Source organism: Nocardioides aurantiacus (genome assembly GCF_003752505.1).
Lineage (GTDB): Bacteria > Actinomycetota > Actinomycetes > Propionibacteriales > Nocardioidaceae > Marmoricola > Marmoricola aurantiacus.
In genome coordinates, this window is record NZ_RKHO01000001.1 from 4,014,377 (window position 1) to 4,060,008 (window position 45,632).

The 45,632-nt window shown below is 71.7% G+C and carries 41 protein-coding genes, 1 tRNA gene and 1 pseudogene (1 of these 43 cut by a window edge); 27 read left to right on the forward strand and 16 right to left on the reverse strand.

The features are described 5' to 3' along the window. From EDD33_RS19405 to EDD33_RS19425, 5 genes are all read right to left on the reverse strand, one after another. On the reverse strand, nt 1–492 hold the 5' portion of the coding sequence (locus EDD33_RS19405) for an O-methyltransferase (RefSeq protein WP_123392755.1). Its footprint begins 351 nt before the window's first position; only the first 492 of its 843 coding nucleotides appear in the window; its start codon is at nt 490–492; its stop codon lies beyond the left edge, outside the window. Next, nucleotides 489–1,700, reverse strand: coding sequence for a sedoheptulose 7-phosphate cyclase (locus EDD33_RS19410; protein WP_123392756.1), 1,212 nt, complete (start codon nt 1,698–1,700; stop codon nt 489–491). The genes EDD33_RS19405 and EDD33_RS19410 overlap by 4 nt, the downstream gene beginning before the upstream one ends. A gap of 41 nt (nt 1,701–1,741) precedes the next feature. Next, nucleotides 1,742–2,410: an HAD family hydrolase gene (locus EDD33_RS19415; protein ID WP_123392757.1), complete on the reverse strand. Its 669-nt coding sequence runs from the start codon at nt 2,408–2,410 to the stop codon at nt 1,742–1,744. A 244-nt stretch (nt 2,411–2,654) separates the two neighbouring features. Beyond that, nucleotides 2,655–3,125 carry a hypothetical protein gene (locus EDD33_RS19420; protein ID WP_211332608.1) on the reverse strand — a complete coding sequence of 157 codons (471 nt, stop codon included), beginning with the start codon at nt 3,123–3,125 and terminating at the stop codon, nt 2,655–2,657. Beyond that, entirely contained in the window at nt 3,113–4,129 is a 1,017-nt protein-coding gene (locus EDD33_RS19425) for a zinc-binding alcohol dehydrogenase family protein (protein ID WP_123392758.1), read from the reverse strand. The genes EDD33_RS19420 and EDD33_RS19425 overlap by 13 nt, the downstream gene beginning before the upstream one ends. 209 nt (nt 4,130–4,338) lie before the next feature. On the opposite strand from EDD33_RS19425, the gene EDD33_RS19430 reads away from it, so the two are divergent. The 10 genes from EDD33_RS19430 to EDD33_RS19475 all read left to right on the forward strand — a co-directional run bounded on the left by EDD33_RS19430 (nt 4,339) and on the right by EDD33_RS19475 (nt 15,974). Next, nucleotides 4,339–5,364: a sugar phosphate isomerase/epimerase family protein gene (locus tag EDD33_RS19430; RefSeq protein WP_211332609.1), complete on the forward strand. Its 1,026-nt coding sequence runs from the start codon at nt 4,339–4,341 to the stop codon at nt 5,362–5,364. Then, nucleotides 5,361–6,293, forward strand: a complete 933-nt coding sequence (locus tag EDD33_RS19435; protein WP_123392760.1) for a transketolase — start codon at nt 5,361–5,363, stop codon at nt 6,291–6,293. The genes EDD33_RS19430 and EDD33_RS19435 overlap by 4 nt, the downstream gene beginning before the upstream one ends. Next, on the forward strand, nt 6,290–7,276 hold the full coding sequence (locus EDD33_RS19440; protein ID WP_123392761.1) for a transketolase family protein: 987 nt from the start codon (nt 6,290–6,292) through the stop codon (nt 7,274–7,276). The genes EDD33_RS19435 and EDD33_RS19440 overlap by 4 nt, the downstream gene beginning before the upstream one ends. Beyond that, nucleotides 7,263–8,774 (forward strand): FGGY family carbohydrate kinase, encoded by a 1,512-nt coding sequence (locus EDD33_RS19445; RefSeq protein ID WP_211332610.1) that lies wholly within the window; start codon nt 7,263–7,265, stop codon nt 8,772–8,774. The genes EDD33_RS19440 and EDD33_RS19445 overlap by 14 nt, the downstream gene beginning before the upstream one ends. After that, the gene (locus tag EDD33_RS19450) at nt 8,771–9,490 is read left to right on the forward strand and encodes a DUF2291 family protein (protein WP_123392762.1); all 720 of its coding nucleotides are present in this window, start codon (nt 8,771–8,773) and stop codon (nt 9,488–9,490) included. The genes EDD33_RS19445 and EDD33_RS19450 overlap by 4 nt, the downstream gene beginning before the upstream one ends. Further along, entirely contained in the window at nt 9,487–11,034 is a 1,548-nt protein-coding gene (locus tag EDD33_RS19455) for a sugar ABC transporter ATP-binding protein (protein WP_123392764.1), read from the forward strand. Before EDD33_RS19450 ends, EDD33_RS19455 begins: the two co-directional genes overlap by 4 nt. Next, nucleotides 11,031–12,233 (forward strand): ABC transporter permease, encoded by a 1,203-nt coding sequence (locus EDD33_RS19460; RefSeq protein WP_211332611.1) that lies wholly within the window; start codon nt 11,031–11,033, stop codon nt 12,231–12,233. The genes EDD33_RS19455 and EDD33_RS19460 overlap by 4 nt, the downstream gene beginning before the upstream one ends. A gap of 71 nt (nt 12,234–12,304) precedes the next feature. Beyond that, complete coding sequence (locus EDD33_RS19465; protein WP_211332612.1) at nt 12,305–13,267, forward strand: D-ribose ABC transporter substrate-binding protein; 963 nt, start codon at nt 12,305–12,307, stop codon at nt 13,265–13,267. A 113-nt stretch (nt 13,268–13,380) separates the two neighbouring features. Next, nucleotides 13,381–14,349 carry a sugar-binding transcriptional regulator gene (locus tag EDD33_RS19470; protein ID WP_123392768.1) on the forward strand — a complete coding sequence of 323 codons (969 nt, stop codon included), beginning with the start codon at nt 13,381–13,383 and terminating at the stop codon, nt 14,347–14,349. A 140-nt stretch (nt 14,350–14,489) separates the two neighbouring features. Next, nucleotides 14,490–15,974 carry an MFS transporter gene (locus EDD33_RS19475; protein ID WP_123392770.1) on the forward strand — a complete coding sequence of 495 codons (1,485 nt, stop codon included), beginning with the start codon at nt 14,490–14,492 and terminating at the stop codon, nt 15,972–15,974. A 10-nt stretch (nt 15,975–15,984) separates the two neighbouring features. Here the strand turns inward: EDD33_RS19475 and EDD33_RS19480 are convergent, their stop codons facing one another. Then, the gene (locus EDD33_RS19480; protein ID WP_123392773.1) at nt 15,985–16,215 is read right to left on the reverse strand and encodes a hypothetical protein; all 231 of its coding nucleotides are present in this window, start codon (nt 16,213–16,215) and stop codon (nt 15,985–15,987) included. Between the two features lie 42 nt (nt 16,216–16,257). On the opposite strand from EDD33_RS19480, the gene EDD33_RS19485 reads away from it, so the two are divergent. Next, nucleotides 16,258–16,818, forward strand: coding sequence for an isochorismatase family protein (locus tag EDD33_RS19485; protein ID WP_123392775.1), 561 nt, complete (start codon nt 16,258–16,260; stop codon nt 16,816–16,818). 53 nt (nt 16,819–16,871) lie between these two features. On the opposite strand, the gene EDD33_RS19490 is transcribed toward EDD33_RS19485, so the two are convergent. Next, nucleotides 16,872–17,615 (reverse strand): trimeric intracellular cation channel family protein, encoded by a 744-nt coding sequence (locus EDD33_RS19490; protein WP_123392777.1) that lies wholly within the window; start codon nt 17,613–17,615, stop codon nt 16,872–16,874. A gap of 105 nt (nt 17,616–17,720) precedes the next feature. Between EDD33_RS19490 and EDD33_RS19495 the strand changes: the two genes are divergently transcribed. The 8 genes from EDD33_RS19495 (at nt 17,721) to EDD33_RS19530 (ending at nt 26,751) form a co-directional block, all read left to right on the forward strand. Beyond that, complete coding sequence (locus EDD33_RS19495; protein WP_170169891.1) at nt 17,721–18,467, forward strand: dihydrofolate reductase family protein; 747 nt, start codon at nt 17,721–17,723, stop codon at nt 18,465–18,467. Further along, the gene (locus tag EDD33_RS19500) at nt 18,464–19,435 is read left to right on the forward strand and encodes a dihydropteroate synthase (protein WP_123392781.1); all 972 of its coding nucleotides are present in this window, start codon (nt 18,464–18,466) and stop codon (nt 19,433–19,435) included. Before EDD33_RS19495 ends, EDD33_RS19500 begins: the two co-directional genes overlap by 4 nt. 50 nt (nt 19,436–19,485) lie before the next feature. Continuing rightward, nucleotides 19,486–21,156 carry an alpha/beta-hydrolase family protein gene (locus EDD33_RS19505; protein WP_123392782.1) on the forward strand — a complete coding sequence of 557 codons (1,671 nt, stop codon included), beginning with the start codon at nt 19,486–19,488 and terminating at the stop codon, nt 21,154–21,156. A 75-nt stretch (nt 21,157–21,231) separates the two neighbouring features. Beyond that, on the forward strand, nt 21,232–22,566 hold the full coding sequence (locus tag EDD33_RS19510; RefSeq protein ID WP_170169892.1) for an ABC transporter substrate-binding protein: 1,335 nt from the start codon (nt 21,232–21,234) through the stop codon (nt 22,564–22,566). Then, nucleotides 22,563–23,510: a carbohydrate ABC transporter permease gene (locus EDD33_RS19515; RefSeq protein ID WP_211332613.1), complete on the forward strand. Its 948-nt coding sequence runs from the start codon at nt 22,563–22,565 to the stop codon at nt 23,508–23,510. Before EDD33_RS19510 ends, EDD33_RS19515 begins: the two co-directional genes overlap by 4 nt. Continuing rightward, complete coding sequence (locus EDD33_RS19520; protein WP_123392785.1) at nt 23,510–24,316, forward strand: carbohydrate ABC transporter permease; 807 nt, start codon at nt 23,510–23,512, stop codon at nt 24,314–24,316. The genes EDD33_RS19515 and EDD33_RS19520 overlap by 1 nt, the downstream gene beginning before the upstream one ends. 399 nt (nt 24,317–24,715) lie before the next feature. Beyond that, a complete protein-coding gene (locus tag EDD33_RS19525) occupies nt 24,716–25,384 on the forward strand; it encodes an SLATT domain-containing protein (protein ID WP_170169893.1) in 669 nt (222 codons plus the stop codon). Between the two features lie 182 nt (nt 25,385–25,566). Next, the gene (locus EDD33_RS19530; protein ID WP_246003702.1) at nt 25,567–26,751 is read left to right on the forward strand and encodes a reverse transcriptase domain-containing protein; all 1,185 of its coding nucleotides are present in this window, start codon (nt 25,567–25,569) and stop codon (nt 26,749–26,751) included. A gap of 45 nt (nt 26,752–26,796) precedes the next feature. Here EDD33_RS19530 and EDD33_RS19535 read toward each other — a convergent pair whose 3' ends face one another. Both EDD33_RS19535 and EDD33_RS19540 read right to left on the reverse strand, forming a co-directional pair. Next, the gene (locus EDD33_RS19535; protein ID WP_123392789.1) at nt 26,797–29,886 is read right to left on the reverse strand and encodes a DEAD/DEAH box helicase; all 3,090 of its coding nucleotides are present in this window, start codon (nt 29,884–29,886) and stop codon (nt 26,797–26,799) included. Nucleotides 29,887–29,991: 105 nt separating this feature from the next. Further along, the gene (locus tag EDD33_RS19540) at nt 29,992–30,684 is read right to left on the reverse strand and encodes an NUDIX hydrolase (RefSeq protein ID WP_123392790.1); all 693 of its coding nucleotides are present in this window, start codon (nt 30,682–30,684) and stop codon (nt 29,992–29,994) included. Between the two features lie 92 nt (nt 30,685–30,776). Between EDD33_RS19540 and EDD33_RS19545 the strand changes: the two genes are divergently transcribed. From EDD33_RS19545 to EDD33_RS19560, 4 genes are all read left to right on the forward strand, one after another. Then, nucleotides 30,777–31,784 (forward strand): SPFH domain-containing protein, encoded by a 1,008-nt coding sequence (locus tag EDD33_RS19545; protein ID WP_123392791.1) that lies wholly within the window; start codon nt 30,777–30,779, stop codon nt 31,782–31,784. Beyond that, entirely contained in the window at nt 31,781–32,662 is an 882-nt protein-coding gene (locus EDD33_RS19550) for an NAD(+)/NADH kinase (RefSeq protein ID WP_123392793.1), read from the forward strand. Before EDD33_RS19545 ends, EDD33_RS19550 begins: the two co-directional genes overlap by 4 nt. An 87-nt stretch (nt 32,663–32,749) precedes the next feature. Beyond that, entirely contained in the window at nt 32,750–33,691 is a 942-nt protein-coding gene (locus EDD33_RS20415; RefSeq protein WP_211332614.1) for a nuclease-related domain-containing protein, read from the forward strand. A 47-nt stretch (nt 33,692–33,738) separates the two neighbouring features. Continuing rightward, entirely contained in the window at nt 33,739–34,737 is a 999-nt protein-coding gene (locus EDD33_RS19560; RefSeq protein WP_246003622.1) for a PGN_0703 family putative restriction endonuclease, read from the forward strand. A 26-nt stretch (nt 34,738–34,763) separates the two neighbouring features. Here EDD33_RS19560 and EDD33_RS19565 read toward each other — a convergent pair whose 3' ends face one another. From EDD33_RS19565 to nadA, 4 genes are all read right to left on the reverse strand, one after another. Next, nucleotides 34,764–36,074 (reverse strand): HNH endonuclease signature motif containing protein, encoded by a 1,311-nt coding sequence (locus EDD33_RS19565; RefSeq protein WP_123392794.1) that lies wholly within the window; start codon nt 36,072–36,074, stop codon nt 34,764–34,766. A 211-nt stretch (nt 36,075–36,285) separates the two neighbouring features. Then, complete coding sequence (gene nadC, locus EDD33_RS20420; RefSeq protein WP_211332615.1) at nt 36,286–37,158, reverse strand: carboxylating nicotinate-nucleotide diphosphorylase; 873 nt, start codon at nt 37,156–37,158, stop codon at nt 36,286–36,288. Next, nucleotides 37,155–38,702, reverse strand: a complete 1,548-nt coding sequence (locus tag EDD33_RS20425; RefSeq protein WP_211332616.1) for an L-aspartate oxidase — start codon at nt 38,700–38,702, stop codon at nt 37,155–37,157. The genes nadC and EDD33_RS20425 overlap by 4 nt, the downstream gene beginning before the upstream one ends. Next, the gene (gene nadA / locus EDD33_RS19580) at nt 38,699–39,685 is read right to left on the reverse strand and encodes a quinolinate synthase NadA (protein WP_123392795.1); all 987 of its coding nucleotides are present in this window, start codon (nt 39,683–39,685) and stop codon (nt 38,699–38,701) included. The genes EDD33_RS20425 and nadA overlap by 4 nt, the downstream gene beginning before the upstream one ends. A 51-nt stretch (nt 39,686–39,736) precedes the next feature. Here nadA and EDD33_RS19585 point away from each other — a divergent pair, with 51 nt between their 5' ends. Further along, the gene (locus tag EDD33_RS19585; RefSeq protein ID WP_170169895.1) at nt 39,737–40,444 is read left to right on the forward strand and encodes an NUDIX hydrolase; all 708 of its coding nucleotides are present in this window, start codon (nt 39,737–39,739) and stop codon (nt 40,442–40,444) included. A gap of 15 nt (nt 40,445–40,459) precedes the next feature. On the opposite strand, the gene EDD33_RS19590 is transcribed toward EDD33_RS19585, so the two are convergent. After that, entirely contained in the window at nt 40,460–41,110 is a 651-nt protein-coding gene (locus EDD33_RS19590) for a hypothetical protein (protein WP_148077149.1), read from the reverse strand. Nucleotides 41,111–41,386: 276 nt separating this feature from the next. Here EDD33_RS19590 and EDD33_RS20755 point away from each other — a divergent pair, with 276 nt between their 5' ends. After that, entirely contained in the window at nt 41,387–41,509 is a 123-nt protein-coding gene (locus EDD33_RS20755) for a hypothetical protein (protein WP_281274210.1), read from the forward strand. 59 nt (nt 41,510–41,568) lie between these two features. Here the strand turns inward: EDD33_RS20755 and EDD33_RS19595 are convergent. Both EDD33_RS19595 and EDD33_RS19600 read right to left on the reverse strand, forming a co-directional pair. Next, nucleotides 41,569–41,641: transfer RNA gene (locus tag EDD33_RS19595), tRNA-Arg, on the reverse strand. A 30-nt stretch (nt 41,642–41,671) separates the two neighbouring features. After that, on the reverse strand, nt 41,672–42,673 hold the full coding sequence (locus EDD33_RS19600) for an AraC-like ligand-binding domain-containing protein (protein WP_123392798.1): 1,002 nt from the start codon (nt 42,671–42,673) through the stop codon (nt 41,672–41,674). A 515-nt stretch (nt 42,674–43,188) separates the two neighbouring features. On the opposite strand from EDD33_RS19600, the gene EDD33_RS19605 reads away from it, so the two are divergent. Together EDD33_RS19605 and EDD33_RS19610 are read left to right on the forward strand one after the other, a co-directional pair. Continuing rightward, a complete protein-coding gene (locus EDD33_RS19605) occupies nt 43,189–45,003 on the forward strand; it encodes a phosphoenolpyruvate carboxykinase (GTP) (RefSeq protein WP_123392799.1) in 1,815 nt (604 codons plus the stop codon). Between the two features lie 80 nt (nt 45,004–45,083). Beyond that, a pseudogene (locus EDD33_RS19610) lies at nt 45,084–45,632 on the forward strand (hypothetical protein); the annotation flags it as partial.

A 45,632-nucleotide genomic window follows, 5' to 3' on the forward strand; every position in this document is an offset into this window, starting at 1 on the left:
CTCGAAGCACTCCTGCGCCAGCGCCGCGACGCGCTCGTCGATCTCGCAGGCGACGACCACGCCCTCCTCGCCCGCGACCTCCTGGACCGCCTCGGCCATGGCCAGTGCGGAGTAGCCGGTGAACATCCCGATCTCCAGCACCTTCCGCGCCCGGGTGGCGTGCACCAGCGTCTTGAGCAGCTGGCCCTCGAGGTGGCCGGAGAGCATCTCCTGCTCGAGCCCGGCGCCGTCGCCCGCCCAGTCCTCGGCCGCGGTGCGCTCCGACAATGCGCGGAGGGCGGGCGACTCGGGAGTGGACAGGGCGGCGGTGTAGGGGTCGAGCCCCGCCGCCAGGGCGGCGGCGCGCCGGATCTCCGAGCCCAGGGCGGGATCCAGCGCGACGCCGTCGGGACGGGCCTCGGCCTCGTCGAGGCGGCGTACGACGTCCTCCAGGCTGGCCGCGAGGAGGGCCACCGGCGTGACCGGCCGCGGGGTGGTGCGGGTCGAGGTCATGCCGCCGGCGAGGTGAACATGTCCTGGCCCTCGCCCTGGCGCGGGTAGCCCCGGACCAGCTCCTTGTGACGCGTCAGCATGCCGTCGAGCTGGTCGGCGTCGAGGTCGTTGGCGAACACGCAGGTGCCGATCGGCTGCGGCAGCGCGGCACGCAGCAGGCCGTCACGGGTCTGCATGATCGACTCGGTGCCCTGGCGCAGCAGCTCCGGCGTCAGGTGCGGGCTGTCCAGGGCGAGGCCGATGCTGCTCATCACGCCGAGGATGCGGTCGCGCTCGATCTCCGAGACGTAGCCCAGCTCGTGGGCGACCGAGGCCGAGAACGCCATGTCGACGTTGATGGCGTGGCCGTGGAAGTAGGGCACCTCGGGGGTGAGCTCCAGCGTCGGGCTCCAGGTGTGGCCGTAGGCGATCACCCGGTCGAGGTCGAGCTCGTGCAGGTTGGGCACCTCCAGGGTGAGCATCGTCCTGATCGCCTCGTAGGTGATCGTGTCGGCGACCTCGCGCAGCTGGTCGTTGCCGTCGAGGTGGCCGAAGCGGGTGCGCAGCAGCTCCTCGCCGTACTTCTCCAGCAGGTCGAAGATCTCGGCGTTGGCGACCACCGCGATCTTGATGAGCTCCGCCATCCCGTTGCGGACCTGGTCCTCGGGGAGCGTCTCCAGCAGGGAGAAGTCCAGGAGCACCTTCTGCGACGCGTGGTAGGCGCCGAGCCGGTTCTTGTGCTTGCCGTGGTTGACCGCGACCTTGATCGAGACGCTGGCGTCGATCAGCCCGATCAGGGTGGTGGGGATGCGGATGTAGTTGGTGCTCCGGCGGTACGACGCGCAGGCGAACCCGGCGACGTCGGTGGTCAGCCCGCCGCCGACGACCAGCACCGGCTCCTTGCGCAGCAGGCCGAAGTCGGCGAAGGCGTCGACGATCTTCTCCACCGTGGCGAGGGTCTTGCGCTGCTCGCCGATCTTGATCGCGAACACCGTCAGGTCGATGCCGTGGTGGGCGAAGTAGGCCCGCAGCCGCTCGCCGTGGAGCGCGTCGACCTGCTCGTCGACGACGGCCAGGCAACGGCCGTAGTCGCGGTAGGTGTCGGCCAGCTCGGGGTTGTCGAGGTCGAAGACGCCGCGGCTGTAGACCAGGCTGAAGTCGATCGACTCCCGGCCGGAGACGTGGAAGGCCGAGTCGGTGGCCTCGAGGGTCGCGTGCACGCTGGACATGGGGTTCCTCTTCTCGGGTCTGGGATCGAGGTCCGGGTGGGTCAGGCGCTCTGCGCCAGGCCGACGAGGGCGGCGGCGTCGAGCTTGTCCACCCGGGAGTGCGCGCCGGCGAAGTCGTGGCCGGCGGTGTTGGCGTTGGGGAAGGCGATGACGGTCACGCCGGCCGCGGTGGCCGCCTCGACGCCGCCGAGGTTGTCCTCGATCGCGACGCAGGCGCCGGCCTGCTCGTCGAGGCGGTCCAGGGCGAAGGCGTAGGCGTCGCGGTCGGGCTTGGGCTGCTCGACCTGGGTGACGTCGACGACCACGTCGAAGCCGCGCAGGTCGACGTGGGGCCGCAGCGCGGTGACCAGGGCGTCGATGTTGTCGGGGCTGGTGGTGGTGACCAGGCCGACCTTGAGGCCCTCGCGGTGCGCGGCCTCGATGGTCTCCACGACGCCGGGGCGGGGCTCCACGCCCTCGCTGATCAGCTTGTCCTGGAAGATCGAGGACTTGGTGGCGTGCACGGCCCGGGCGTCGACCTCCTGGCCACGCTCCTCGGCGTACGCCGCGACGCGGTCGGCACCGCCGCTGGACTCGAGCATCGCGACGTAGTCGTCGTGCTCCCAGCGCCAGTCGAGCCCGTGCTGGGCGAACGCCTCGTTGAAGGACTCGCGCTGCAGCTCGGAGGTGTCGGCGACGCTGCTGATCGAACCGAACAGGATGGCGGCCATGGGGGTGCTCCTCGTGTGGGTGCCGACCGCCCGTGCGACCAGCTTGTTCAAGTAATCAGTGTTTACCCAGAACATACTTCAACATGCTGTTGAACTTCCACCACCACCGAAAGGGTGAGGTGGCGCCGAGCCACCAGCCACCCCAGCCACCCCAGCCACCCAGCCGCCCCCGTCTCCCATGTAACGCGGGGTTAGTGCATCTGAGGACCCCTGGGAACGCCTGTACGCGTGGTGTAACACCGCGTTACATGGGGTGGGTCCGCACCTGTGGCCACCCCGCCTGCAGCGCGGCGAGCTGATCGAGGGTGACGTACGACGGGTTGCTGCCGGCCGGCATCCGGAGCACCTCGAGGTCGGCCAGCAGCGGGTGGGCGAGCAGGTCGGCCCGCAGGACCGGTGGCGTCACGGGCCCGAGGGCGAGCGGGACGACCGGACCGAGGTCGGGGTCCTCGCGCACCGGGCCGGTGACCGTCCCCCGGCCGTGCAGGCCGGCGGGGAAGCGTGGGTCCCGCCCGCTGACCCAGTACAGGAGCGGCTGGCCGGCGGCCACCAGCGCCGTGCGGTACGACGGGCGCACGCACCGGGTCCCCAGGTCGGCGAACCCGGTGCTCAGCAACGTTGCGACCTCGTCGTGCCGCGGGTCGCCCTTGAGCAACCAGGCGCCGAGCGAGTCGGCGGTGACGCGGCGGGCCGGGGCGAGGCTCAGGCCGGCCACCCCGCGAGGACGACCTTGCCGACAGCACGGCCGGACTCGATGAACTCGTGGGCCTCGCGCAGGGTGGCCGCGCTGATCACGCCCGGGTCGGTGACCGAGGTGGTCGTGCGGAGCACGCCCTCGTCGACCAGCCGGGCCACCTCGCCGAGCAGGGCGCCCTGCTCGGCCATGTCGTCGGTCCGGAAGGTCGAGCGGGTGAACATCAGCTCCCACGCCAGCGAACCCGACTTGCCCTTGAGCGGCATCACGTCGAGCCCGCCGACCGGGTCGTCGATGACGCCGATCCGGCCCTGCGGGGCGAGCGCCTCGACGAGCTGGTCCCAGTGCTGGTCGGTGTGGGTCAGCGCCGCGACCAGCTCGACCCCGTCGACGCCGATCGCGCGCAGCTCCTCGACCAGCGAGCTGCTGTGGTCGACGACGTCGTGGGCGCCGAGCGAGCGCACCCACTCCTGGGTCTCGGGGCGCGAGGCCGTGCCGACCACCCGCAGCCGGGTCTGCGTCGCCGCGAGCTGGACGAGCACCGACCCGACGCCGCCGGCGGCCCCGACGACGAGCAGGGTGCGGCCCTCGCCGCCGCCGCGCTCGACGCCGAGCCGGTCGAAGAGCAGCTCCCAGGCAGTGATCGCGGTCAGCGGCAGCGCGGCCGCCTCGGCGACCGACAGGCTGCTCGGGCGGCGCGAGACGATCCGCTCGTCGACGAGGTGGAGCTCGCTGTTGGCGCCGGGCCGCACGATCGAGCCGGCGTACCAGACCTCGTCGCCGACCGAGAACGCCGTGACGTCCGCCCCGACCTCGCGCACGACGCCGGCGACGTCGTAGCCCAGCACCTTGACCTCCTCGCCCTCGTCGGGGCCCTGGCGCCGCCGCACCTTGGTGTCGACCGGGTTGACCGAGGTCGCCTGCACCTCGACGAGGAGGTCGCGCCCCGACGGGCTGGGGTCGGGCAGCTCGACGTCCTCGAGCTGGCTGGCGTCTCCGACGGACCGGTAACCGATGGCGCGCACGGGGTCTCCTCTGCTGGTGGGTGTCTCGGGGGGTGCGTACCCAGGACACCACGCGACGTGCGGCCCGACCTGCGCGCGGTCGGCCGGCGTACGCCTGCCCCTCGCCGGCCTCCTGGCGCGGCCTCCCACCCGGTCCCTCGGGCCCACCCGTCCGGACCGCGTCGCGTGTGACCGTTGACACAGGGACCGTCAGCGCGCACGATGCATGCATGACCGATCAGCAACGAATAAACATGCGAGAGCCGCGCTACGGCGCCGGGATCTGGCACTTCGCGAGCTACGTCGACCGCTACGCCACCGAGGGGTACGCCGATCCGGTGTCGACGCTCGAGGCCATCGAGCTGGCCGGCCAGGTGGGCTCGCTGTCGGTCGTCGACCTCAACTGGCCCTTCGCGCCCACCGACGTCGACACGGGAGACCTCAAGGCGGCGCTGGCGAAGGCCGGGCTCGGTGCCGTGGCCGTCACGCCCGAGATCTACAACCGTGAGTTCGTCAAGGGCGGCTTCACCAACCCCGACGCCGCGACCCGCCGCAGCGCGATCGACCTGGTCTCGAGGGCCGCGGAGCTGGCCACCGACCTGGGCTGCGACTACGTCAAGCTCTGGCCCGGCCAGGACGGCGTCGACTACCCCTTCCAGGCCGACCACGGCCAGCTGTGGCGCTACTCGGTCGAGGCGGTCCGCGAGCTCGCGACGAACTTCCCCGACATGAGGTTCTGCATCGAGTACAAGCCCCGCGAGCCGCGCAACCGGATGGTCTTCTCCTCCTGCGCCCGCACCCTGCTCGCCATCGAGGAGACCGGCTGCGACAACGTCGGCATCCTGCTCGACTTCGGCCACTCGCTCTACGGCGGCGAGTCGCCGGCCGAGGCGGCCGGGCTGGCGCTCTCCCGCGACCGGCTGTTCGCGATCGACGTCAACGACAACTTCCGTGGCTGGGACGACGACATGGTCGTCGGCTCGGTGCACCTGCTGGAGACCTTCGAGTTCTTCCACACCCTGCACGCCGCCGGGTGGGAGGGCGTCTGGCAGCTCGACCAGTTCCCGTTCCGCGAGGACTCGGTGCAGGCGGCCCGCGACGGCATCGAGACGATGCGCGGCTTCCACCGGGCGCTGCAGACCCTCGACCACGAGGCGCTGCGCGCGGCCCAGGACGCCCAGGACGCGCTGCTCGCGCAGCGCATCGTCAAGCGCTCGCTGTACGCCGCGATGGCCGACGTGGCGGCCGGGTCATGAGCAGCCTCACGGCCCCGCTGACCGAGGACGTCTCGGCCGAGCCGCGCGCCCTGGCCGCCGACGCCGGCGCCGCCGCGGCGTACCTCGAGGCCGTGGCGCGCCACCGCACCCTCGGCGGCGAGGAGCTCGCCCGGGCCCTGGGCAGGGTGGCCACCGGCGTACGACGCGACGTCATCACCACCATCCAGGGCGCCGGCCTCGGCCACGTCGGGGGCGACCTGTCGGTCACCGACATCCTGGTCACGGCCTACTGGCACACGCTCACGCTCGACCCGACCCGGCCCGACCTCCCCGGGCGCGACCGGTTCGTGCTGAGCAAGGGTCACTGCGCCGCCGCGCTCTACTCCACCCTCGCCTCGGCCGGGTTCTTCCCGCGGGCCGAGCTGGCGACCTTCGCGCAGCCGATGTCGCCGCTCAACGGCCACCCCAACCGGGTCAAGGTGCCCGGGGTGGAGACCAACACCGGGCCGCTGGGCCACGGCTTCCCGGTCGCCACCGGCTGCGCGCTCGGCGCCAAGCTCCTGGGCGAGGACTACCGCACCATCGTGGTCCTGGGCGACGGCGAGATGCAGGAGGGCAGCAACTGGGAGGCCGCGATGACCGCCGCCCACTACGAGCTGCACGACCTGACCGCCGTCGTGGACCGCAACCGGCTGCAGCAGGGCGCCCGCACCGAGGACACCAAGACCCTCGAGCCGCTGCACGACAAGTGGACCAGCTTCGGCTGGGAGACGCGCCGCATCGACGGCCACGACCACCTCGCGCTCGTCGAGGCGATGGGTCCCTCCACCACGGGCAAGCCGGTCGCGATCGTCGCCGACACGGTCAAGGGCAAGGGCGTGTCCTTCATGGAGGACCGCGTCGAGTGGCACCACAAGGTCCCCACCGACGAGCAGGTCGTCGCCGCACTCGAGGAGCTCTCCGCATGACCGTCACCGACACCCCCGTCCAGGTCGGCAGCCCCGACCCGGCCGCCACCTTCGACTGCCGCCAGGACTTCGCCCAGGAGCTGGCCGCGCTGGCCCGCGAGGACGACCGCGTCGTGGCGGTCTGCAACGACTCGGTCGGGTCCAGCAACCTGACCGCGTTCCGCGAGGAGTTCCCCGACCGGCTCGTCAACGTCGGCATCGCCGAGCAGGACCTCGTCGGCGTCGGTGCGGGCCTGGCCAACGCCGGGCTGATCCCCTTCGTCTGCGCCGCCGCGCCGTTCCTCACCGGGCGGGCGACCGAGCAGATCAAGGCCGACGTGGCCTACAGCCAGCGGCACGTGGTGCTGTGCGGCCAGAGCCCGGGCATGGCCTACGGCGAGCTCGGCCCTACCCACCACTCGATCGAGGACCTGTCCTGGATGCGTGCGGTCGCCGGCCTGCCCGTCGTCGTGCCCGCCGACCCGCAGCAGACGCGGGCCGCGGTGCGCTGGGCGGCGCAGCTGGGCCGCGGGTCCTACCTGAGGATCCCGCGCTTCAAGGTGCCGGTGGTCTCCCAGGAGTCCGACGTCTTCGCGCCCGGCCGCGCCGTGGTGGTCCGCGAGGGCCACGACGTCACCCTCGTGGCCGTGGGCTCGATGGTCTCGCGGGCGGTGTGGGCCGCCGACGCGCTGGCCGCCGACGGGATCTCCGCACGCGTGCTCAACATGGCCTTCGTCGAGCCGCTCGACCGCGACGCCGTGCTGGCCGCGGCCCGCGAGACCGCGGGCATCGTGACCGTCGAGGAGGCCACCGTGAGCGGCGGGCTCGGCGCGGCCGTGGCCTCGGTCGTGGCGCAGGAGCACCCCTGCCCGATGCGGATCCTCGGCGTCGAGAACGCCTTCGCCCCCACCGGCAGCGCGAGCTTCCTGCTCGACCACTTCGGGCTCACCACCGAGGGCGTCGTCGCGGCGGCCCAGGACGTGGTCGGCCGTGCCCGCTCCTGACCTCCTCCTGGCCGTCGACCAGGGCACCGGCTCGACCAAGGCGATGCTGGTCGACCCGACCGGCGCCGTGGTCGCCGAGGCCTCGGTCGCGGTCGGCCAGGCCCACCCCCGCCCGGGGTGGGTCGAGCAGGACGGCGAGGAGATCTGGGCCAGCGTGCGCGGCAGCGTCGCCGCCTGCGTCGCCCCCGAGCACGCCGGCCGCGTGGCCGGGGTGGCGCTGAGCGTGCAGCGCGAGACGGTGCTGCTGTGGGACCGGGTCACCGGCACCCCCGTGGCCCCGGCGCTGAGCTGGCAGGACCAGCGCACCGGCGACCGGGCCGACCAGCTCGAGCGAGCCGGCCACGCCGACGTCGTACGCGCCCGCACCGGTCTGCCGCTCGACCCGATGTTCTCCGCCCTGAAGGCACAGTGGCTGCTCGACGCGCACGACGCCGACCGGGCGCGGACCGGGTCGGGGCAGTGGTGCGTGGGCACGCTCGACGCCTGGCTGCTCGCCCGGCTGGCCGGCCCCGCCTCGGCGGAGGTCGTCACCGAGGTCGGCTGCGCCTCGCGCACCCAGCTGCTCGACATCGGCACCACCGCCTGGGACCCCCAGCTGCTCGACCTGTTCGGCGTCCCCGCCGCCGCGCTGCCGCGCGTGGTCGGCTCGACCGGGCCGTTCGCGCCCGTCGCCGACCTCGCCCCGCTGCCCGACGGCACCCCGGTGCTGGCCGTGATGGCCGACTCCCACGCCGCGCTGTTCGCCCACGCGGGCTGGCGGCCCGGACTCGTCAAGGCGACCTACGGCACCGGCTCCTCGGTGATGGCTCTCGGCCCGCGCGCCTCCTCGGCCTCGGGGGTCTGCGCCACCGTCGCCTGGCGCTGCGGCGACGAGACCGCCCTCGCCCTGGAGGCCAACATCCGCTCCACCGGCCGCACCCTGACCTGGCTGGCCGACCTGCTCGACGTCGACGTCGACGTGCTGTTCACCGAGGCCGCGGCGACCCCGGACAGCGACGGCGTCACCCTGGTCCCGGCGTTCGGCGGCCTCGGCGCCCCGTGGTGGGACCGCGACGCCGTCCCCGTGCTGAGCGGCCTCTCGCTCGGCACCCGTCGACCCCAGCTCGCCCGTGCCGCGCTGGAGTCCATCGCGCTCCAGGTCGACGACGCCGTCACCGCCTTCGCCGAGGTCACCGGACCCCTGGCCGAGCTCGCCGGCGACGGCGGCATGACCCGCTCGACCGCCCTGATGCAGCTCCAGGCCGACGTCACCGGCCTGCCCGTCCGGGTCGGCCGCACCGCCAACCTCTCCGCGCTCGGGGTGGCCCACCTCGCCGGGCTCGGCCTCGGCTGGTGGACGTGGTCCGAGCTCGAGGACGGCCTCGGCGCACCCGAGCCCGCGGCCTACCTCCCCGGCGCGGACGACCAGCGCTCGTCCCGGCGTACGACGTGGGCGCGCGAGGTCGCGCGATCCCGCTTCCGCAGCCCCCGCCACCTCACCTCGAAGGCGACCCCATGACCGACACCCAGGCCGACACCCAGGCCGGCACCCGGAACGACTCCCGGAACGACACCCGGGCCGGCACCCGCCCCGGCACCGGGCGCCGCGCGCCCCGTCCCCGCCACGTCGTCCTCGCGCTGCTCGTGCTGCTGGTGGTGGCGATGGTGCTCTCCACCGACTTCCGCTCCGCCTCGGCGCCGGTGCCCGGCGCGGCCGAGGAGTTCGACGCCGCGGCCTTCGGCGGCGAGCAGTACGCCGACCAGATCAAGCCCGCGATCGAGGAGGACCCGGTCGAGCTCACCACGCTGGTGCCGATGCTGCTCGACGACCCGGAGGCGGCCGGCGTGGAGTACGGCAACCGCGAGGGCAGCTCCTCGCCCTACACCTACGCCGTCACCTTCACCGGCACCGCCGCGAAGGCCGAGGGCGGCCTGATGGACGTGGAGGTCGACGGGCTGCCGGGCGACGTCCGCGTCTCGGTGCAGGTCGGCCCCGCCATCAACGGCACCACCCTGCGCGACGTGACCGGCACGGTGAAGTTCAACGACTTCGTCAACCAGGTCGAGTACGCCGACGCGGCGACCGCGCTCAACCAGGAGATGAAGGCCGACCTGCTCGACGGCCTCGACGTCGCCGCCCTGGCCGGCCAGGAGGTCACCGTCGTCGGCGCCATCGGGCCGCTGAACCCCGAGGTGCTGATCGTGACCCCGGTGTCGCTGGAGCCCGCGTCGTGACCGCCGGCACCCGGACCAGCGTGCTCGAGGCGCTCGAGGTCACCAAGACCTATGGCGGCACCCACGCGCTGCGCGGGGTCAGCCTCGCCGTGGCCCCCGGTCGCGTCACCGCGCTGTTCGGCGAGAACGGCGCCGGCAAGTCGACCCTGATGAAGGTCCTCGCCGGGATCGAGACCCCGACGAACGGCACCGTCACCCTCGACGGCGAGGTGGTGCGCTTCGGCTCGCCGCGGGAGGCCGCCGACTCCGGGGTGGTGATCATCCACCAGGAGCTGAGCCTGTGCCCCAACCTCTCCATCCAGGACAACCTGTTCCTGGCCCGGGAGCGGCGCTCGCGCCTCGGGGTGCTCGACCGTCGCGGCCAGCGCGAGGCGACCCGCGTCGTGCTGGAGCGGCTCGAGGAGAGCCTCGACCCCGACACCCCGGTCGGCGACCTGCGCATCGGCCAGCAGCAGCTCGTCGAGATCGCCCGCGCGCTGCTCCAGAACGCCCGGGTGCTGATCATGGACGAGCCGACCTCGGCGCTGAGCATGAGCGAGGTCGACGTGCTGTTCAAGGTGATCCGCGACCTCACGGCCCGCGGGGTGGCGGTCATCTACATCTCCCACCACCTCGAGGAGTCCCTCGACATCGCCGACGACGTCGCCGTCCTGCGTGACGGTGGGCTGGTGGCGACGGGTCGTGCCGCCGAGGTCGACCTGGGCTGGATCGTGCAGCACATGGTCGGTCGTGACCAGGACTCGCTGTTCCCCAAGCGCGACGCCCACCTCGGCGACGTGGCGCTCTCGGTCCGCGGGCTCCAGGTCGCCGACCCGGCCAACCCCGAGCGGCTGGCGGTCGACGGCCTGGACCTCGACATCCGGGCCGGCGAGATCGTCGGCGTCTACGGCCTGATGGCCTCGGGCCGCACCGAGCTGCTCGAGGCGATCGCCGGCCGGCTGCCCGTCACGGCGGGCTCGGTCGTCTTCGAGGGCGACGACCTCGGCCGGGCGCCGGTGCGCGAGCGGATCCGGCGCGGCATCGCGCTGGTGCCCGAGGACCGGCAGCGCGACGGGCTGGTGCAGACGATGTCGGTGGGCCGCAACCTCTCGCTCAGCGCGCTGGCCGGGTTCGTGCGCCGCGGCCTGGTCTCGAAGAGCGACGAGCGCGGCGCGGTGGACCGGATGATCACCGACGTCACCGTCAAGACCGCCGGCGCGACGGCCCCGATCGGGTCGCTGTCGGGCGGCAACCAGCAGAAGGTCGTCATCGGCAAGGCGCTGATGACCCACCCGCGCGTGCTGCTCCTCGACGAGCCCTCCCGCGGCGTCGACATCGGCGCCAAGGCCGACGTGTTCGCGCTGATGACCCAGCAGGCCGAGCAGGGCCTGGCGGTCGTCTTCACCACCTCCGAGGCCGAGGAGGCGCTCCACATCCCCGACCGGCTCCTGATCCTCGAGCGCGGTCGGCTCGTGGCCGACCTCGACCCCCACAGCATCGACCGCAGCCGCCTGATGCAGCTCGCCGACGGCACGTCCCGCAGCAGAACTGGAGAGACAGCGTGAGCCAGACCCTCGCCCCCCGGGCCACCGCACCGGCCCCGGACACCGGGCCCACCGCCAAGGACGTGCGGCGACTGAAGACGCTCAACATGATCTTCGAGCTGCGGGCCTTCATCGCCCTCGGCGTGCTGATCGTGGTGTTCGGCGCGCTCTCGGACTCCTTCCTGACCGTCGACAACCTGATCACGATGACCAAGCACGTCGCGATCAACGCGGTGCTGGCGCTGGGCATGCTGCTGGTGATCCTCAAGGGCGGCATCGACCTCTCGGTCGGGTCCATCGTCGGGCTGTCCGGCATCGTGTGCGGCGAGCTGCTCGGCGGCATCCGGCTCCCCGGCACCGAGACGATCGCCTACCCCCCCGTGTGGGTGGTGGTGATCCTCGCGATCGCGGTCGGCACGTTCGTCGGGCTGGTCAACGGGATGCTGGTCACCCGGTTCAACGTCGCGCCGTTCATCGCCACGCTCGGCATGCTGTACGTCGCCCGCGGCACCGCGCTGCTGATCTCCGGCGGCTCGACGTACCCCGACCTCGGCGGCAACGCCGCGCTCGGCAACACCGGCTTCTCCTACATCGGCAACGGCCGGCCGCTCGGGCTGCCGTTCTCGATCTGGGTGATGGTGGTGCTCGCGCTGCTCGTCGCCGTGCTGCTGACCCAGGCGCCGTTCGGCCGCTGGCTCTACGCCACCGGCGGCAACGAGCGGGCCTCGGAGCTCTCCGGCGTCCCGGTCCGGACCGTCAAGCTCGTCGTCTACATGCTCTCGGGCGCCTGCGCCGCCATCACCGGCATCATCATCGCCTCCGAGCTGACCTCGGCGGCCCCGCAGGCCGGCGAGACCTTCGAGCTCAACGCCATCGCCGCGGTCGTCATCGGCGGCGCCGCGCTCTCCGGTGGCCGCGGCAACGTGCGCGGCACCCTGGTCGGCGCCTTCGTGATCGGCTTCCTGGCCGACGGCCTGGTCATCCTCGGCGTCTCGACGTTCTGGCAGATCTTCATCAAGGGCGCCGTGATCATCCTCGCCGTGATGCTCGACCAGGGCCAGCAGCGCTTCCAGCGCCGCGGCGCCGCGGTCGCGGCGAGCGTCGAGGCCGAGCACGCGCCGGCCGGGTCGCCGGTCGACCACCCGTCGGGCTCCGACGGTCCCCCTTCTTCGAGCCCGGGTCGCCCGACCCGGGACGAGGGCTCCACCCACCGCAGCTGATCCACCCCACCCAGGAGGTACACACCATGTTCAGAAGTTTCGCGCGAGGCCACGGTCTCAGGTTCGCTGCGGTGGTTGCCGCGAGCGCGCTGGTGCTCAGCGGGTGCGGCAGCTCCGGCTCCGACTCCGGCTCGGCGTCCGAGTCGGAGTCCAGCGGCGGCTCGGGTGACTCGAGCAACTACATCGCCATCATCACGCCGTCGCCCGACAACCCGTTCTTCAAGGCCGAGGGCGACGCGGCGAAGGCCAAGGCCGAGGAGCTCGGCTACGAGGCCTCGGTCGCCTCGCACGACGACGACCCCAACAAGCAGAGCGAGCTGATCGACGCCGCGATCTCGCGCAAGGCCGCGGCGATCATCCTCGACAACGCCGGTGCCGACGCCTCCATCGGGCCGGTGCAGAAGGCCAAGGACGCCGGCATCCCGGTGTTCCTCATCGACCGCGAGATCAACAAGACCGGTGTCGCGGCCGCGCAGATCGTGTCCAACAACGCCCAGGGTGCGCAGCTCGCGGGCCAGGCGTTCGTCGAGGCGATGGGTCAGAAGGGCAACTTCGTCGAGCTCGTCGGCAAGGCGTCCGACACCAACGCGGGCGTCCGCTCCGACGGCTACAACGGCGTCATCTCGCAGTACCCCGACCTCAAGCTGGTCCAGAAGGAGACCGCCAACTGGGACCAGCAGGAGGCGTTCACCAAGATGGAGACGATCCTGCAGCGCAACCGCGACGTGCAGGGCGTGATCGCCGGCAACGACACCATGGCCCTCGGCGCCGTGGCCGCCATCAAGGCCGCCGGCCTGAAGGACGTCGTGGTGGTCGGGTTCGACGGCAGCCCCGACGCGATCAAGGCGATCAAGGCCGGTGACATGTACGCCACCGCGCTGCAGCCCGCCGCGCTCGGCGCCGAGACCGCGGTCGAGCAGGCCGACAAGATGGTCAAGGACGGCGAGACCGGCGAGGACGAGAAGCAGTCGATCGACTGCGAGCTGATCACCGCCGACAACGCCGACGACTACGGGGTCTTCGCCAAGAAGTGACCCCGAGGTGCGGGCGGGACCCGGTTGCCCGGTCCCGCCCGCACCGCCCGTCCGTCCTGTCCCCGGTCGGTCCGACCGCGCCGGTGGCGCCCCGGACGCGAGAGGATCCCCCCATGACCGCCGCCCGGACCACCGCCGACCGCGACCGGCTCCGGCTGCTGACGCGGGTCGCGCGGCTCTACCACGAGAAGGGCGTGCGGCAGCCCGAGATCGCGGCCCAGCTCAACCTCTCCCAGCCGCGGGTCTCGCGGCTGCTCAAGGAGGCCGTCGAGCGCGGCATCGTCCGCACTGTCGTGATCCCCCCGGCCGGTGTCCACGCCGACGTCGAGCAGGCCCTGGCGGAGAAGTACGCGCTGCGCGACGTCGTGGTGGTCGACGTGGAGAGCGGCAGCGGCGACGTCACCAACGCGTTGGGGTCCGGCGCCGCGGCGTACCTCGACACCACGCTGATCGGCGGCGACGTCATCGGCGTCTCCTCCTGGAGCGCCACCCTGCTCGCCGCCGTGCAGGTGATGCGGCCCAAGCGCACCCAGGTCGCCGACACCGTCGTGCAGGTCGTCGGCGGCGTCGGCAGCCCCGAGGTCCAGATGCAGGCCACCCGGCTGACCGGACGGCTGGCCGAGCTGACCGGCGCCGACCCCGTCTTCATCCCCTCGCCCGGACTGGTCGGCTCGCCCGCCCTGCAGCAGGCGCTGATGGAGGACCCCGGCGTACGCGCCGTCCACGACCTCTGGTCGCAGCTGACCGTGCTGCTCGTCGGCATCGGCACCCTCGAGCCCTCGCCCCTGCTGCGCCGCAGCGGCAACAGCCTCGGTGCCGACGAGCAGGAGGACCTGCGTCGCGCCGGCGCCGTCGGCGACGTGTGCCTGCGCTACTTCGACGGCGAGGGCGCGGCCGTGGAGTCCGGCTTCGACCAGCGCATCGTCGGCATCGACCGCGCCGACCTGCTCCGCGTCCCCCGCCGCATCGGCGTCGCCGGCGGCCGGGACAAGGCCGAGGCCATCCGCGCCGCCGCCCTCGGAGGGTGGGTCAACATCCTCATCACCGACCTCGGCGTCGCCACCCAGCTCGTCCGCGACTGAACGGCCGGGTGCCCCACCGCCCCGTCCCCCGTACGTCGGGCCGGGAACAAATCGTCGAAGGTTGACCTTGTGCAACTGTCGCAACGCCGCGGCCGCCTCAGCACGACCAGACGACCCGACGGAAGAGCACCCCCTTGTTCATGGCACGCACCGCCCGACGCCCGGCCCCTCGCAACGGCCGACGCACCGACTACCGCGTCACCTTCGTGGTGCTGTGCGCGGGCGTCAGCTCCTTCTCGCTGCTGCAGTCGATGGTCACGCCCGTCCTGCCGACCATCGAGGCCGCGCTCGACACCGACCAGGCGACGGTGACGTGGGTGCTGACGGCGTACCTGCTCTCCGCCTCGGTCTTCACCCCGATCATCGGCCGCGTCGGCGACAAGGTCGGCAAGGAGCGGATGCTCGTCGTGGCGCTGCTCGCGCTGGCCGTGGGCTCGCTGCTCGCGGCGGTCGCCCCCAGCGTCGGCGTGCTGATCGCCGCCCGCGCCATCCAGGGCGTCGGCGGCGGCGTGCTGCCGCTGACCTTCGGCATCATCAGGGACGAGTTCCCGCGCGACAAGGTCGCCGGGGCCGTCGGCACGTCGGCCGCGCTGCTCGCCGTCGGCGGCGGGTTCGGCCTCGTGCTGGCCGGGCCGATCGTGGAGGCGCTGAGCTACCACTGGCTGTTCTGGCTGCCGATGATCATGACCCTGCTGGCCGCCGCGGCCGCGCACCTGTTCGTGCCCGAGTCGCCCGAGCGCCAGCCCGGCCGGATCAACGTCACCAGCGCGCTGCTGATGTCGACCTGGCTGGTCACGCTGCTCCTCGCCGTGAGCCAGGGCAGCTCGTGGGGCTGGGGCTCGCCGATCACGGTGGGCCTGTTCGTCGCCACCGTCGTCGTCCTCCCGACCTGGGTGTACGCCGAGGCGCACAGCGACTCGCCCCTGGTCGACATGACCATGATGCGGATCCCGACGGTGTGGACGGTCAACCTCGTCGCGCTGCTGTTCGGGATGGGGATGTACAGCATGTTCGCCTTCGTCCCGCAGTTCCTGCAGACCCCGGGCGAGCTCACCGGCTACGGCTTCGGCGCGAGCGTCACCCAGTCGGGCCTGATGCTGCTGCCGCAGACGATGGCGACCTTCCTGGTCGGCCTCTGGTCGGGCCGCCTCGCCGCCCGGTTCGGCTCCAAGGCCGTGCTGGTCGCCGGCGCCACCCTGACCTCGATGGGCATGCTCGGCATCGTGCTGTTCCACGACCACGTCTGGCAGCTCGTCGCCGAGTCGACCGTCCTCGGCCTCGGCTTCGGCCTGGCCTTCGCGGCGCTGTCCAACCTGATCGTCGACGCCGTCCCGCAGTCGCAGACCGGCGTCGCCAGCGGCATGAACGCCAACATCCGCACCGTCGGCGGCGCCCTCGGCAGCGCCGTCCTGGCCAGCGTCGTCACCGCCGGCGCCCGGCCCGACGGCCTCCCGGTCGAGGCCGGCTACGCCCACGGCTTCTCGGTCCTGGTCGTCACCTCGGCCCTCGCGGCGCTCGTCGCGGTGTTCGTGCCGGTGGTCCGGGTCGCCACCCGGTCGACCGCCGACGCCGACCTCGACGAGGCCGTCCCCGCCGCCGACCCCGTGCCGGTCGCCGCGCGCTGAGCGGCGTACGTCAGACGAAGGCGCCGACCACCAGCAGCGCCAGGAGCAGCAGCGGCAGGGTGAGCGCCGAGGCGACGAGGCCGGTGCCGAGGTGGCGCGCCGTCCCGGGGAGGAACAGCAGCAGGCCCAGTGCCGGACCGGCCACCCACGCCACCCAGGCGGCGGTGTCGGAGAGCCCCAGGGCGTACGGCACCACCCAGGTCGCGAGCGCCCACGAGACGCGAGGGGAGTCCCCCACCACGAGCGGACCCGTCCTGTCCGCAGCCCGTCCTACCGTGGGGCCATGACCACGCTGACCGACCGCCCCGCCACCGCCCTGCTCGTGATCGACGTCCAGCAGGACGTCATGGAGGGGGCGCAGGACCGCGACTCCGTCATCGGCAACATCGCGGGCCTCGTCGACCGCGCCCGCGCCGAGGACGTGCCGGTCGTGTTCGTCGCCCACGCCGACGAGGGGATGCCGCGCGACAGCGACGCGTGGCAGTACGTCCCCGAGCTCCAGCGCGCCGACGCCGAGCCGCTCGTGCACAAGGGCTACGGCGACTCCTTCGAGGACACCGACCTCGAGGACGTCCTCGCCGCCCGCGGGGTGGGCCGCCTCGTCGTCACCGGCGCCGCGAGCGACGCCTGCATCCGCTCGACCCTCCACGGCGCCCTGGCCCGGGGGTACGACGTGACGCTGGTCGCCGACGCGCACACCACCCAGGACACCACCGAGTGGGGCAACATCGCGCCGGCCGACATCATCCGGTTCACCAACCTCTACTGGGGCTTCACCGGGGCGCCGGGCCGCACCACCGCCGTGGTGCCGACCGCCGAGGTCGCCTTCGCGCCGCAGTCGTGAGGCTGAGGGGGCGCCAGGGCGCCCGCTGAGGCACACGACTCGGGCGGGTGGGCCTAGTCGTCGTGCGGCTCCCGCGGGTGGCGGCGGTCCCGGAGCCGGCGCGCGGGCCGGGCGCGGTCGGCCAGCCGCCGGTAGCGGGTCCGCGCCGCCACCGTGCGCGACCAGGCGTCGGCGTCGGGCAGCATCCAGCCGCGCCGGCGGGCGAGCAGCACCAGTCCGGCGCCCACGGCGAGGGCGACCAGCGAGCCCGCCACGGGGTAGCCGACCGCCGTGGCGGTGACCTGCGTCCCGGCCGCGGCGATCGCGGAGGTGGCGTACAGCGTGCCGCCGCCCAGGATCCCCGGCACGCGTCGCAGGACCACGTCGCGCACCAGCCCGCCGCCCGTCGCGGTGATGGTGCCGAGCAGGATCGCGGGCAGCCAGCCGAGGCCGACGTCGAGCGTCCGCTGCGCGCCCACCGAGGCCCAGCAGCCGAGCGCGACGGCGTCGACGACCGGCCAGGTGCCGTCCCAGGCGCGGCCCTCGACGCGGACGACGTAGGCGATGGCGGCGCCGGCGAGCGCCGTGAGGAGGTACGTCGGGTCGGTCAGCGCCACCGGTGGGCCGGCCTGCAGCAGGGTGTCGCGGATCAGCCCGCCGCCCAGGCCGGTCAGCGTCGCCAGCACCACGAACCCGATCGGGTCGAGCCGCTCGCGCCGGGCGATCACCCCGCCGAGGACGGCGTTGGCCAGGACGCCGGTGAGGTCGAGGACGCGGAAGATCTCGCTGACCGCCTGGTCGTCCACCGCCACGTCCATGCCCCGTGCCTACCGTGTCGCGGGCCGCGCCGCCACCGGGTGGTCGCGGCGGGACGGTCCGGTCACCCGCTCGGGTGTAGCCATCCCCGACCTATGTTGTGCGGCGTGGAGATCATCTTCGGCCCCGAGCGCGGCCCCGTGGCCGTCGACGACCTGCCGCGGCACTACCCGTGGCCCGAGCGCGACGGGGCGGCGTACGTCCGGGCGATGATGGTCTGCACCCTCGACGGTGCCGCCGCCGGCGCCGACGGGCTGAGCGGCTCGATCTCCGGCGACGCCGACGGCGAGGTCTTCGTGGCCGTACGCCGCTTCGCCGACGCCGTCCTCGTCGGCGGCGGGACGCTGAAGTCCGAGGAGTACGGCGCCCTCCGCAGCACCGCCGACGACGCGGAGCGCCGGGTCGCCGCCGGCCAGGCCGAGGCCCCGGTGATCGCGGTCGTGTCCGGCTCGCTCGACCTGCCGCTGGGCGAGGACGGGTTCACCGGCTCCACCCGGCGACCGCTCGTGTTCACCACCGCCGACCCCGACCCCGAGCGGCTGGCCGCGGTGCGGGAGCGGTGCGAGGTGGTCCATGCCGACGGCGCAGAGGTCGAGGTCTCGTGGGTGATCGACCGGCTCGTGGAGCGCGGGCTGTGGCGGATCGTCTGCGAGGGCGGCCCCACGCTGCTGCGCGACGCCGCCGACCAGGGTCGGCTCGACGAGGCCGACCTGACCTTCTCGCCGATGCTGGTGGGCACCGCCTCGACGCCCGACACCGAGCTGCTGGGCGACCCGCGGTCCTTCGCGCTGACCCAGGTGATCGCGGCCGAGGAGTTCCTGATGGCCCGCTACACCCGTCGGGACGTCGCGTGATCAGCCTCCGCGCCCTGGCGGCACTCGTCGAGGAGCACGGCGACGAGCTCGACCACCCCGTCGCGCCGTTCCTGCTGGGGAGTCGCAGCCTCGACACCGACACGGCCCCGGCGCTGATGGGGATCCTCAACCTCTCCCGCGACTCGTGGTACCGCGAGAGCGTCGCCACCACCCGCGAGCACGCCGTACGCCGCGGCCGGACGCTCGCCGCCCAGGGCGCCGACCTCGTCGACGTCGGCGCGGAGTCCAGCGACGCCGCGACCGAGCGCGTCACCGCGCAGCGCCAGACCGACCAGCTGGTGCCGGTGATCGAGGAGCTCGCTGCGGCGGGCGTCGCGACCAGCGTCGAGAGCTACCACCCCTCGACCGTCGAGGCGTGCCTGAAGGCGGGCTCGTCGGTGATCAACCTCAGCGGGTCGGCCGACGACGAGGAGATGTTCGGCCTCGCCGCGTCGTACGGCGCCTCGGTCGTGCTGTGCCACATCGTCGGCACCCACGCCCGCGACCTGGCCGACCCCGCGCAGGCCGTCGAGGCGGACCCGTTCCCGCGGATGCTCGAGCAGTTCGAGCGACGCCTCGCCCACGCCCACGAGCTCGGGGTGCCGAGCGTGGCCGTGGACCCGGGCATCGGGTTCGGCTTCTCCTGGCTGCCCGACCCGGTCGACCGGGCGCGCTACCAGGCGGCGGTGCTGCTGCAGACGTTCCGGCTGCGCCGCCTCGGGGCGCCGGTGTGCCACGCGCTGCCGAGCGCGATCGACCTGTTCGGCGAGGAGGTCCGCACCGCCGAGGGGTTCTTCGCGGTGCTCGCCTCCCTCGGTCGGACCGGGATCTACCGCACCCACGAGGTGCCGCGCGTGAAGGTCGTGCTCGACGCCGTGCGCGGGCTGCCGACCCAGCCGCCCGCCCCGCCGGTCTCGTCGTCGGGCCTCGACCGCGACGAGGACGGCGTCGACCGCGAGCAGCGCTGAGGTGTAGTCCAGCGAGGGGCCGGGCCGCCGGGCGGCCGTAGGATCCGGTCATGTCGGCCCTCCGCCAGGGACCACGAGCGCTGGAGCGCTGGGTGCTGGCGCGCAGTCCGCTCGGCCTGGTCCTGGCGGTCCTCATGCTCGGCGCCACGCTCGCGCCCTCGCTGCTGGTCCGCACCTGGGTCTTCCAGGGCGTGCTGAGCGGTGTCGGGCTGGCCGTGGGCTACGGCGTCGGCGTCGCCCTGACCGCTGCCGGGCGCTGGCTCCTGGGCCGCGTCGGGTGGGACCCGCCGGTCCTGGGTGCCCGGCCGCGGTGGGTGCTCGTGGCCGTCCTCGTCGTGGTCGCCGCCCTCGACGTGGCCCGGGCCGCGGGGGAGCACCGGTGGACCTGGGACCGGCTGGGCTACTCGCCGACGCTCACCGCCACGGCGTACGTCGGCGCGATCGGCCTGGCGCTGCTGACCCTGCTGGTGCTGCTGGTGCTGGCGTGGCTGGTCCGGCTGCTGCAGCGACGGGTGGCCTCGGTGGGCGCGCGGTGGCTGCCGGCCTGGGTGGCCGGCGGGCTCGCGCTCGTGGTGGTGCTGTGGGCGCTGCTGGCCTCGGCCAACACCTGGGTGCTGGAGCGGTCGCTGGACGGCATGAACACCGCCTTCGCCGCCGAGGACCTCGAGGTGAGGGCGAGCACGCCCGGGCCGGCGCCCGACGCGCTGCGGTCGGGTACCCCCGACTCGCTGGTCACCTGGCCCGAGATCGGCCACGAGGGCCGCCGCTTCCTCACCGCGGGACCGACCGCGGAGGAGATCCGCGAGCTCGCGCCGGCCGGGGGCCCGGCGGTGCGCGAGCCGGTGCGGGTGTACGTCGGCCGGGCCGCGGCCGACGACGTCGCCGGCCGGGTGCGGCTGGCGCTCGCGGAGATGGACCGGCTCGGTGCCTTCGATCGCCGGGCCGTGCTGGTGGTGGTCCCGACCGGCACCGGCTGGGTCAACGAGCAGATCGTCGCGCCGCCGGAGTGGCTGCTCGGCGGCGACGTCGCCACCGTCGCCGTGCAGTACTCCCACCTGCCGAGCCCGATGGCCTACCTGGGCGAGCACGAGGGCGCGGGGGAGACCGGCCGTCAGCTCATCGCCGGCGTGCAGGCCCGGATCGCGCAGCGGCCCGCGACGGACCGGCCAGCGCTGCTGGTGGCCGGCGAGAGCCTGGGCAGCCACGGCGGATCGGAGGCGTTCACCGACCTCGACGACCTGGTGGCCGGCACGCGGGCCAGCCTGTGGATCGGGCCGCCGGAGTTCATGCACCTGCGCCGCGAGGCCGAGCGGGTGCGGCAGCCCGGGTCGCCGCAGATCGCCCCGGTCGTGGGCGAGGGGCGCGACGTGGTGTTCGCCAACCGGCGTACCGACCTCGACGGGACGCGGCCCCGCTCGGTCTTCCTGCAGCAGGCCGACGACCCGATCGTCTGGTGGGACGTCCCCACGCTGTGGGACCGGCCCGACTGGCTCGAGGAGCGACGCGACCCGGCCATCAACCCGGCGATCTCCTGGCGGCCGTCGGCGACGTTCTTCAACCTCACCATCGACATGGCCGTGGCCAACGACTTCGACGAGGACCACGGCCACCTCTACGGCACCCAGCCGCTCGCCGCGTGGGCCGCGATGCTGCACCCGCGCGGGTGGGACACCGCGCGGGTCGAGGAGCTGCGGGTGCGGTTGGCGGTGCTGGGACGCTGACGCGCGCGCCGGACGTGTCGGCTGCCCGCCAGCCACGGGCGGCCCGAACGCGGGGGCCGGGGGTACGTCCACCCCGTGCCACCACCCCCGTCCCTCAGCCGCCGCGCGCTGCTCGGCAGCGCGCTGGGTCTCGGTGCCTACGGCCTCTCGGGCTGCGCCGGCCTGACCGAGCGCGTCTCCTCCACCAGCCGCGGCAGTCGCGACACGCTGACCTTCCAGACCTACGGCACCGACGTCGAGGGCAACATCTACGACGTCCTGGCCCGCCGGTTCGAGGAGCAGAACCGTGGCGTCACCGTCGACGTGACCGTGGTGCCGTTCGCCGAGGCCTCGACGGGCATCGACGCCGGCCTGGTCTCCGGCACCGCGCCCGACATCTTCCGCGTCGACTACCCGACGATGGGGGTGTACGCCAGCACCGGCCAGCTGCTCGACCTCGAGGACTCGCTCGACGAGCTCGCCGGTGACTCCTCGAAGGCGTTCATGGACGCCGTGACCGACCGGGGCCGCGTCTTCGGCATCCCGCAGCACGTCGACACCAGCGCGCTGGTCTACCGGCCCGACGTGCTCCGCGACGCCGGCATCACCTCGGTGCCCGACCGGCCCGAGGACGCCTGGAGCTGGGAGGAGTTCGCGCAGGTCGCGGCCACGCTGCGGGACGCGGCGCCGGCCGGCAGCTCGGCCTTCGCGGTCAACTGGCAGGCGCTCGGCGCCTTCCGCTGGCTCAACTTCCTCTTCCAGGCCGGCGGTCACGTGTACGACGAGGACCGCACCCGCTCGCTGCTGACGTCGGCCTCCGCCACCCGCGCGCTCGACTTCACCAAGTCGTTCTTCGACGAGGGGCTGGTGCCGCAGACCAGCTCGACCAAGGCGGCGACGTACCCGGACGCGCTGTTCACCTCGGGCAGCCTGGCGATGCTGTACGCCGGCAACTTCCTGCTGCCGAGCTTCGCGGACACCATCAAGGACCGCTTCGAGTACGCCGTGACCTACCTGCCGCGCGACCGGCGCCGGGCCAGCGAGCTGGGCGGCAACGCGCTCGTCGCGACCAAGGGCGCGACCAACCCCGAGCTGGCCTCGGAGTTCCTGACCTTCATGGCGGCGCCCGCGCAGATGAAGGACTTCTGCGAGGCCTCGGTGCTGCTGCCGACCCGCGACTCGCTGCTCTCGCAGGAGCTCGACTTCGCCGTCGCGGCCGACCTGATGCCGGTGTACGCCGACCAGGTCACCACCATCGAGCCCCGCGACGTCGCCGACGTCACGACCGCCACCTTCGCCGAGGTGAACCTGTCGCTCGCCAACGAGCTGGAGACCTGCTTCCTGTCGGGTCGCGGCACCGCGGACACGCTGCAGGCGCTGGCCGAGCAGGTCGACGAGTCGGCGTACCTCAACCGTCAGGACGCATCGTGACCATTGAGAAGACGGCCCTCGCGCCTGGCCAGGAGGCGCCGGGGGAGCAGGCGACCACGCCCGGCACGGCACCGCGGTCGAGGCTGCGCGACAACCGGTCGGCGTACTCCTTGCTGGCGCCCAACCTGCTGCTGATCGGGCTGTTCCTGCTCGTCCCGCTGGTGTGGTCGCTGCTGATGGCGTTCCAGGCGAAGCGGTCGTTCGGCCTCGGCGAGTGGTCGGGCCTGACCAACCTCTCCCGGCTGCTGAGCGACGACGTGTTCTGGCGGGCGCTGCTCAACACCGCGATCTTCACCGTCGCCACCGTGCCGCTGAGCGTCGGGCTCGGCCTGGCGCTGGCGCTGCTGATGGACAAGGCGCTGCCCGGCCGCGGGGTGTTCCGCACGATCGTCTACCTGCCGATCGCGGTCAGCTCGCTCGTGGTGTCGCTGGTCGGGCTGCTGCTGTTCGACGAGTCGATCGGCATCCTCAACGGCGTGCTGCGCGACCTCGGCGTGGGGCCGGTGGCGTGGCAGAGCAACGGCGCGCTGGCGATGCTGTCGGTGGTCGTGATGACGCTGTGGACGCGGGTCGGCTTCGGGATGCTCGTCTACCTCGCAGCGCTGCAGGACGTCGACTCCGAAGTCCTCGAGGCGGCCACGATGGACGGCGCCGGCGGCCTCGACCGGATCCGCCACGTGGTCGTGCCGTGGTTGCGGCCCACGACGTTCTTCCTGGTCGTGATCAACATGATCTGGTCGTTCCAGGTCTTCGACGTCGTCTACGTGATGACCAACGGCGGGCCCGGCTACTCCACGACGATGCTGGTGACCTACGCCTACGACGAGGGCTTCGGGCCGTCGCGCAACTTCGGGTACGGCGCCACCGTCGGCCTCGTCCTGCTCGTCATCACGCTGGCCATCACCGCGGTGCAGCTGCGCGTCAACCGTCGTCAGGAGGCGTGATGAGCCGCCCGGTCCGCTTCCTGGTCTGCCTCGTCGTCTCGGCGGTGTTCGTGCTGCCGCTGTTCGCGATGGTCGTGGTCGCCTTCACCCCGCGCGAGCTGGTCTTCGACGGTGGCGCCAGCCTCTGGCCGTCGAGCTTCACGACGTCGAACTTCACCAATCTCTTCGCCAGCTTCCCGGTCTGGCGGTGGTTCTCCAACGCGATGATCGTGGCCACCCTGACGACCGCGCTGTCGGTCGCGGTCAACCTCGCGGCCGGCTTCGCGCTGGCCAAGCTGCAGTTCGCCGGCCGCACGTTCGTGCTGGTCGTGGTGCTGAGCACGCTGATGGTGCCGGCGCAGGCCGTGATGATCCCGCAGTTCGAGCTGGTCGCCCGGATGGGCCTGATCGGCCTGTTCTGGGCGGTGATCCTGCCCTCGGCGTCGACGGCGCTGGGGGTGTTCCTGGCGCGGCAGTTCTTCGTGTCGGTGCCCGACGAGCTGCTCGACGCCGCCCGGCTCGACGGCTGCGGCACGGTCGCGACGCTGCGGTACGTCGTACTCCCGATGGCGAAGCCGCTGATCGCCGTCATGGTCCTGCTGGCCTTCATGACGCAGTGGAACGACTTCCTCTGGCCCCTGATCACGCTGCGCGACCCCGACCTCTACACCCTCCCCGTCGCGCTGCGGTTCCTCCAGGGCCAGTTCGACGCCGACTACGGCGGGCTGATGGCGATGGCGCTGCTGTCGTGCGTGCCGCTGTTGGTGGTGTTCGTGGCGCTGCAGCGGTTCTTTGTCGACGGGTTCTCGCGGTCGGGGATCCGGTGATCAATTGTGTGCGCACGCCTCGGTGCACCCGCCGTCCCGAGGCCCTGCACGCCGCCCGCTGCGACGGAGGTGCGTCCCGCGCAGACACACAGGGCCTGTCAAGGCGGGTGACCGGCCATCGGAATAGCCGCCACTTCTCACCTGTGGCTGCGGTTGACCAGCCTGCTTTCCCATGTGCATCCGTCAGGTCAGGCCCAGCTGAGGCAATCGTCAAGGTACGGTTGGCATGCGCGGGACCACCTACGTGAGAATGGTTTCTGTGTAGTTGTGCTTAGCACCTTCGGCTGTGACGCGGTGGACAACATGCGTGTCATGGCGAGTCGATCGCCGGGTCTCCGGCAGCACGGAACTTCCGTGTCGCGCACCCAATACCTCACGCAAGTACGGGAGGCTCTCGGGATGACCGAGCCGACTCAGTCTGACGCCAATTCTCAAGGTGGGACGTCGAGCCACGGCGCCGGCCGTGTGGGTGGGCAGGAGGACTGGCTCGAAAAATTCGAACGTCGTACCTACACCACCTTTGTTAGCCGGGCACGCGCATCGGAGCGGCTGGGCGTGCGCGGGATGCTCTGGATGATTGCACTATCCGTTGCCTCCGCATCCACACTCTGCGCCTCGGTTGTCTCTCTCGCGAATGGGCCGCGACCAGTCTCCCAGGCCGATCTTGGGACGACCCTTTTCTCGCTTGCAACGCTGGTGCTTTCCTTGATCGTTGCAGCACTCAACTATCAATCGCGCTCTCGAGACTTATTCCATAGTTTTCGAGCAATTCAGCGAGTTTCCTCACAAGCGGAGTCTTTGCGGTATCTCGGTGGACCGAGCGCGGGTGGGGGGCCAGAGACATCCGCACTAGAGGGTGCGTACCAAGACGCGCTTGACCAGTCCGAGAACCACACAACCCTGGACTATCATAAGGCGCGGCGACCGCGGCAAGATGAGCACAAGCGTGAGGATGAGCGTGCGCAGCTTCGAGCAACGATTTTACAAGGCGCTCTGACGGCCCTGCCTGCCGTAATCATCGCAGTCAGCCTATTCTGGATCGTCTTCATATTCGTTGATTTGCGCTAGTGGTCTCTATGAGTGCGAGCGAAGCGTTCCGACGCCACACGACTAAGAAACAACTACGACAGCAACTCTTAGTGGCGATTCCGTCTGCGCAGGGGGTTGGGCTCGACGGTATTCATCCGAGCGCGATCGATGGGTGGCCGCGAATCCGCGCTGACGATCTCGTAACATTCGTATCCACCTCGATGCGTTCAGGCACCTTCCGTTTCACCAGTTACCGAGAAGGGCTAGCTTCCCGTGGGCGCGGCCGGCCGCCACGGATCTTCGCTCTGCCAACGATCCGGGATCGACTGGCGCTTGGCGCCCTCAAGGCCACGCTGTCAGATGTCTATGGCATTTCGGGGCCCGAACCGCCGCAGAGAAAAATGGGTCGGGTTGTCGACGCGGTGCGGTCCGGGTCCTATTCACATTTCATGAAGCTGGACATTCAAGACTACTTCTCATCAATTCGACACCACGTGTTGCTGGAACGCTTGAGGCGGGATATTCGCTCAACTACGGTCTTGGACCTCTGCGACCGGGCCGTCCGAAATTCGACAGTAGCGTTTGGCGAGAGGAGTCGGGGACTTTCGTCAGAGCCAGATGGAATCCCACTTGGAATCTCCATCTCGTCAGTTCTCGCCGAAGTGTACCTAAGCGACTTCGATGAGCGTTTCGGGGCAGATTTTCAGATGTTTAGATACGTCGACGATGTCCTGGTCTTGTTGAAAGACGACCGCCACCCCTTTTCTTCTATGCAATCAGAACTGCGACGGCTGGGTCTGCTGACCCATCCACTAGGGACCGTGGGCAAATGTGAAATTGGTCGAATCGCGGACGGATTTCAATACCTCGGGTATCAGTTGGATGACCAGTCTGTTGTTGTCGCGAGCGCTGGCATCCGCAAGATCGAGAGTGAACTCGCGCACTTGATATCGAACGCAGCTAGGGTGCGGAAGGGGTCGATACAGAAGCGCGAGTTCGATCGTCTAGTTTGGCGCCTGAACCTCGTGATTGGTGGGTGCGTTATTGACGGCAGCGCTAGAGGGTGGATTCGCTATTACAACCGAGTGGACAATTTGACAGTGCTTGGTCACTTGGACGGACTTGTGCGCGATCTCCTGCGGCGGTATGGACTGGCTGGGTCTATAAATACTAAGCGATTTATCTCGGCCTATTGGGCCAGCTTAGACAACAGTAAGTTTCGCAAGTACGCCTTCGACCTGGACAACGTCACAGCGAGCGACGCAAGGAAGCACCTTGTAGAACTTGAGAGCTGGCCACGAGCCACGGTATCTGCGCTAAGCGATTCCGAAGCGCAGTCGGCGTTTCGCCGCCAAGTCAGACGCCATGTGATCGATATTGAGCGCGACCTGGAACCTGCGTCATAGCGCCGGCGCCGGTCCGGTGCGATCACCACGTCTGACCACGTCTTGCTACTGGGCGATGGCGGCGGCCGTGTGAAAGAAATCCGCCGGCATGGGAGTAGCCAGCCGCCACGTGATGGCAATAGGTCGCTCTCCCTGGTGCGAGACGTAGGTCGCCGGCCCGAGGAAGAGGTACGGCGAGGTTCCGAAGTCGTCCTTCTGTTCGCGGCGTACGAACAGCAGGATGGTGCTGGTGCCGGAGAGGTAGCGGCGGCCAGTGGGGGAATTGACCGAGGTGGTCGACTGTGACTCCCAGTGGAACAGCTCGGGACTGATTGGGTAGTCCTGATACATCGTCGTGGGGGAGTAGTCCGCTTCTGACTTCTTCAGGGTGACGAAGAATGCGTCGACGTTGGTGGCCTCGGAGTACACGACGCCCTGCATCACGCTGGTGGGACGGCGCTTCAGGTTGGCGTAATCGATTGCGGCGAGAATCTCTTCGCGCTGGTAGCGACCGTGCACCCGTAAGGGGACCTCATCGAGGTGCCGACCGAGCGCAGTCGTCACGTGACGGGCAGCATCGAACGAGAAGTCAGCGACGGTCTGGATCTCGTGTCGGGCCGCACCCTCGGCTTGCAGGGCGGCCAATGCGTCGTCGTACGAGCGGTGTCCGCCACCGTCCGGCCAAAGCGAGAAAAATAGCATGCGAGCAAGGCGCCGCTCCATCGCCGACATCGAGCTGTACGCCGGCGCGCCGTCGGCCAGCAGCCCGCGATAGGACTCCGCCCGCACGCGGTCGTCGACGTGCGCGAAGGCGCGGACGCGGCGCAGCAGGCGATCCTCGAGCTCAGACCCCGGCGGTGTGGGCAGACCTGCGTCGCGTCGCAGGCCGGTCCACGAGTTCTTGCCCTGGCGCAAGATGTCGCTCAGCTCGAGACCGGACTCGTCGAGGAACGCGGGCAGGTCTTGTGCGCCATGCTCCCGGAGCTCCGAGACGATTTGCGACCATCGACGGGTCACCTGCCCGCGGATGTTGTCGAGCACCAGCTCGCGCGACTGTCGGTCCATGACGATCTGGCAACCAGACGGCAAGAAGGGGAAGTCGTTCTCGACCTGGCGCAACACGTGCCGTCGAGTCCCTCCAATGAGGGCCCGATAGCGGTTCGCGAACTGAAACTCGTGACGGTGGTAGCCGATGAAATCCAGCACTGTGAGCACCGCCTTGTGAGGCGTACGACGAAGTCCGCGCCCGAGCTGCTGCAAGAAGATGGTCGCGCTCTCGGTGGGCCGAAGGAACAACACGGTGTCCACGTCCGGCACGTCGAGGCCCTCGTTGAAGAGATCCACCGTGAACAGGATGTTGGCCTTGCCGGCGCGCAGATCAGCCAGGGCCTCAGCGCGCTCGCGAGGTGGCGTCGAGCCGCTCAATGCACACGCAGTGACGCCTGCATCGTTGAAGACCCGGGCCATGTACTCCGCATGGGCCACGCTGACGCAGAAGCCGAGACCCCGCATGGACGTCACGTCGGCGACCTTGTCGCGCAACTCCTTCAGCACGATGGCGGCGCGGCTGTCGTTCCCGGTGTAGACGCCGTCCAGCTCGTCCGCGTCGTAACGGTTGCGCGTCCACCTGACCTGGCGCAGGTCGGTGCCGTCAGCAACCGCGAAGTAGTGGAAGGGGCAGAGGAGGTCGGCCCCCAGCGCGTCCCACAGGCGCAGCTCCGTGGCTGTACGTCCCCCGAAGAACTCCACGCGGACGTCCACGCCATCGGCGCGCTCGGGCGTCGCTGTCAGTCCCAGCAGCTCGCGCGGCTGCAAGTGCTCGATGATGCGTCGGTAGGTGCGGGCTTCAGCGTGGTGGAACTCGTCGATCACGATGATGTCGAAGGCGTCGGCGGGGATGTTGTCCACGCCGTAGGCAGTGAGGGACTGAACGCTGGCGAACACGTGTCGCCAGCGCTCGGGTCGAGCGTTGCCGACGTAGAGCTCGCCGAAGTTGGCGTCGGTCAGCACTTCGCGGTAGGTCCGCAGCGACTGCTCGAGGATCTCGCGGCGGTGAGCGACGAACAGGAGTGTGGGCTGCCCTCCCGCGGTCTCGCACAACCCGCGGTAGTCCAACGCCGCCACTACCGTCTTGCCGGTTCCCGTGGCCGCCACCACGAGGTTGCGGTGCCGGTCATGCGCCTGCCGCTCCGCCTTGATCGCTTCGAGCATGTCCTCCTGATAGGGGAAGGGACGCACCTGCAAGCCCGAGATCGAGATGGTCACGCTGTCCGTCGTGCGCCGTCCGGCTGCGGCGTTGAGCGCATCGTCGAGCCGGTCCCGATCGCGGTCCGGGTCGTAGGGCTCGAAGTCGGCGTTGTCCCAGTAGGAGTCGAACGTCGCGCGGAACTTCTGCAGCAGCGATGGCGTCGTCGCTTCCGCCAAACGGACGTTCCACTCGACGCCCTCCAGCAGGGCGCTCGTGGAGAGGTTGGACGAGCCGACGTACGCCGTGTGAAAACCAGTGGCGCGGTGGAACAACCAGGCCTTTGCGTGGAGGCGTGTGCGGGCGGCGTCGTACTGCACCTTGACTTGGGCGCCATAGTCCCGAATCAGACGGTCGAGCGCTTGCCGCTCAGTGCCGCCGATGTAGGTCGTGGTGAGGATTCGCAGAGGTACGCCGGCCTCGTGCGCCCGCTTGAGCGGAGCGTCGAGCAGTCGGACTCCCCGCCACATGACGAAGGCGCAGAGCAGATCGATGCGGTCAGCCGAATCGATCTCTGCTCGGAGCTCGCTGGCCAGGCTGGGTTCGTCGGGTGCGTTGGTGAGCAGAGCAGCGTCATTCAGGGGGGTGCGGGGACGCTGCGCATACCGACCACTGCCGCCAGGGCCGCCCGCAGGTCGTAGCGACACCAGTTCCTCGGCCGGCGCCAAGACGTCGTCGTGGTCGTCGATCGCCTCCAGCAGCCGGTTGATCGTGGCGATGCGCTCAGCCGGGTCGCGCACCACACTCAGCCGTCGCTCGAGACGATCGGACAGGTGCCTGGCTAGGCGCAGGTTGAGATCGGCGTCGTCGACCCGGTTGCGCGATGCTTCTAGGTCATCCGCCCCGATCGCTGCGGACAGTGCGCGAGTCAGGATGGCTTCGTAGAGCCCTTCCTCCACGCCGGCCCCCATTCCGATCGCTCACCACCGCGCAGGTCTGCACGCTAGCGGGCACACCCGCTTCGGGAAGCAGGCGCGCGACACGCACCGGCCCAGGACCGCCGGAGATGACGGCCGTTAAGGCGCCGGCCGAGTGAGCGGCGGCAGCAACGCGGTCGTCGCCCCCCGTCGAAACAGCTCAGCCGGCCGCCCACCCTGCCGGTTCGTCCGCTCTCCAGTAGCGGCGAGGAACCCCGGGGTTGCCGTCGCCTTGCGATGGAAGTTCCGCGGGTCGAGGGTGACCCCCCAGACGACCTCGTAGACCCGTCGCAGCTCGCCGATGGTGAACTCCGGCGGGCAGAAGGCGGTGGCGAGGGGGGAGTACTCCAGCTTGGCGCGGGCGCGCTCGAGCCCGTCGCGCAGGACCTCGTCGTGGTCGAAGGCGAGCGACTCGACCGACGACACCGGCACCCAGGAAGCGGCCACCGCGTCGGTGCCGGCCCGGGGCGTCGGTAGGTCGGGGGCGAGCGCCAGGTGGGCGACGCTGACGACGCGCATGCGGGGGTCGCGGGCGGGGGCGCCGTACGTGCGGAGCTGCTCGAGGTGGACGTCCGCTGCGGTCAGGCCGGTCTCCTCGGCGAGCTCGCGCAGGGCGGCGGTCTCGAGGTCCTCGTGGGGCAGGACGAAGCCGCCGGGGAGGGCGCGCCGGCCGGCGTACGGCTCCTCGCCCCGCTCCACCGTCAGCACGCACAGGTCGTCGTCGCGGATGGTCAGGACGACGAGGTCGACGGTGACGGCGAAGGGCTCGAAGGCGCCGGGGTCGTAGGCCATGGGTGCGACCCTACCGAGTTGTCGTCGAGTTGACGAGAACAGGCCGTGAAGCTTATCGTCATTACGACGAAAACAATCGACCGGAGGTCACCATGGCTGACATCGCCCGCTACCCGTTGGTCCGCCACCTGCGCGGCAACGCCACCACCCACGTCGCCCACGTGCGCAACGGAAAGACCGTCCACGCCGGGGTCGGGGCGGCCTTCTGGTACCGCCCGCTCAGCGCCGTCCTCACCGAGGTGCCGGTCGACGACCGCGACCTCGCGCTGCTGCTCCACGCCCGCACCGCCGACTTCCAGGACGTGAGCGTGCAGGCCACGGTCACCTTCCGCGTCGTCGACCCGACGGTCGCCGCGGGCCGCATCGACTTCTCGATCGACCCCGAGCACGGCCGCTGGAGGGGTACGCCGCTCGACCAGGTCGCGGGGCTGCTCACCGAGAGCGCCCAGCAGCACGCCGTCGACCTGGTGGCCGGCGCCGAGCTGACCACCGTGCTGGCCGGCGGGGTGCGGCCGATCCGGGCCGCGATCGCCGAGGGCCTGGCCGGCGACGGCCGGCTGGCCGAGAGCGGCATCGCGGTCATCGGCGTCCGCGTCGTCGCGGTGCGGCCCGAGCCGGAGGTCGAGAAGGCGCTGCGTACTCCGACCCGCGAGCAGGTGCAGCAGGAGGCCGACCGGGCGACGTACGAGCGGCGCGCGATGGCCGTCGAGCGCGAGCGAGCGATCGGGCAGAACGAGCTGCAGACCCAGATCGAGCTCGCCCGGCGCGAGGAGGAGCTGGTCACCCAGCGCGGCGCCAACGCCCGTCGTCAGGCCGAGGAGGCGGCGGCGGCCGGCGAGGTCGCCACGGACGCCGAGGCGCGCCGCGTCGAACGGCTGGCGGTCGCCAAGGCCGAGGCGACTCGCTCGGCCGGTGTGGCCGAGGGCGAGGCGGAGGCGGCGCGGGTCGCGGCGTACGCCGAGCTCAGCGAGGCCGTCATCCTCGGCCTGGCCCTCAAGGAGCTCGCCGGCAACCTGCCCCGCATCGAGAGCCTCGTGCTGACGCCCGACCTGCTCGCGCCGGTGCTGGCCAAGCTCGGCGCGGCCAAGGGGGAGGCGTGACCGGCCTCGCCCCGCGGGTGGTCGTGGTGCACCGGCGCACGGAGCTCGCGGAGCTCCTCGCCCGCCACGGCACCCGCGGGCAGGCGGCCTTCTTCCTGCAGGCGAGGGGGCGCGACCTCGACGAGCTCGACGCTCGGGACGCCGCGCAGCGGTCCGCGCTGGCCGAGGTGGGCGCGGCGGTCCCGCTCGACTGGCGCCGGGGGAGCGTAGAGCGGGGCGACCTCGACCGGTTCCTGTTCGAGCCGGACGACCTGGTGGTCGTGGTGGGGCAGGACGGGCTGGTGGCCAACGTCGCGAAGTACCTCCACGGGCAGCCGGTCATCGGCATCGACCCCGAGCCGGGCCGCAACCCGGGCGTGCTCGTCCGGCACCAGCCGTCGGCGACCGCCGCGCTGCTCCAGGGGAAGGGGCGGATCGAGCACCGCACCATGGTCGAGGCGCGGACCGACGACGGGCAGGTGCTGGTCGCGCTCAACGAGGTGTACGTCGGCCACCCCAGCCATCAGACCGCGCGCTACACGCTGACCGCACCCGGGGGTGCGCCCGAGCGGCAGGCGTCGTCGGGTCTGCTGGTGGCGACCGGTACGGGTGCGACCGGCTGGTGCCGGTCGGCCTGGCTCGAGCGGCATTCGCAGCTGGCCCTGCCGGCGCCGACCGAGCAGCGGCTGGCCTGGTTCGTCCGCGAGGCCTGGCCCTCGCCGGCGACCGGGGTCACCGCCACCGAGGGATCGCTCGCCGGAGCGCCCTTGGTGATCACCGTCGAGACCGACGGCCTGGTGGCCTTCGGCGACGGCATGGAGGCCGACCACCTGACGCTTCGGTGGGGCCAGCAGGTGAGCGTCGGGGTGGCGGAGCGGGTGCTGCGGCTGGTGGTGTGAAACCGCCAGATTGACCGGAACCTCCACGCGCGGAGCTGATGGTCGGCATCCTGAGGATGTCCGATTTGAGCACCTTGGGGGAACGTCATGACTGCCGAAGCCGAGCTGGGACCCGCGGTCCCGCATGACGGTCCCGCCATCGTCGTCCGCTGGAAGCGCTTCGGGCACGACCGCCTCTACGTCAAGGGCGTCGACGACCTCGACCTCGGCTACTGGGACCTCAAGACCGACGAGCCCCACCCCGCGAGACCGGAGTGGCTGGGGGTCGTCACCGAAGCCGTGACGACATGGAAGCGGACCGCGCCGGCCCGCAACGTCACGCCGTCCACCGTGTCGGTCGTCCGCGAACCCGAGGCGCCGCCGGCCCCCGTCCTCGACGCGCCCTCGACCGCGGTGCCGGACCGTCCGTGGGTCGACCTGGCGACCAACCTGCCGGCAGAAGGGATCCGTGAGATCGCCGTCGCGGCGCACCAGGCTGCGCCGGTGAAAAGCGTCCTCGCCCGGGTCCTCGGCGTCCACACCGAGGAGCGGGGCTGGCGCATCGGCGCGGACGGGGAGGAAAAGGTGGCGGCCAAGCTGGCGAAGGTGGCCGCCCGCGACCCGCGCTGGCGCTTCCTGCACTCGATCCCGGTCGGCACCCGTGGCTCCGACATCGACCACCTGGCCATCGGCCCGGGTGGCGTCTTCACCATCAACTCCAAGCACCACCCCGGGTCGAAGATCTGGGTGGGGGGCAACACGTTCCTGGTGGACGGTCACAAGCAGCCCTACGTACGAAACTCCCGCCACGAGGCCGAGCGCGCCGCACGGTTGCTGTCGGCGGGCGCTGGCTTCGCTGTACCGGTCGACGGGATGGTCGTGACCGTGAACGCAGGCGACTTCGTCGTCAAGGCGCAGCCGACCGGCGTCCACGTCGTACAGCGCATACAGGTCGCGACGTGGCTGCTGCGTCTGGGTCCCACGCTGGACGACGCGCAGATCGAGGCGATCTACGAGGTGGCTCGGCGGTCGACCACCTGGCGCGACTGAGACGCGCTCAACCCACCTTTGACGAGGAACAGCGAGGAGATCGAGACATGATCATGGAGCCCACGCCGACACAAGCCGAGCTGGAGACAGCTCATTGCTGGTTTGACAGCGACAAGGCCGGCGGCGCCGAGATGACCGAGTTCAAGCGCCTGGCCCGTTATCGACAACACCGATGGGCCACGGAGGTGAAGGGTGTCCGCGCCTTCGGAACACACTCCCGAACCCGCGGCGGAGGTGTGACTGAGGTCGAAAATGGCACGAAGCTACTGAATGAGGACGCGGACCGTGGCTTGAACTTCCTCACGAGGGGCGCCCACGCCGCAGCGATGGATCGCGTTGCCCAGAAGCAACCTCACGAGACCCTGGACGAACGCCGCTTACGCCGCGACCTCCTCTCGTCGATGCCCATGGCCTTCAACCTCTTCGGCGACGCGGCGCGAGCCGACAACAACGCTTCGAGAGCGGCTCTTGCACGTGTGTTCGGGGTGGCTGACGCCCCGGTGTCGGATCTTGTCTTCGAATGGTCTCCTGAGCGTAGGAGCGACGCCTACACCCGGGATCGCACTGCTTTCGACGTCGCATTGCGCCTGGGTGATGAGTCCGCTCCGAGGACCGTCGTCGGGATCGAGACGAAGTACCACGAGCACTGCGCGCGGGAGACCCGCCCGAGCCCGGCAAAGGCGGAAGCGCGTCAGCGTCATGATCAGCAGACGGCCTTCCTCGTCGAAATCGCCGAACGGTCTGGAGTGTTCGCCAGTGGTTGGCAGGACGCCGTCCTCGACACGGACCTGCGTCAGCTGTGGCGCGACCATCTCCTTGCCCTGTCGATGCGGAATCGCACCGACCTCTGGACGACGGAAACGCGCTACGTTCTGCTGTTCCCCCGTCGCAATGTCAGCTTTGCAGCGGCTGCCGAACGCTACAACGCTGTGCTTGCGGAGCCCGGCGGCTCGTTCGCGGCCCTCGCCATCGAGGACGTGGTCGATTCGGCCTTCCTCGACACCCCCGACGCTGCTCAGTTGTTCCGACAGCGCTACCTATGGTGAGCAGCTGATTCCGAGGTGTGGTGTCGTCACTCCCGCCGGTGGAAGTCGATCTTCCCGTCGGGTCTGACGCGGTGGTGGTACGCCGGGTCGTGGACCCGCCGGTGGTGGTGGCCGCACAACAGACGACCGTTCCCCACGCTGGTCGCGCCGCCGGCTGACCAGGCGAGGTCGTGGTGGGCGTGACAGAGGGCGGGCGGCCGGTCACAGCCGGTGGCGGTGCAACCGCGGTCGCGCTGGGCGAGCGCGAGGCGCTGGCCCTTGGTGTGCAGCCGGCGGGTGCGGCCGAGGTCGAGCGGCACCGACGCGCCGTCGAGGACGGCCGGGATGATCCGGTGCGCGCACGCCAGGCGGCGGGCCTCGCCGGCTGAGATGCGCGTGCCGGTGTCCAGCGTCGCGACCCCGGCGGCGTCCAGGCCGGCGAGCAGCTGGTCGAGCCGCATCGTCACCACCACGGTGATGTCGCCGCCGCCGACGGTCGGCAGGGCGTCGGCGGGGAGTGCTTCGAGGAGCTGGGTGAACGCGACGCCGTGGCGGACCGGGGTGGGCAGCTCGGGGTCGATGACCGCCTCGCCATCCGAGTCCGAGCGCGTTGGTGAGGCCAGTCCGAGGATCGCCTTGGTGAGGATCGCGCCGTGCAGCGCCGGCAGGGTGAACCGGCCGCGGCACAGGCCGTCGGCGGTGTGGGCCATCGTCAGGCTCGTCTTGCGGGCCGCGGCTGCTTCCTGGGCCTCCAGCGAACGTCCCTCGTAGGCCTCGGCCAGGTCGGGGGCGATGACCTCGAACAACCGGGCTCCCAGGACCTCGAGCTCCTTGGCGTCGTGGTGCCGTGCGAGGGCGACGAGGTGCTGCTCGGCTGCGGTCCGCTGCTCGTCGTCGACGGCGAACTCACCGCAGATGGGGAGCCGGTCGACGGAGCGGACGATGACGCGCGCCTGGTCGGGGTTGACGACCCCGGTCGCCATCGCGGTTGAGGTGGCGGTGTGGTGCTCGAGGGCGTGGGCGAACTTGAGATCGGAGCGGGCGTGGACCCGGCGTTGCCGGGTGTGGTGGGCCACCCACTCCGCCGCCGAGGCGGACGCCTCGGCGCCGGTGGCGCCGGAGCGGTCGGCCTCGGCGAGGACCTGGAGCCGGAGCGCCTCGAGCTGCGCGGTCGCCGTCGCGAGGTCGGTCAGGACCTGGCGCTGCTCGGCCGCCTCCATCGCCCACACCGGACGGGCGCTGGTCGCGGTGAGCTGGTCGAGGCGGGTGCGGAGGCGGGTCGTGAAGTCGGCCAGCGGGTGAGTGCACGCCGAGGTCCCGGGCGGGGTGCCCGCGGGGGTCTCGGTGGTGTCGCTCATGGATCCATCCAAGCACCGAGCACCGACAAGATCTGCCTCTGACCTGCGGTTTTGTCCGGGATGCGGACGTCGATCCGAAGTTCTTCCGGGTATGGGTCGGCGGGTCCAGAGACGGTCGCAGAGCTAGGACCTCGACCAGCCGGGACAGCGCCGCCCCGGCAGCCTCGACCGGCCGGGACAGCGGGTCTCGACGCGCTCGACCGACGGCGGATCAGATCGTGTCCAACCCGATGTCCAACGACGGCGCGGAGTGGGTGAGGGCGCCGACGGCGAGGTAGTCGACGCCGGTCTCGGCGTACTCCCGCGCCGAGGAGAGGGTGAGGCCGCCGCTGGCCTCGAGCACCACCCCCTCCGTCGTACGACGCACCAGGGCAACAGCCCGGGCCAGCTGGTCGACGGCGAAGTTGTCCAGCAGCACCTGCTCCGCCCCGTGGGCCAGCGCCTCCTCCAGCTGCTGGTGCGAGTCGACCTCGACCTGCACCACGATCGAGCCGCGGGGGTGGGCGGCGTACGCCGCGTCGAGGGCCGCCACGACCCCGCCGGCCGCGGCGACGTGGTTGTCCTTGATCAGGATCGCGTCGTGCAGACCGGCGCGGTGGTTGGTGCCGCCGCCGCAGCGGACGGCGTACTTCTCCAAGGCCCGCAGCAACGGCATCGTCTTGCGGGTGTCGCGGACCCGCACACCGGTGCCCTCGACCGCGTCGACCCACGCCCGGGTCGCGGTGGCGACGCCGGAGAGGTGGCCGACCAGGTTGAGGGCGGTGCGCTCCAGGGCCAGCACGTCGTGGGCCGGGGCGGACAGCGTCGCCAGCCGGGTGCCGGGGGAGACCCGGTCGCCGTCGGCCAGCAGCAGCGCGAGCCGAGCGTCCGGGCCGCAGACCTCCTCGACCAGCGCGGCCAGGACCGGCAGCCCGGCCACGACGCCAACCTGGCGGCTGGTGAACGCGACGTCGAGCCGACTCCCACCAGGCACGACGGCCGCCGACGTCACGTCGCCGCGCGACCCCAGGTCCTCGGCCAGCGTCGCCCGCAGCAGCGCACGCACCGCCGCCGCGTCGAGGCCGGCGTCGGCCAGCGCGCTCACGCCGCGCTCGCCGAGGCCGAGGCCGAGGCCGAGGCCGGCGTCAGGACCGACGGCACCCCGGAGTCGTCGAGCCGCACCCGCACCCGCGGCGTCCGCCCGGCCGACGCCGGCGCGTCGGTGCGGAAGTGGCAGCCCAGCGACTCCGGCCGGGCCGCTGCGGCCGCGACCACGGCGGCGCCCACGACCGCCACGGGGTCCCGGCCCACGAGCGGCCGCAGCGCCGACGCCGCTTCCGCCAGCCCACGGCCAGAGCGCACGATCCCGGCGTGGGCGTCCATGACCTCCCGGACGGTGGCGGCGACGGTGGGCGAGTCGACCAGGAGGGGGGTGCAGCCCGAGATCGCAGCGGGGTCGGGCAGCTCCAGCACCAGCCCGGCCGCCACGCGGGCGCCGTACACCAGCCCCTCCAGCAGGCTGTTGGACGCGAGCCGGTTGCCGCCGTGGACGCCGGTGGCGGCGACCTCGCCGACGGCGTACAGGCCCGGCACGTCGGTCGCGCCCCACCCGTCGGTCGTGACGCCGCCGCACAGGAAGTGCTGGGCGGGCGCGACGGGCAGCAGGTCGGACGCGAGGTCGAGGCCGTGGGCCGCGCACGAGGCCGCGACGGTGGGGAAGCGGCGCACGACGTCGGGCACGGCACGGGCGTCGAGCCACACGTGCCCCGATCCCGTACGACGCACCGCCCGGTGCACCTCCCGGGCCACCACGTCGCGCGGGGCCAGGTCGCCGAGCCGGTGCCGCCCCGCCATGAGCGGCGACCCGGACAGGTCCAGCAGCCGCGCTCCCTCGCCCCGCAGCGCCTCGGTCACCAGTGGCAGCTGACCACCCGGAGCCCCGGTGTGCAGCGCGGTCGGGTGGAACTGCACCAGCTCGAGGTCGCTCAGCGTGGCGCCGGCGAGCAGCGCGAGCGCCAGCCCCTCCCCGCGTACGCCGGCCGGGTTGGTCGTCGCGCCGTAGACGTGACCGAGCCCGCCCGACGCCAGCACCACCGCCCGGGCGCGCACCCGGACCCTCCCGGAGGGCGACGAGCACTGCACCCCGACCACCTGCCCGGACGCGGACTGCAGCAGCCCCACCACCCGGGCCGACAGCCGCGGGACCTCCGCAGTGGCGGCCGCGAGCGTGCGCGCGACCTCCGCCCCCGTGGCGTCGCCCGACGCGTGCAGGACCCGGCGGCGGTGGTGGCCGCCCTCCAGCGACCGCGAGAGCCGGCCGTCGGGCTCCCGGTCGAGCCGGGCGCCGGCGGCGACCAGCTCGGCCAGCCGCAGCGGGCCCTCCTCGACGAGCCGGTCGACCGCGCGCGGGTCGCACCAGTCGTCGCCGGCGGCCCGGGTGTCGGCGGCGTGCAGCGCGGGGGAGTCGTCGGGGGTCGAGGCGGCCGCGATGCCGCCCTGCGCCCAGCCCGTCGAGCCCTCGCCGTCGCTGAGGACCAGCACGTCGCGGCTGCGGGCCAGGCCCAGCGCGGTCGAGAGCCCGGCGACGCCGGCGCCGACCACGACGACGTCGACCTCGAGGTCCCGGGAGGACGGCGACGCGGTGCTCACTCCCCGCTCCCGGAGTCGCCGATGGCCACCATCCGCTCGACCGCCTGCCGCGCCCGGGCAGCGATCCCGGCCGGCACGGTCACCTCGTCGCGTCCCTCGCGCAGCGCGCGGAGCAGCAGCTCGGGCGTGGTCATCTTCATGTAGCGGCACGACGCCCGGTCGTTCATCGGCCGGAAGTCGGTCGTGGAGTTGACCTTCCGCAGCTGGTGGAGCATCCCGACCTCGGTGGCGACGAGCGTGGTGCCGCCCCGCATCCCGCGTGCCGCGTCGACCATGCCGCCGGTGGACAGCACGTGGGTGCGGTCGGCGGGCAGGTCACCCTGGCCGACCAGCCACAGCGCGGAGGTCGCGCAGCCGCACTCGGGGTGCACGAGCAGCGAGGCGTCGGGGTGCTCGGCGACCTGGCGGCGTACGTCGGCCGGCGTGATGCCCGCGTGGACGTGGCACTCGCCCAGCCACACGTGGAGGTTGTCGCGGCCGGTCTCGCGGCGCACGTGCGCGCCGAGGAACTGGTCGGGCAGGAACAGCACCGGCACGTCCACAGGGATCGACTCGACCACCTGGACGGCGTTGGAGGAGGTGCAGCAGACGTCCGACTCCGCCTTCACCTCGGCGCTGGTGTTGACGTAGGCCACGACCACCGCGCCGGGGTGCTCGGCCTTCCAGGCGCGCAGCGCGTCGGCGTCGATGGTGTCGGCCAGCGAGCAGCCCGCCTCGTCGGTCGGCACCAGCACGGTCTTGTCGGGGCTGAGGATCTTGGCCGTCTCGGCCATGAAGTGGACGCCGCAGAACACGATCGTCGAGGCGTCGGTCGAGGCCGCGATCCGCGACAGCGCGAGGGAGTCGCCGACGTGGTCGGCCACGTCCTGGATCTCGGCCGGCATGTAGTTGTGGGCGAGCACCACGGCGTCACGCTCACGGGCCAGGCGGCGTACGTCGTCCTGCCAGGTCGTCTCGACAACGGTCACGGGAGGGCCTCTCATCGGGTTTTCGACTGCGAGTCGATAACGTGTCGCCGACGGTAGCATGGGGCGGTGCCGACGGTCCCGTTCCCCCGCTACCCCCACGAGGTGCTGGCCGTGGTGCTGTCGGTGCGGACCGACGAGCAGACGGGCGCGCACGCGCTCTCGGCGCTGCTCTGGCGGCGCGGCGAGGAGCCACACGCCGGCCGCTGGTCGCTGCCGGGCGGGGGCCTGGGGCCGGACGAGCGGCTGCGCGACGCGCTGTCGGGCCACCTGGCCGCCAAGGTCGACGTCCGTGAGATCGCCTGGCTCGAGCAGGTCGCCACCCACAGCCGCGTCGACCGCGACCCCCGCGCGCGGGTGCTGGCGACCGGCTACCTCGCCCTCGTGCCGCCGGACGCCCGTCCGGTGCTGCCCGAGGACACCCGGTGGTGGCCCGTCGCCGACCTGCCCGCGACGGCCTTCGACCACCACTGGTTCATCGACGCGGCCGTCGACCGGCTGCGCGCCAAGCTGAGCTACACCAACGTGGGGTTCGCGCTGGCGCCCGAGGTTTTCACGATCGCGCGGCTGCGCGAGGTGGTCACCGCGGCGCTCGGGTACGACGTCAGCGCCACCAACCTGCACCGCGTGATGACCCGCCGTCGGGTCATCGAGCCGACCGGCGAGCGGGCGCTCGCCGGAGCCGTCGGGGGCCGGCCGGCCGCGCTCTACCGGTTCTGCAGCCGCGAGCTCGAGGTCACCGACCCGTTCGCGGTGCTCAAGCCGCCGTCGACCTGACCTCGGTCGACCGAGTCAGTCGCAGTAGTCGCAGATCCCCGACGCGGGCACCGCGGTGAAGCAGCTCGGGCACAGCCGCACCGGCTTCTCCTCCGGCTTGGGCGGCGCGACCTTCTTGGGGGCGGCGGCCTTGCGAGGGGTCGAGGCGCGGGGCGTCGAGGATCCGGGCGTGCGCGGCGCCGCAGGCGTGCGGGGCGCGGCCTTGCGGGTCGGGGTGAAGTGGGCGGTGCGCAGCGCGGTGCCCCCGTCGCCGGGCAGGCCGGCCGCCTCCCAGTGGCGGTAGCAGGCCAGCCGCTCCTCGGCGGCGTGCTCGTCGGGGTCCTCGGGCCGTACGCCGCTCGCCCGCTCGACCGACGCGGCGTACCCGTCCGACACCCCGCCCTGGGCGCTCACGCACAGCGCCGAGAGCAGCGGCTCGCCCCGCTGGACGCACCCGTCGGCCACGTCGCCGAGGACGCCGCCGATCCAGGTCGCCACGGGACGGGTGGTGGTGATGCCGGTGGTTGCCTGGATCCGGTCGGAGAGCGCCTTGAAGCGGACCAGCGACCGGTAGCGTCCGGCCGCCTCCTCCAGCACCGGCCGCGCCGCCTCCGCCCAGGCGGTGCGGGCGGCCGCGTGGCCGACCTCCGAGACGTCACGGGGGGCAGGAGCGGGTTTAGCGGTCACGTCGTCCATTGTCGCTCGCGGGTCGTCCACAGGTCGTCGGCACCCCCTGGATCCGAGGAGCGGGAGCGAGCACCGTCACCCCATGACCCGACGCTCCCGACGCCCCCGCCCAGCGCGCGACGACAACCACGGCTTCGTGCGCGAGCCCCGTGTCGCCGACCTGCTCGAGCACTCCGACCTGGCGTCAGGTGAGCGGCGACCGTTGCTCGACCTCGGCGCCGGGCTCGAGGATCGCGTTGGTGGAACAGTTGTTCCACCACCGAATCCGACCCCCCGGTGGGTGATCGGACGCCTGGTCCCGAGCGGCCCCGACCCGGGGTGGTCCACCGGGCGATCCGGGCCGGACGGGTGCGGCTGGAGGACTTCGCCGAGGTCGACCGGCTCCGCGAGGCCGGGTGAGGCCGAGTGGCAAACGACGAGAGCCGCCGACCCCAGCGGGTCGGCGGCTCCATGTCTTGTGCGCCTGTAGGGATTCGAACCCCAAACCTTCTGATCCGTAGTCAGATGCTCTATCCGTTGAGCTACAGGCGCCCGTCCTGCTCGCGCGAGGACCCGGCAACTCTAGCGGCAAGGTCTGCAGGGGTGGTAATCGAGGGTGGGGTCAGGCCCCGCCGGACCGGTAGGCGCTCGGGCTGACGCCGTAGGTCTCCCGGAAGGCGCGGCCGAAGACGCCCAGGTCCCAGAACCCCCAGGGCGGGCGATCTCGGTGATCGAGCAGTGGGCGCTGCGGGCGGAGACCAGGTCGCGGCGGCAGCGCTCGAGGCGTCGGGATCGGATGGTGCGCGCCACGGTGTGCTGCCGGCCGGCGAAGAGCCGGTGCAGCTGGCGCAGCGAGACGGCGTGGGCGCGGGCGATCGACTCCGGCGAGAGGTCGGGGTCGTCGAGGTGGTCGTCGATGAAGCGGTCCATGCGGGCGACCAGCGCCGCGTCCGCGGGGCGCACGTCGGCCGTGACCGTGCTCGTCAGCACGCCGAGCAGGTCGCCCACCTCGTCGGCCAGCGCGGCGGAGCGGGACGGCTCCAGCGCGGGGTGCTCGACGACCAGGTCGCCCAGCATCCGCGAGAGGATGCCGCTCAGCCCGGACCCGCCGCGCATCGCGGTCGCCGTCACCAGCGCGGACTCGGACTCCGGCAGCCCGATGCTCTCGCGCGGCCAGGTCAGCACGTCGAGCTGCCAGTCGCGGGTGTCACGACCCGCCTGCAGCGACCAGGTGAAGGGGCGGGTCGTCTCGTAGACCACGAAGTCACCGGGCCCGAGCACCGCCTCCCGGCCGTCCTGCTGCACCACGGCGCGCCCGGCGCGCAACCGACCGACCTGGAGGTAGGCGCGGCTGTCGGCCCGCACCAGCGGGGTGCTGCGCTCGAGCACCTGGGGCAGCGAGCTGACCTGGGCCAGCATCAGGTGGCCCAGCGACCACGAGGACACCTCGCCCCGGAAGCCGCGGGGGCCCTGGAGGGCCTCCGCGCGGCGGTCGTGCAGGTCGAGGGCCACGAAGCGCTCGCGCAGCAGGTCGGCCCAGCTGCGCTGGTCCTGCACGGACTCCCGCTCGGTCTGGCTGCTCATCGCACCCTCCTGACCGGCACGAGCGTAGGCGGCTGCGGCCCGACCCACCAGGCACCACGACCACCGGGCGGGCGAGGATCGGGCACGCTCGGCGCACACCTGGTCGCGCAGCGCCCACCGGGTGCCTCGATCGTGGGGTGAGGATCGGACGGTGATCCTGCTGGGACCCCCGCCCGCCGACGACGCCCTGGGCACGTCGTCGGTCGTGGCGGCCCTGGTGGAGGTCCTGGCGGCGGGGCCCACCGGTCTGGGAGCGGGTGGGTCCGTCGTTTGTTGGGAGCACCGTGGTTACCGGTGCGTACCCCCCGAGCCAGAGCGGGATTGAGCCACCCCTATTTGTTGGGGGAGAGGCTAATCTCGCTCTGCGGAGTGGCTGGATCGATCCAATACCACCTTGGTCGACGGCGGACTACCGTTTCGCGGTACAGCACGTCGGGTGATGCAACGGAGCGGCACCCAGCCAGTCGTTCAACCGCCCGTCCCTCGGGGCCGGGTGGCCATCGAGAGGGACCAGCATGACCGCCGAAGTGACCACCGCCGCGCCCACGACGCACCAGGGCATCCTCGACTTCGTGGCCGAGGTCGCCGCGATGACGACCCCGGACCGGATCCACTGGTGCACCGGGTCCGACGAGGAGTGGACCGAGCTGACCGACGCGCTCGTCGCGACCGGCACCTTCACCCGCCTCGACCCGGCGAAGAAGCCCAACTCCTTCCACGCGGCCTCCGACCCCACCGACGTGGCGCGCGTCGAGGACCGCACCTACATCTGCTCGGTCGAGGAGAAGGACTGCGGGCCCACCAACAACTGGATGGACCCCTCGGAGATGAAGGCCCTCATGCGCAAGCTCTACGCAGGCTGCATGAAGGGGCGGACGATGTACGTCGTCCCGTTCGTGATGGGTCACCTCGAGGCCGAGCACCCGATGTTCGGCGTCGAGATCACCGACTCGGCCTACGTCACCGCCTCGATGCGCGTGATGGCCCGCATGGGAAGCCACGTGCTGGAGAAGATGGAGGAGCTCGACGCCGACTTCGTGCCCGCGCTGCACTCCGTCGGCATGCCGCTCGAGGAGGGCCAGGACGACGTCGCCTGGCCCTGCAACGACACCAAGTACATCGTGCAGTTCCCCGAGGAGCGCACGATCTGGTCCTTCGGCTCCGGCTACGGCGGCAACGCCCTGCTCGGCAAGAAGTGCTACGCGCTGCGCATCGCCTCCGCCATCGCCCGCGACGAGGGCTGGATGGCCGAGCACATGCTCATCCTCAAGCTCACCAGCCCGCAGAAGGTCACCAAGTACGTCGCCGCGGCCTTCCCCAGCGCCTGCGGCAAGACCAACCTCGCCATGCTCGAGCCGACCATCCCCGGCTGGAAGGTCGAGGCCATCGGCGACGACATCGCCTGGATGCGGGTCGGCGACGACGGCCGGCTGTGGGCCGTCAACCCGGAGTACGGCTTCTTCGGTGTCGCCCCCGGCACCAACGAGCACACCAACCCCAACGCGATGAAGACCATCAACAAGGGCAACTCGGTGTTCACCAACGTCGCGCTGACGGAGGACGGCGACGTGTGGTGGGAGGGCCTGGAGAACCCGCCGGCGCAGGCGACCTCCTGGAAGGGCGAGCCCTGGACGCCTGACTCCGAGGAGCTCTCCAGCCACCCGAACAGCCGCTACTGCACCCCGATCAAGCAGTGCGACATGCTCGCCCCGGAGTACGACGACCCGCGCGGCGTCCCGATCGACGCGATCCTCTTCGGCGGCCGCCGCAAGACCACGATCCCGCTGGTGACCGAGGCCCGCGACTGGGCCCACGGCACCTTCATGGGCGCCACGCTGTCCAGCGAGACCACCGCGGCCGCCACCGGCGCCGTCGGCGTCGTCCGTCGCGACCCCATGGCCATGCTGCCGTTCATCGGCTACAACGCCGGTGACTACTTCAGCCACTGGATCAACATGGGCAAGGAGAACGACGCGGCCAAGATGCCGAAGATCTTCTACGTCAACTGGTTCCGCCGCGACGACGAGGGCGGCTTCCTGTGGCCCGGGTTCGGCGAGAACAGCCGGGTGCTGAAGTGGGTCATCGAGCGCATCGACGGTCAGGCCGCCGCGGTCGAGACCCCCATCGGCCACGTGCCCGCGCCGGGCTCGCTCGACGTCGACGGGCTCGACGTCGACGAGGCTGCGCTGCAGCAGGCGCTCGACGTCGACGTCGAGGAGTGGAAGGCCGAGATCCCGCAGATCACCGAGTGGTTCGAGAAGTTCGGCGACGACCTGCCGACCGTGCTCTGGACCGAGCTCGACGGCCTCAAGGCCCGGCTCGGCGTCTGAGTCGCGAGAATCGCCGACGACCACGAGGACCCGCACCCGTTCGAGGTGCGGGTCCTTGGTCGTCCGGCGATGATGAGGCCATGACCGACGAGGACGGCGCCCGCCGGCGCGAGCTCCTCGACGGCGAGGCGGGCGAGGTGTTCCGCCGGGTGCTCGACGAGGGCGTCCTGGCCCTCGACGACCCCCGCCTGGGTGCCGACCACCCGCAGTCGGCTCCGGTCGCGCTGCTGCAGGACCTCGGCCTGCTGCGACGCGACGACGCCGTCGGTGGGTGGGTCGCCGTCGACCCCACCAGCGTGCAGCCGGGCGTGGTGGCGCCGCTGGGCCGGGAGGCGGTCGAGCTGCTCCACGAGTCGGCCGCCTGGGCGGAGAGTTTCGCGTCGCTCGCCCAGTCGTTCCGTCGTACGCCGCACCGGTCCGACGCGCTCACCGAGATCCGCGGCCTGCCCGGCATCAACCGCTTCCTGGAGTCGGTCGTCGACGACGCGGAGTCCGAGCTGCTGACGGCCCAGCCGGCGGGTCCCCGTCGTGCGCGGGCCCTGGAGAAGGCCCACGACCGCGACATGCGGGCGCTGCGCCGGGGCGTCACGATGCGCACGCTCTACCAGCACACGGCGCGACGCTCGAAC

Coding starts and splice junctions, on each gene's coding strand:
- EDD33_RS19440 (WP_123392761.1), top strand. CDS start 6,290: ATGACCGTCACCGACACCCCCGTCCAGGTCGGCAGCCCCGACCCGGCC.
- EDD33_RS20415 (WP_211332614.1), top strand. CDS start 32,750: ATGACTGCCGAAGCCGAGCTGGGACCCGCGGTCCCGCATGACGGTCCC.
- EDD33_RS19485 (WP_123392775.1), top strand. CDS start 16,258: ATGACCACGCTGACCGACCGCCCCGCCACCGCCCTGCTCGTGATCGAC.
- EDD33_RS19600 (WP_123392798.1), bottom strand. CDS start 42,673: ATGAGCAGCCAGACCGAGCGGGAGTCCGTGCAGGACCAGCGCAGCTGG.
- nadA (WP_123392795.1), bottom strand. CDS start 39,685: ATGAGAGGCCCTCCCGTGACCGTTGTCGAGACGACCTGGCAGGACGAC.
- EDD33_RS19490 (WP_123392777.1), bottom strand. CDS start 17,615: ATGGACGTGGCGGTGGACGACCAGGCGGTCAGCGAGATCTTCCGCGTC.
- EDD33_RS19450 (WP_123392762.1), top strand. CDS start 8,771: ATGACCGACACCCAGGCCGACACCCAGGCCGGCACCCGGAACGACTCC.
- EDD33_RS19565 (WP_123392794.1), bottom strand. CDS start 36,074: ATGAGCGACACCACCGAGACCCCCGCGGGCACCCCGCCCGGGACCTCG.
- EDD33_RS19520 (WP_123392785.1), top strand. CDS start 23,510: ATGAGCCGCCCGGTCCGCTTCCTGGTCTGCCTCGTCGTCTCGGCGGTG.
- EDD33_RS19525 (WP_170169893.1), top strand. CDS start 24,716: ATGACCGAGCCGACTCAGTCTGACGCCAATTCTCAAGGTGGGACGTCG.
- EDD33_RS19535 (WP_123392789.1), bottom strand. CDS start 29,886: ATGGGGGCCGGCGTGGAGGAAGGGCTCTACGAAGCCATCCTGACTCGC.
- EDD33_RS19470 (WP_123392768.1), top strand. CDS start 13,381: ATGACCGCCGCCCGGACCACCGCCGACCGCGACCGGCTCCGGCTGCTG.
- EDD33_RS19540 (WP_123392790.1), bottom strand. CDS start 30,684: ATGGCCTACGACCCCGGCGCCTTCGAGCCCTTCGCCGTCACCGTCGAC.
- EDD33_RS19415 (WP_123392757.1), bottom strand. CDS start 2,410: ATGGCCGCCATCCTGTTCGGTTCGATCAGCAGCGTCGCCGACACCTCC.
- EDD33_RS19410 (WP_123392756.1), bottom strand. CDS start 1,700: ATGTCCAGCGTGCACGCGACCCTCGAGGCCACCGACTCGGCCTTCCAC.
- EDD33_RS19530 (WP_246003702.1), top strand. CDS start 25,567: ATGCGTTCAGGCACCTTCCGTTTCACCAGTTACCGAGAAGGGCTAGCT.
- EDD33_RS19435 (WP_123392760.1), top strand. CDS start 5,361: ATGAGCAGCCTCACGGCCCCGCTGACCGAGGACGTCTCGGCCGAGCCG.
- EDD33_RS19545 (WP_123392791.1), top strand. CDS start 30,777: ATGGCTGACATCGCCCGCTACCCGTTGGTCCGCCACCTGCGCGGCAAC.
- EDD33_RS19605 (WP_123392799.1), top strand. CDS start 43,189: ATGACCGCCGAAGTGACCACCGCCGCGCCCACGACGCACCAGGGCATC.
- EDD33_RS19560 (WP_246003622.1), top strand. CDS start 33,739: ATGATCATGGAGCCCACGCCGACACAAGCCGAGCTGGAGACAGCTCAT.
- EDD33_RS19430 (WP_211332609.1), top strand. CDS start 4,339: ATGACCGATCAGCAACGAATAAACATGCGAGAGCCGCGCTACGGCGCC.
- EDD33_RS19505 (WP_123392782.1), top strand. CDS start 19,486: ATGTCGGCCCTCCGCCAGGGACCACGAGCGCTGGAGCGCTGGGTGCTG.
- EDD33_RS19475 (WP_123392770.1), top strand. CDS start 14,490: ATGGCACGCACCGCCCGACGCCCGGCCCCTCGCAACGGCCGACGCACC.